Consider the following 57,671-nt stretch of genomic DNA (forward strand, 5'->3'; position numbering starts at 1 on the left):
CGACGAGGTTGTCCGCCAGCGTCCCCGCGGCGTGGATGACGCCCCGCAGCGGGTGCGTGGCGGGGATGTCCGCCAGGACCGCGCGGAGCGGCGCCGTGCCGGGAGCGGGAGGGATCAGAGCTGTTCGCGCAGCGCCTCGGGTACGGCGTCGAACGCACCGGACGTACGGCCGATCCGGTCGATGCGGAGCGTGGCGGTCGCACCGTGTGCGGCCAGGCCCTCGAAGGCCGAGATCCGCTCGACGGCCGGCGCCAGCGAGGCCGTACCCGCCTCGGCCGCCCGCTGGTACGTCAGCGGCTTCAGGAAACGGGAGACGGACAGGCCGGCGTTGTAGCGGGCGGTCTTGCCGGTCGGCAGCACGTGGTTCGTGCCGGCGATGCCCTTGTCCGAGTACGCGACGGTGGACCAGGGGCCCAGGAAGAGCGAACCGTAGTTGGTGAGGTTTTGCAGGTAGTAGTCGTCGTCCTCGGTCTGGATCTCCAGGTGCTCCGGTCCGAGGATGTCCGACACGGCGACCGCCTGTTCCCGGTCGCGTACGACGATGACGGATCCGAAGTCGCGCCAGGCGGGCCCGGCGATGTCCCGGGTGGCGAGCGTTTCGAGCTGACGGTCGATCTCGGCTGCGACCGCGCGGCCCGTCCTCTCGGAGGTGGTGATGAGGGCGGCAGGACTGTTGGGGCCGTGCTCGGCCTGGCCGAGCAGATCCGCGGCGACCCAGACCGGGTCGGCGGAGTCGTCGGCGATGACCGCCACCTCGGACGGACCGGCGAGCAGGTCGATGCCGACCTGACCGAAGAGCTGCCGCTTGGCCTCGGTGACGAATGCGTTGCCCGCGCCGACCAGCATGTCGACCGGGGCCTCGCCCAGCAGGCCGAAGGCCATCGCGCCGAGAGCCTGTACGCCGCCGACGGCGAAGACCCGGTCGGCCCGGGACAGGTAGGCGCCGTAGAGCACGGCCGGGTGTGCGCCGTGCTCACCCGACGGGGGAGTGCACGCCACCACGGTGGGAACACCTGCGGTCTTCGCCACGCCCACGGTCATGAAGGCGCTGGCCAGCAGCGGGAAGCGGCCCGCGGGGAGGTAGGCGCCGACCCGGGACACCGGGACGTAGCGCTGTCCGCCCGCCACGCCGGGGGCGAGTTCGATCTCGAAGTCGGTCAGGTGCTCGCGCTGCGCGGTGGCGAAGCGGTGGGTGCGTTCGTACCCCATCTCCAGGGCGGTGCGGACGTCGGCGGGCAGGGCGTCCCCCGACTTCTTCAGCTCGGCGGCCCCGATCTCCAGCTCGCCCGACCAGCCGTCGAGCTCCTGACCGTAGGAGCGGACGGCGTCCAGGCCCTTGCTCTCGATCTCCTTGAGCATCTGGGAGACGCGCTCGACCACCTTGGGGTCGCGCTGGGCGGGAGGGCCGTCGACCGCCGGCTTCTTCAGCCACTGGAAGGGGGCGAGGGTCTTCTGTTCGTCGTGCGTGATCTGCATACCCCGGACGGTAGACGGGACTCCGGCACAGGGCTAGAGGGGCAGTTCCTGCGTCTGGTACAGGGTTTTCCTGTGTCACCTGTGCCACCTGTGCCACAGTCCCGGTCACGGCATCAGGCCGTGGCCCAGCTCGCGGATGGTGTCCTCGGCGAGGCGGGCGAGCTCGCGGGTGGCGCGCGAGAGGGGGTGGCCGAAGCGCCTGACGAGGGCGATGGTGTCGTACAGGGGCTCGGAGAAAGGGGTGGTGTGCAGGCCCGCGGGGAAGGAGGGGCTGGCGATCACGGCCCGGCTGGCGATGGTGTCGCCGACTCCGGCCGCGGCCAACTCCAGTGCCGCCTCGACGCGTTCGAGCTCGATCAGGGGATCGACGCGGACCCCGGCGAGCTGGGCGCGCTCGGCGATCTGCCGTCGGGTCGGGTCCTTCCACCCGTAGTGGGCGTCGTACAGCACGAGTGGCGCCCGGGCGAAGGACTCGATGGTGACCGGGGCGGTGGTCCGTTCGGCGCTCGCACTGACGTAGTGAACCTCGTCGCGCATGAGCGGGGTCACCGACAGCCCTTCGTCATCGATCGGCAGGACGACGAGACCCGCCTCGATCTGCCCCGTCATGACGGCCAGCGCGGTCTCGGCGGAGTTCTGTCCCACGAGCCGCACACGGACTGCCGGATACCGGGCGTGGAACATCTGCACCAGGTTGGAGAGCAGGTAGTAGTCGGCATTGCGCAGCACGCCGAACGTAGCGGTGCCACCGCCCAGGGAGCCGAGCGACTGTACGGCCCGGGCCCCGCCGTCAGCCGCCCCCACCGCCTCCTGGGCGTACGGGAGCAGCTCCTGCCCGGCGGAGGTCAGGCTCAGCGTGCGGCTGCCGCGGAGGAACAGCTCGGCGTCCAGCTCCGCCTCCAGTCGACGGACGAGTTCCGAGGCCGACGCCTGGGCGATGTCCATGGCCTGTGCGGCGGCCGTGAACGACCCGAGCCGCTCTGCCTCGACGAAAGCCCTCAGCTGGACGAGGGTCATGCTGCCCGGTGAAGTGGTTCTGCGCATGCCTGCACCCTAAGAAGCCGCGCGGGCGGCCCGCACCCCGCACCGGCAGACGTTAGGTTAGGTTAGCCTCTCCTGTGTTCGTGCGGGTGAGGAGGGATTGCGCGTTGACTGCGGACGTGCGGGGTGGCGATGCGCTCGCCGGGGCCGCCGTGCTCAACCCCCCTTCCCTCCCGCGAAACACCGTGCCCCGGTGCCCCGTGCGCCGCCAGGTGCTGTGGCGTCATGAACGCCACCATCGCCGATCGCCGACCGCTCTGCCGGCGTCCGCCCTTTCAGGAGTCTTTCGATGAACCAGCCCTTGTCGCCCGAACGGATCCGCGCCGATGTCGCGGAACTGATCGGGTGTGACCCCGCCGAGATAGCGCCCGACGACAATCTGACCGACCTCGGCCTGGACTCGGTGCGGACCATGGTCCTGGTCGAGCGCTGGCGCGCCGCGGGTGCGGCCACGCTGGACTTCCCCGATCTGGCCGAGCGGCCCGAACTGGCCCATTGGACCGAGCTCCTGACGGGAGGGTCGGTATGAGCCCGGCCGATGACCGTGACCGGCACCTGGACCGGATCGCGGAGGTCCGGGCGGGTCTGCGTGCCGAGAAGGTGGGATACCCGATCGGTATCCGGAAGACCGAGGTCGTACGCACCGTCATGGTCGGGTCCGGTCTGCTGCGGGTCACCCTGGGCGGGCCGGGCGCCGAGGGGTTCGAGGCGCACGCGCCGGACGAGCACGTGAAACTGCTGTTCCCGGACGAGGACGGCGTGCTGCGGCTGCCCGAGCCGAACGGGACGATGCTGCGCTGGGCCGGGTCGGTGCTCCGCTCGCGCCAGTACACCGTGCGCCGGTACGACCCGGTCGCGGGCGAGATCGACATCGACGTGGCCCTGCACGACGGCGGCCTCGCGTCGGACTGGGCGCGGAAGGCCGCACCGGGCGCGGTCATGCACCTCGCGGGGCCGCCCGGCGGGTTGATCGTCCCGAACTCCTACGGCCGCTACCTCCTCGCCGGGGACCTCACGGCCCTGCCGGCCATCGCACGCCGGCTGGAGGAGCTGCCCCGGAGCGCGAAGGGCTGGGCGTTCGTCGAGGTCGCCGACGCCACGCAGGAGATCGAGCTGTCCGCGCCGGAGGGCGTAGAGGTGCGCTGGCTGCACAGCGCTGAACTCCCGGCCGGATCCGACGCCCTGGCGCGGGCCGTGACCGGGGTGACGGTGCCTGAGGGTGAGCGGGTCCACGTGTGGGTCGCGGGCGAGGCGGGGCAGATCAAGCCGCTGCGCCGCTGGGTCCGCGACGAGTTGGGGCTGGAGAAGGCCGACCACGACATCACCGGCTACTGGAAGCGCGGTGTGTCCGACTTCGACGAGGACGGCCACTGACCGGGCGGAAGCGGGTCCGTTGCCGAGGCCGGGGTGTCCTGGCGTGAAGTCATCTACTAAGGTTAGCCTTACCTAAATCGCAGCAGGGAGCATCGCATGTCCATACGCAGAACGTCCGGCCTCGTCGGCGCCGTCTCGCTGGCTCTGGTCCTGGCCGGGTGCGGATCCTCGTCGGAGGGTGGTGCGTCGGACACCTCGGAGAAGGTAAGGACCCGGGTGTTCGCCGCTGACAACGGCAAGATCACCATCCCCGCCGACCCGAAGCGTGTGGTGGCCACCGGTTACGCCGTGCCCGCCCTGATCGAGGCCGACGCTCCACTGGTCGGGATCTCGTCGTGGAAGCGCGGCGAGCCGATGATGAGCGAGGAGGACCTGGCCGAGTACAAGAAGCTCACCAAGGTCGCGGGTGAGCAGGCGGCCGAGACCAACTACGAGGCCATCGCCGAGGCCGAGCCCGACCTCATCGTCATCGGTGTGCCCGCCCCCGTGCTCGGCGACATCGACGTCAAGCGACTGGAGACCATCGCCCCCGTCGTGGCGATCGGCCCGAGCCTGCCGTCCGCCTGGCGCGACCTGTCCCGCAAGCAGGCCGACGCGGCGGGCGCCCTCGAGGAGTTCGACGCCGGACAGAAGGCGTACGAGGCGAAGGCCGCCGAGTTGAAGACGAAGTACGCGGACGTGCTGCCCCAGCTCGAGCTGGGACACGTCGGCGCGTACGGCGAGGTCGCCAAGGGCAACTTCCACCGGGAGTTCGGCGGCTCGTGGGGGACCAACATCACCGAGGACCTCGGTGCGACGTACTACGGCAAGGTCAAGAAGGCCGGCCCCGGCTCCGCCGCGGTCAGCGAGTACCCGTCCATCGAGGAACTCCCGGACGCGTTCGCCGAGGCGGACGCCCTGACCTACTCCGTCAACGCCGACGGCAGCGTCTCCGAGGCGGTCCAGTACGTCCTCGACTCCAAGCTGTGGAAGAACCTGCCCGCAGTCAAGGCCGGCAAGACCTTCCCGATCCGCTACACCGAGGCCGCGACCTACGGGTCGGCCCTGAACACCCTGGACGCGATCGACACGTCGCTCGCTCCGCTGCTGAAGCAGTGACCGTCGCGGGTCGCGCGTCCGAGCGGGCCGGAGCCACGCGTGCCGCACTTCCGCAGGCCGGCCTGCTCGTCGGCGGGCTGGTCCTGCTGGTGGCGGTCGCGGTGCTCAGCATGGGCGTCGGCGCGCGCCCGGTCCCGCCGGGCGAGGTCGTACGCGCGTTGCTGGACTACCAGGGCACCGACAACCACGTGATCGTGCGTGACGTCCGAGCCCCCCGGGCGCTCCTGGCCGTCGCCGTGGGCGCGGCCCTCGCGGTGGCCGGCGCGCTGATCCAGACGCTGGCACGCAACCCGCTGGCCGAGCCCGGCATCCTCGGGGTCACCGCGGGTGCCGGATTCGCCGTCACCGTCGGCTCGGCACTCGGACTGGCCGCCGGGCAGACGGGGCAGCTCGGGTTCGCGATCGTCGGATCCGTGCTCACGGCGCTGCTGGTCGCCGCCGTGGGCCGGAGCTCGCCGCTGCGCCTGATCCTCACGGGCGTCGCCCTGACCGCGGTGCTGAACGGGGTCGCGCTCGGCCTGCGTCTGATGGTGCCTGACGTCTTCGACATGTACCGCTTCTGGTCGGTCGGTTCGCTGGCGGCCCGCGAACAGGCCTCGTCGGCACTGCCGTTGGCCGCGATCGTGGTGTCCCTCGCCGGGGCGCTGCTGCTGAGCCGGGCGCTCAACGCTCTCGCGCTGGGGGAGAACGTGGCGCACACCCTGGGCGCGGGAGTGGGCCGGGTGAGGGCCGGAGCGCTGGTGCTGATCACCGTGCTCTGCGGGGCCGCCACGGCGGTGGCAGGCCCGATCCTCTTCGTCGGCCTGATCGTGCCGCACCTGGTCCGCAAGCCCGCGGCGGGCTCGGTGCCCTGGCTGATGCTCTACACGATGGTGGTGGGGCCCGTTCTGCTGCTCGTCGCCGACATCGGTTCGCGGGTGCTGCTGCCGACCGGTGAGGTGCCGGTAGGCATCGTGACGGCGTTCCTCGGCGGCCCCATGCTGATCTGGGCGGTTCGCCGCTACGGGGCGGGATCACTGTGAACACATTCACACCGAAGGTCGAACGCCGCACGGTCGTACTGACCGCGGTCATGGTCGCCCTGATGCTGTGCCTGAGCCTGATCGGGCTCTGTTACGGGGCGTCCTGGGCCTCCCCCGGAGAGGTCTTCGCCGTACTGACCGGAGCGGACCGCTCCGTCGTGATCTCGGACTGGCGGCTGCCGCGGGTGCTGGCCGGGCTCGTCTTCGGCGCCGCGCTCGGCGTGGCGGGAGCCGTCTTCCAGAACCTCACCCGCAACCCGATGGGCAGCCCGGACGTGATCGGGCTCGACGCGGGCGCCTACACCGGCGCCCTGGTCGCCATCACCGTACTGTCCGGCACGTCCGCCCAACTGGCCGCCGGCTCCGTGCTCGGCGGGCTGCTCGCGGCGGCCGCGATCTATCTGCTGGCGTTCCGACGGGGCTTCTCCGGGCTGCGTCTGGTGGTGATCGGCATCGCGGTGAACGCGATGATGACCGCGGTCAACTCGTGGATCGTGCTGCGCGCCGAACTGGAGGTGGCGATCGCCGCCGTCGGCTGGAGCGCGGGCTCGCTCAACGGTGTGGGCTGGGACGACCTGGGCATCCCGTTCGCCCTGATCGCCGTGCTGCTGATCCTGATGACCGCACGGGCGCACGCCATGCACCAGGCTTCGCTCGGCGACGCGGTCGCGGCCACCACCGGCGTCGGGCTCAACCGGCTGCGCCTCCTGATGGTGCTGGTCGGCGTCGGCTGCACGGCCACGGTGACCGCGGTCGCCGGGCCGATCGCCTTCATCGCCCTGGCGGCCCCGCAGATCGGCCGCAGGCTCGCCGGCGCGGCCGGCGTACCCCTGCTCCCGGCCGCGCTCACCGGAGCCGCTCTGCTTCAAGGCGCCGACCTGCTCGCCCAGATGCTGCTGGCGCCCGTCGCGCTGCCCGTGGGAGTGGTGAGCACCGCGATCGGCGGTTGCTATCTGATCTGGCTGCTGACCAAGGAGGTGAGGCGCGCATGACCGCACGCCTGACCGCGCGGGAGATCACCCTGCGCTACGGGGACCGAGTCGTGTCCACACGGCTGAACCTCGACGTCCCCGACGGCGCGTTCACCGCCATCGTGGGCCCCAACGCCTGTGGTAAATCGACCCTGTTGCGCGCGCTGGTGCGGCTGATGCGCCCGGAGGCCGGACACGTGGAGCTCGACGGCCGTGCCGTCGGCGACTACGCGCCCAAGGCGCTGGCCAAGCAACTCGGCTTCCTGCCGCAGGACCCCATGGCCCCCGAGGACATCAAGGTCCGGCAGCTCGTGAGCCGGGGACGCTTCCCGCACCAGTCCATGCTGGCCCTGTGGTCGCCGGAGGACGAGGAGGCGGTCACCGGGGCGATGGCCGCCGCCGGCGTCGAGGACCTGGCCGGGAGACCGGTGCAGGAGCTGTCGGGCGGACAGCGGCAGCGGGTGTGGATCGCCATGGTGCTGGCCCAGCGGACGCCCTACCTGCTGCTCGACGAACCGACGTCGTTCCTGGACATCACCCACCAGTACCAGTTGCTCGGCCTGCTGGCACGGCTGCGTGACGAGGGCCGCACGGTGATCGCCGTACTGCACGACATCAACCAGGCGTGCCGGTTCGCCGACCACCTGGTCGCCATGAGGGACGGCCGGGTGGTCGCCGAGGGCGTCCCGGGCGCCGTCGTCGACGCCGCGCTGATCAAGGACGTCTTCGACCTGCCGAGCGTCATCGTCCCCGACCCGGTGACCGGCACGCCGATGGTCGTCCCCACACTGCAAGGAGAGTAAGTTGAGCACCGCAAGCGTGGCCTCGGACGGCCTTCTCGCCCTGACCCGCGCCCAGTTGGGTATCTGGAACGCACAGCGCCTGGAGCCGGACTCGCCGTACTACGTCGTCGGTGACGTCGTCGAGATATCCGGCACCGAGCCGGTCGACGTCGACGCACTGGCCGAGGCGGTCCGGGCGACCACGGAAGAGGCCGAGACGCTGCGCCTGCGGGTGTACGACACTCCGGAAGGCCCACGCCAGCGAGTCGGTGAGGAGCCGGTCCGGCGGCCCGAGGTGATCGACGTCAGCGCGGCTCCCGATCCCACGGCCGCCGCCGAGGCGCTCGTCGACGCCGAGCGGGCGCGGGCCGGCGAGGAATGCCGGGGGATGGTGGACCGGCCGCTCTACTCCCGGACCGTCATCCGGCTCTCCGACCGCGAGGTCTGGTACACCCAGCTCGGCCACCACCTGGTCTTCGACGGCTACACCGCCGCGATGCTCGCCCGCCGCACCGGCGCCCGCTACACCGCCCTGGTGCGGGGCGAGGAGCCCGCCAGGTCGACCTTCGGCTCCTTCGCCGCGCTCGTCGCCGCCGACCGGGCGTACCGGGACAGCGACCGGTTCGCCGAGGACCGCGCGTACTGGGTCGAGCGGTTCACCCCGCTCCCCGAACTCGGCTCCCACGACGGCCCCCAAGGCGACCCCGGCACCGCCGACGGCGTGCCGGACCGGACCCTGACCGCCCGCGCCGTCCTCACCCCCGAGGAGACCGCCCGCCTGCGGGAGTTCGCCGACGGGGAGGGCGTCACCTGGGGCGAGGCGCTGATCGCCGGCTACGCCGCCTTCCTGCACCGCATGCTGGCCCGCACCGACGTGGTGTTCGCGCTGCCGCTGATGTGCCGGGCCGGCTCCGTCGAGCTGCGCACCCCCGCCATGGCGGTCAACGTGCTGCCGCTGCGGGTGACCGTGCGCGGCGGCGACCGGCTCGGTGAGCTGAGCCGGCGGGTGTCCTCCGCCATGCGCGAGATGCGCGACCACCAGCGCTACCGGGGTGAGGACCTGCCGCAGGACCTCGGCGTGCCCGGCGCGGGCGCGCTGTTGCACGGACGAGGGATCAACCTCAAGGCGTTCGACCTGGCGATCGACTTCGCCGGGTCCGGCGGTGTGATGCGCAACGTCGCGGGCGGCCCGCCCGAGGACATGGGCCTGAGCGTCCTGCCGACCCGCGACGGCGGGCTGCTGCTCGGCTTCGAGGTCGACGCCAGGACCCACGACCAGGCGGCGGTCGACAGCCTGCTCGCCGGGCTGCGGACCCTGCTGACCGCGCTCGTCGACGGCCGGCCCGTCGGACAGATCGCGATGACGGACGACGTCGACGGCCTCATGGCGGCCTGGTGCCCGCCCGCGCTGCCCGGCACGCCGATGGACGTACCCACCGCGCTCGACGCGATGGCCGCAGCCGGCCCCGGCCACACCGCCCTGGTCTGTGGTGACGAACGGCTGAGCGCGGCGGAACTCGCCGGCCGGGTGCACCGCCTGGCACGTGCGCTGCGGGCACACGGTATCGGACCCGACGACGTCGTCGCCCTCGCACTGCCGCGCTCCGCCGACACGGTGACCGCCCTGCTGGCCGTGATGGACGCGGGCGCCGCCTTTCTGCCCCTGGACGCGGCGTACCCGCCCGAGCGGCTGCGCGGTCTGATCGAGGACACCCGCCCCGCGCTGGTGGTGACCGACGGCACGCTCGACGGACTGCCGTGGACCACCCTGCTCGGCGAGGCCGGGCGCATGTCCGGCGCACCGCTGAGGGCCGGCGAACTCGCCGCGCCCCGGCACCCCGAGCACCTCGCCTACGTGATCCACACCTCCGGGTCGACCGGACGCCCCAAGGGGGTGCTCGGCAGGGTCGGCGGACTGGCCGGCCTGCTGCACCACCAGCGGTCCACGGTCGTCGCCGAGGCCGCACAGGCCGCGGGCCGCCGACTGCGCGTCGCGCACACCTACTCCTTCGCCTTCGACTCCGCTTTCGACCACCTGGTGTGGCTGCTGTGCGGGCACGAACTGCACGTCTACGACGCGGAGACCATCCGCGACGCCGACGCCCTGCTCGCCGCGTACGACCGTGACGGCATCGACGTCGTGGACACCACCCCCTCCATGGCCCTGCCACTGGTCGAGGGCGGCCTGCTGGAGCGGCGGCCGAAGCTGCTGGTACTCGGCGGAGAAGCCACCCCGCCCGCCCTGTGGCGGCGGATAGCCGGGTCGGGGACGACCGCGCGCAACATCTACGGGCCGACCGAGGCGACCGTGGACAGCACCACCGCGCGGATCGACGACGGCGAGCCGACGATCGGCCACCCGCTCGCGGGCACCCGGACCTATGTGCTGGACAGCGCGCTGCAGCCGGTACCCCCCGGTACGACGGGTGAGCTCTACCTGGCGGGGCCGCACCTGGCGCGCGGCTACCTCGGCAGGCCCGGCGCGACCGCCGACCGCTTCGTCGCCGACCCGTTCGGCGCGCCGGGCGAGCGGATGTACCGCACCGGCGACCTGGCCCGGTGGATACCGGGCCGGGGTCTCGCGTACGGCGGCCGGGGCGACGGGCAGGTGAAGATCCGTGGGCACCGGGTGGAGACGGGAGAGGTCGAGGCGGCCCTCGCGACGGTCCCCGGGGTCACCGCGGCGGCGGCCAGGGTGCTGTCGTCCCGGCTGATCGGTTACGTCGTGTCCACCTCGGTCACCGGGGACGAGGTGCGCGCCCGGCTCGCCGAGCGGCTGCCCGACCACCTGGTGCCCGCGGCGGTGGTGGTGCTGACCGCGCTGCCGGTCACGCCCAACGGCAAGCTCGACCGCGCCGCCCTGCCCGCGCCCGCGGCGGCCGGCGGCGGCCGGGAACCGCGCACGGAGCGGGAGCGCCTGCTCTGCGCCGTACTCGCCGAGGCGTTCGAGGTCGAGCGGGTCGGTGTGGACGACGACTTCTTCGCCCTCGGCGGCGACAGCATCACCGCGATCACCGTCAGCAGCAGGCTGCGTGCCGCAGGCCTCGGACTGCGGCCGAGGGACCTGCTGGCACGCCGCAGCTTCGCCGCGCTGGCCGCCTCCGCCGAACTGCTGGAGGACGTGCCCGAGCCGTACGACGACCCGATCGGCTCCGTGCCCGCGCCGCCGATCGTACGAGGTCTCCTCGACCCCCACCCGGACGTCGACGTCGTCGCCGGATACGCGCAGTGGACCGCCCTCGGCGTCGACGCCCTGGACCTCGACGACCTGGTCACCGGCGTGCAGACCGTGCTCGACCACCACGACGCCCTGCGGCTGCGGATCGCGGACGGCCTGGAGGTGCTGCCCCGCGGCGTGGTCCGGGCCGTCGTCGAGGAGGTACGCGGCGAGGACGTGACCGCGTCGGCCCGGCGGCTGGCGGGGGAGCTCGACCCAAGGACGGGTGACCTGCTGCGGGCCGCCCTGCTCCGTACCGGTGACGGGACGCCGGACCGGCTGGTCGTCGTCGTGCACCACCTCGCCATGGACGGGGTGTCCTGGCGCGTCCTGCTGCCCGACCTGCACACGGCCTGCACGGGCGGCGCCCTCGAACCGGTCGGCTCGTCCTGGCGGCGGCACGCCCTGCTGCTCGCGGGCCAGGGGACGTCCGGTGCGCGACGCGGCGAACTGGGCCACTGGCGGGCCGCGCTCGCCTCTGCCTCCCGGCTGGGGGCCCGACCGCTCGACCCGGCGCGCGACACGGTCGCGACCGCCCACCGTTCGGTCACCGTCGCCACGCCCGAGGTCACCGAGGCGCTGCTGACGACCCTGCCCGCCGCCTACCGCGCCGGGGTCGACGAAGTCCTGCTGGCCGCGCTCGTGCTCGCCCTGCGGGGCTGGGGCCTGTCCGGCGACGAGATCACCGTCTCGATGGAGGGCCACGGCCGCGAACACCTCGACCTGGCCCGTACGGTCGGCTGGTTCACCAGCGAGTACCCGGTCCGCGTCCCCGCGTCCGACGACGTGGGGCGGGCCCTGCGCGCCGCCAAGGAGGCCAGGCGCGGCGTCCCCGACGGCGGCGTCGGCTACGGCGTCCTGCGCCACCTCGACCCGGGTACGGCCGCCGAACTCTCGGCCACCCCGCCCCCGGACGTCCTGCTCAACTACCTCGGCCGCTTCGCCCCGTTGGCCGCGACCGGATGGCGTCTGCCGGAGCACGACGCCTTCTCGGTGACCGAGCCCGACGCCAAGGCCCTGGAACAGGTGCTGGCCCTCAACTGCTTCGTCCACGAGGACGGCGCGCCCCGGCTCGCCGTCGAGTGGACGGCGGCGACCGGAGTCCTCGGCACCGACGTCGTGGCGGCCCTGCAGACGGCCTGGGCCGAGGCCCTGGACCTGCTGGCCGCGCACGCGTCACACACCACGGGCGGGCTCACCCCCTCCGACCTCCCGCTCCTCGACCTCGACCAGAGCGCCATCGACGCCCTCGAACGCACCGGCAGCATCGCCGACGTACTGCCGGCCACGCCCCTGCAGGTCGGACTGTCCTTCCACACCCTGGTCCGGGACGACGCGGAGGCCGACGTCTACGTCGTCCAGGCCGTGACCACCCTGGTCGGCGAGCTGGACCCGGACCGCATGGCCGAGGCCGCACGCGAACTGCTGCGCCGCCACCCGGCCCTGCGCGTGTACCTGGGCACGGCCGGGGACGACGTGGTGCAGGTGATCCCCGCCGACGTCACCCTGGACTGGCGGGTGGACGACCGGTTCCCCGAAGCCGCGCGCGCCGATCTCGAACGCCCCTTCGATCCGAACCGGTCGCCGCTGATCCGCTTCCTGCTGTCCCGCGTCGGGCCCGCCGAACACAAGCTGGTGATCACCAACCATCACGCCCTGCTCGACGGCTGGTCGATGCCGCTGGTCGGCCGCACCCTGCTCGCTCTCTACGCCGAACTCAGCGGCGGTCCCGCCGCACCCACCGCCCCGCCGCTGTCGGAGTACTTCCGGTGGCTGGCCGGCCGGGACCGGGAGGTGTCGCTCACCGCCTGGCGGGAGGCCCTCGCCGGTGTCGACGAGGCGACACGGCTGGCACCCGCCCTCGCCGGCGGGAGCGGCATCGAGCGCCCGGGCCGCGAGACCGTCGGCCTCGGAAGGGAGTTCAGCGACCGGCTCCGCGCCTTCGCCCGCGCGGAGGGTGTCACCCTGACCACGGTGCTCCAGACGGCCTGGGGACTGCTCCTGGGCCGGCTCACCGGCCGCCTTGACGTCGTCTTCGGCTGCCCGGTCTCCGGGCGGCCCGCCGAGGTCGACGGAGTGGAGTCGATGATCGGCCAGCTCGGCACCACGATCCCGGTACGCGTCCGGCACACCCGGGACACGACCGCGCGCGACCTCATGGCCCAGGTGCACGCCGAGAGCATCGCCCTGACCGAGCACCACCACGTCGGTCTGCCCGAGATCCAGCGTGCGACGGGCATCGGCGAACTCTTCGACACCATGCTGGTGATGGAGAACTTCCCCCTCTCCAGCCGGAACCGCACCCCGCTCGCCCCCGGGCTCGACCTCACGGGGGTGGACATCACCGACGCCACCCACTACGCGCTGACCGTCATCGTGATCCCCGGCGACGACATCACCATCGGCCTCGGCTACCAGCCGCGGGCCTTCGACGGGCCGACCGTGCGCGACTACGGCCGCTGGCTGCACCACCTCCTCCAGGAGATCGTCGACGACCCCGCACGTCCCGCCGTCCGGCTGCCGGCGCTCGACGCCGACGAGCGGGACCGGATGCTGCGCACCGGCACCGAGACCGTCGCGGCGAAGACCCGCGGCCACTGGCTGGACGAGTTCGCCGCCTGGGTGAGCCGCAAGCCCGACGCCGAGGCCCTGGTCTGCCGGGACCGCAGTCTCAGCTACGCCGAGCTGGACCGGCGGGCCAACCGGCTCGCCCACGCGCTCATCGCGCGCGGGGTCCGGCCCCAGGACCCGGTCGCGGTCCTCCTCGGACGTGATGTCGAGATGACCGTGGCCCTGTTCGGTGTGGTCAAGGCAGGCGCCGTCTACGTACCCATGGACGCGAGTTACCCGCGTGAGCGGCTCGCCTACATGTTCGACGACATCGTCCCGGCCGCCGCCGTGACCACCGGCGCCGAACTGCCCGTGGACCGCGACGTCCCCGTACTGCGGCTGGACGACCCGGCCACGCTCGCGTCGATGCCGGACACCGACCCGGCGCAGGCACGCGCCGCACTCACCGTGGACGCCCTCGCCTACGTCATCTACACCTCCGGAACCACCGGGCGGCCCAAGGGCGTCGGCGTGACCCACCGCGGCGTGCCCGACCTCATCGCGCTCCAGGAAGAGGTCGTCGGCATCACCGAGCACGACCGCTACCTGCACTTCGCGTCGACCAGCTTCGACGTCGCGTTCTGGCAGACCATGGTGCCGCTGCTCTCCGGCGGCACCTCCGTGATCGCACCCGAGGAGGTGCGTGTCCCCGGCGACGAACTCCTCGACTACATCGTCGAGCACCGGGTGACCGGGGTGAACCTGCTCCCCTCGTTCCTCGCCGCCATGCCCGACGACCGCACCGTCGACCCCGACGTGTTCTTCGTCGTCGGCGCCGAGCGCCTCGACCCCGAACTCGCACGACGCTGGGGCCAGGGACGCAGGGCGCTGTTCAACGCCTACGGCCCGACCGAGGTCACGATCAACTCCACCCTCTGGCGGTACGACCCGGACGACACCGGACCGCTGCCGATCGGCCGCCCCGACCCCGACGTCCGTGCGTACGTACTCGACGGCGGCCTCCAGCCGGTCGGCGTCGGCGTGACGGGCGAGCTGTACCTCGGAGGCCCGAGCCTGGCCCGCGGCTACCTCGGCCGGCCCGCCCTGACCGCCGCCACGTTCGTCGCCGACCCGTTCGGCCCGCCCGGGGAACGCCTCTACCGCACCGGCGACCTCGTGCGGTGGCGCCCGGACGGGCAGCTCGTGTTCCTCGGCCGCGCCGACCACCAGGTCAAGATCCGCGGCTTCCGCGTCGAACTGGGCGAGATCGAGTCCACCCTGACCGCCCATCCCGACGTACGCGCCTGCGCCGTGCTCATGCGCGAGGGCAGGCTCGTCGGCTACGTCATCCCCAAGGACGACGCCGTGACGGACACCGCAGAGCTCCGCGCCCACCTGGCGGAGCAGCTGCCCGACCACATGGTGCCGACGGCACTCGTCACGATCGACCGGCTGCCGCTCGGCCCCGGCGGCAAGCTCGACGCCTCCGCACTTCCCGCTCCCGAGATCACGGCGGCGGCCCGCCGCGAACCCGCCACCGAGGCCGAGGCGGTGCTGCTCGGCGTGTTCCGCGAGGTCCTCGGCACCGACGGCATCGGCCTCGACGACGACTTCTTCGCCGTCGGCGGCGACAGCATCGTGTCGCTGCAAGTGGTGTCCCGGGCCCGGCGCCACGGACTCGGACTGAACGCGCGCGACGTCTTCGAAGGAGAGACGGTCGCCGGGATCGCCGCCCGCGCCCGCGATCTCGACGGCGCCGAAGCGCCCGCCGTCGGGGACGCGCCGCTGACCCCGGTCATGCGGGACCTGCTGCGCCGCGCCGGCTCCGCGGCCGACGGCTTCTGCCAGTGGGTGGAGATCTGCGTCCCGGCAGGAGGCGACGAGACGGCCTGGCAGGGCGTGCTCGACGCGCTGCTGGCCCGGCACGACGTGCTGCGCGCCCACCTGGCCGAAGACGTGCTGCGCATCCCGGCCGTCGGCCGGGTGACCGGGGCCGACGTCCTCACCCGCGTACCGGCGGACGGCGATCTACGGGCCGCCACCGACGCCGCGACCGCGGAGGCCCGCGCCTCGATGGACCCGCGCACCGGTCCGCTGCTGCGCGCGGTGTGGGTGGACGCCGGTCCGGACCGGCCCGGCCGGCTCGTCCTCGTCGCCCACCACCTGGTCGTCGACGGCGTGTCCTGGCGCGTCCTGCTCGACGACGTGGAACACGCCCACTCCGGCGAAGCACTGGCCCGGCACGGCCAGTCGTTCCTCGGCTGGGCGCGCTCCCTGCACGACGCCGACCGGCGCGCCGAACTGCCGCACTGGCAGCGGATGACGGCCACCCCGGCACTCGCCCGTCCGCTCGACCCAGCCACGGACACCGTCGCCACCGCGACGCACCACGAGATCCGGCTCGACGCCGACTCCACCCGCGCCCTGATCACGACCCTGCCCGCAGCTCACCGCACCACACCGGACGCCGTGCTGCTGACGGCACTCGCCCAGGCGGTACGGGCATGGCGCGGAACACCGCACCTCCTGGTCGCGCTGGAGAGCCACGGCCGCCCGCGCCAGGTCGACCTGTCCCAGACCGTCGGCTGGTTCACCGCCGTCCACCCCGTCCTGCTCGACGCCGACGACGACGTACGGGCGGTCAGGGAACGGCTCCGCGCCCAGGGCGACGGCCTCGGCCACGGCGTACTCACCGCGGCGGGTCTGCTCGACCCCGTGGAACCGGAGGTCGCGTGGAACTACCTCGGCCGCTATCCCGGCGCCCCTGACCGGGAGACGCCGTGGCAGGCACCCCCGGACGCCGATCCGCTCGGCTCGGGCGGCTCCGACGCGATGCCCCTGCCCCACAGCCTGATGGTCAACGCCCTCGTACGCGACGACGTGCTCGGGGTCCGGATCACGTGGCCCTCCGCGCTGTTCACCGCCACCGAGATCGAGGAGTTCGCCGAGCATCTGCGGACCGCGCTCCTGCGCACCGCCGCCGTTGCGGAGATCACGGAGCTCGGGCCCGGCCGGCAGGTTTCCGAAGTGCAGCCGCTCACCCCGCTGCAGGAGGTCATGCTGCGGCACTCGCGCACCGAACACCCCGACCCCTACACCGTGCAGTCGGCGTTCTCCCTCGTCGGCCGGCTCGACATCGATGCCCTGCGCGCGGCGGGCGGCGACCTGCTGGACCGCCACCCGAACCTGGGCGCCGTCTTCCCCGCCTCCCTGGCGGTGATCCCCACGTCGCCCCGGCCGGACTTCCGCGTGACCGACGGGCCTGCCGAGGAGGTGCTGGCCGCCGACCTGTCCGAGTCCTTCGACCTCGGCCGGGGCCCCCTGGTACGCCTCACCGTGATCCGGCTCGGCCCGGAGCGCGCCGACCTGGTCCTGACCACCCATCACGTGCTCTCCGACGGCTGGTCCGCCCCGCGCGTCCTCACCGAACTCTTCGCCCTCTACACGGCCCGGATACGCGGCGTGGCACCGGCCCTGCCCGCACCCGTGCCGTTCTCCGACTACCTGCGCTGGTGCGCCGACCACGAGCCCGACCTCGCCGCCTGGGCGGCGGAGCTGGACGGACTGCCCGAGGGCGACTACCTGAGCGCGGGACTCCCGGAACACGCCCCAGGACCGGAACGGCCGGCACCCGAGGTCATCGCGTTCGACCCGGCGCTGGTGGCCGGCCTCACCCGCCTCGCCGCACGGCGCGGTCTCACCCCGAACACACTGGTGCAGGGCGCCTGGTCCGTGCTGCTCGCCCGGCGCTCCGGCCGTACGGACGTCTGCTTCGGCGCCATGGTCGCCTGCCGTCCCCCGGAGCTGGAGGGCGTCGAGGAGATCATCGGGCTGCTGGCCAACACCGTCCCCGTGCACGCACGGCTCGAAGGCACCCTCGCCGAGACACTCGCCGCCCTCCAGGCGCGGCAGCGGGCCCTGGTCGACGACCAGCACGTCGCCCTGTCCGACCTGGAACGCCTGACCGGCCGGCGCAGGCTGTTCGACAGCATGGTGGTGTTCGAGAACTACCCGGTCGATCCGGAACGCCTCCGCGCACCCGCCCCCGGGCTCACGGTCGTCGGCACCCGCTTCCGTGAGGCCACGCACCACCCGGTGACCCTGACGGTCATGCCGGAGGGCGACGGGTGGACAGGTGTGCTCGCCCACCGGTCCGGCGCGGACGTCGACGGGCTCGCCGAGGAGCTGCTCGACCTGCTCCGAACGCTGGACGAGCACCTCGACGAGGACGTGCTCGCCCTCCTGGAGGACCGATGAGCAAGGACGTCGCACCGCCTGCCGAACGGGTGGACCGGGACCTGCTGCGGGTCGCGTTCATCCTGGTGCTCGGCACGTTCATGGCCACGCTGGACGGCACGATCGTCAGCGTCGGGATCGACGTCCTGACCCACGAGTTCGGCGCGTCCGTCGCGGAGATCCAGTGGGTCACCACGGCGTACCTGCTGGCCGTGGTGGCCGCCGTCCCCGCGTCCGGCTGGCTGGCCGGCCGGTTCGGCGGACGCCGGACCTGGCTCGTCGCCGTGGGCGTGTTCCTGCTGGGCTCCGTCCTGTGCGCACTGGCCTGGTCGGCGACCAGCCTGATCGTCTTCCGGGTGATCCAGGGCCTCGGCGGCGGGCTGCTGCCCGCGACCGGGCAGGCGCTGCTGGCCCGGATCGCGGGGCGGGGCCGCACCGGGCGGGTCATCAGCGTGGTCGCCGTGGTCCCGCTGCTGTCACCGGTGTTCGGCCCCCTGGTCGGCGGCTCCGTCCTCGGGGTGGCCTCGTGGCCGTGGCTGTTCCTGATCAACCTGCCGATCGGCGGGATCGCCGTCCTGCTCGCCCGCCGCTACGTGCCCGTGGTGCCGCCGTCGACACGGCGCACGCCGTTCGACCTGCGGGGGGCCCTGCTGCTCTCGCCCGGCCTCGCCGTGCTGGTGTACGGGCTGACCGAGGTGGCCCAGGGCCGTACCCTCCCGGCCGTGACCGGTGTGGTGGTGGGGCTGGCGATGCTGGCCGGCTTCACCGTGCACGGGCTGCGGACCCGCCGCACCCCGCTGGTCGACCCCCGGCTGTTCGCCCGGCCGCCCTTCGGCGCCGCCGCCCTCGCGCTGCTGGTCCTGGGCGCGTCGGTGTTCGGCACCATGTTCCTGCTCCCGCTGTACTTCCAGACGAGCAGGGGGCTCACCCCCTGGGAGGCGGGGCTCCTGCTCGCCCCGCAGGGGTTGGGCGCGGCCGCCGGATCGGTCCTGGTCAACCGCACCATCGACAAGGTCGCGCCGCGGACCCTGGTGGTGACCGGCATCGTGCTGATCCTGGCGGGAACGGTCCCCTTCACCCAACTCGGGCACGACGTCCCGGACGCCGCGATCGCCGCGGCGCTCGCGGTCCGCGGCCTCGGGATGGCGATGGTCGGCGCGCCCGTCATGAACATCGTCTACAGCCGCATCGAGCCCGAGCAGCTGCCCCGCGCGTCCGGAGCGCTCAACCTGCTGAACACGGTGGGCGGTTCGGTGGGCACCGCAGCCCTCGCCGTGGTCCTGGAGAGCCGGCTGTCCGTCCGTGGTCCTGACGTGGCCTCGGCGTTCGCCGACACGTTCTGGTGGGTGCTCGGCTTCTGCCTGCTGGCCGCCGCCGGGGCCACGAGACTGCCCCGCACCCAGGCCGGTAAGCGATGACGCGCCCCCGCCCGCACCGGGCCCGGTGCGGCACTCGTACGCTCTTCGGCGAAGCACGCGAGCCGGACGAGTAACGGGGGATCTCACATGCAATGGCCCGCCCGCCAGGAATTCGACCGCTGGGCCGGACGGCAGCAGAGCTGGGGTGCCGGCCTCATGGTGATCTCGGCAGCCCTGTTCCTCTGGCTGGGCTACCTGCTGCTGGTGCCCTTCACCGTGCAGGACGGCGTCTTCGACGAAGTCGCGTGTGAGGCACCGCTGTTCCATGACAGTGCGGACACCACGGACGACAAGGACACGCCGTACAGCGAGGACGTGCACCGGCTGTGCGCCGTCGAGCGCGACTGGCCCGAACTGCTCGGGATCGGAATCCTCGCCGTGCCGCCCGCGGTCGCGGGGGCGGCGCTGTTCACCAGCGGGAGCGCGCGCAAACGGGCAAGCGCCCACGTCTTCCGCGTTCTGGAGATGCAGGAGTCCGACGAGCGCCGCGCACTGCAGCAGGCCCGGCCGAAACCATGAGGGCGCGAAGGGGGCCGCACCGCGCGTCCCGGCGGCCCGGGCGCTTCCGCGCGGTGGCTACGCCGTCGCGTACGTGAAACCGTCGCGTTCGAGGTGTGGATCAGCAGCCGTTCGGCCTCCAGCAGCACCCGATCGTTGAGGTAGAGCTCGGCGTCGCATCCGAGGGCCGCCTGCGTGGCGGGGGTGACGTACGGATGCTGTAGCCGGGCCGGACGCTCCTGGGCCTCCTCCGCGCCTCAGGTCCGCGCCCTCAGGCGGGGCTCTTGCGTAGTTGCTTGGTCACCATCAGGTTCCTCAGTCACCAAGAAGTGCGTTCTTCCAGGTCGGCGGTCACTCTCCTAAAGTTTCCGAGTAACCACAAGAGAGCACACCAGAGGGGCGAGCACCTTGGCCACCATCGATGTCTTCAACCACGACGTGCCGGCCGAGAGCGACTTCGGCTACTCGCAGGCGATCAAGTCCGGCGATCTGATCCACGTCTCCGGACAGCTGTCGCTCGACGAGGCGGGAGAGTTCCTCCACGCGGACGACTTCGCTGCCCAGGCCGAGCAGACCTACGCCAACACGGACAAGGTCCTGGACCACTACGGCGCCACCCGGAACCAGGTCGTCTCGCAGACCCTGTACGTGGTGAACCTGCGGCAGAACGCCGCAGCGACGGCGGAGGGCAACCGCGAGTATTTCGGCGACCACCGCCCAGTCAGCACGGTTTTGGGGGTCACCGAGCTGACCTTCCCCGGCCAGGTCGTCGAGATCGGCTTCGTCGTCGACACGACGCTTCCCGCCTGAGCCTGTCCGCAGCGCGCGGCCGGTTCGACCGGCCTCAGGACCCGTCCGCGGAACGGTCGCGGTGACCGTTCCGCGGACGTTTTCACGACCTGCCGACTCCCGTATCGAGGAGTGCTGTACCCGCACGGCCGACTTCGCGCGTCGCTGTACGGCCGTCGGCGGGACCAGACGCCGACGCGCTGGGCCGAACGGGTGAAATCGCGTCAACGCCACGGCCGTGCCGTTTCCCCGCAGCGGGGCCGAGGGTTGTCCACCACGGCAGGCCGACCGACGCGATCACGGGCGACCCCACCGGTTCCGCGGTTCCCCGGCGAGGTGACCGCATCTCCGTTCTCTGAACTTTGGGGGCACTGTGCGAGTCGCTCTTACCGGGGCCACCGGGTTCCTGGGGCTGCGTCTTGTCCGCGCGCTGCTGGAACGCCACGACTCGTTGACGGTCCTCGCGCACGCGGGATCGGACCGCGCGCTCGGACGGATCACCCGCTTCATGGAGCTGACCGGCGCGCCCCCCGCGCTGATCTCGGAGCTGCCCCGTCGGCTGAGCATCGTGGAGATCGACCTGAGACGGCCGCGACTGGGCCTGTCCCCCGACGCGTTCCGGCGGCTGGCGGACGAGCTGGACGTGATCTGGCACAGCGCGGGCAACATCAACCTGGACGACGACCTCGCGCAACTGCGCCGGGTCAACGTCGAAGGCACCCGGAGCGTACTGGAGCTGGCCGCCGCGGGAATCCGCCGTCCGCTGGTCCACCACATCGGCACCGCCTTCGTGGGCGGGGCGCGCCGCGAGGGCGTCGTGTACGAGGACGAGTTGGACGGACGGCACGGCTTCGAGAACAGCTACGAGCGGTCCAAGTACGAGGCCGAGGTCCTGGTGCACGAATGGGCGCGCGCCCACGGGCGGCCGGTCGTGGTCATGCGACCGAGCGTCCTGGTCACGGACCTCGCCCCGAACCCCGAACTCCCCCCGCACCCGCTGCAGTTCCTGTCCCGGATCGTGCGGGCCTCGCTGCGGAGCGGCGGTCTCACCCCGGGCGAGGTCCCCGAGGAACGCCGCCCGGTGGTACGGATGGCGGGCCACCCCCGGGGGCACCTGAACCTCCTGCCCGTGGAACACGCGGTCTCCGTGATGACCCGGCTGGCGAGCCGACCGCCCTCGGGACGGGTCGACGTCTACCACGTCGTCCACGACCACGACGTCGCGACCACGGTCCTCACCGCCCTGCTGGAGCGGATGGTGCCGGTGAAGGTGCGGCTCGTCGAGAAGAGGCCCGAAGCCCCGGGTTCACTGGAGGCGACCGCGGACCTCTATCCCGGATTCACGCCGTACCTCAGCCATCGCCGTCGCTTCGACGACACCCGTGTGCGGAACCTGCTGGGCCCGCCCGCGTCCGGGATCCGGGTCGACCTCGACTACCTGGCCGCCGGCATCGACCCCGGCTGACCACGGCGCCCACGGAGGCACCCTGACCCGCACCGCCGCCCCGAGCGGGGGTGCGGGGCAACCCCACCACAGCTGTTCGGACCCCTTCCTGATGGGAAACCAGCCCTTGTCCGTACTGACATGTCCTGACGACGAGGCCGTCGGCGCCCCGGCCGTCTTCGCGCCGGAGCACATCGCCTCCCGCGTCCGGCAGATCCGGCAGCACGCGCACATCGTCACCGGCCCCACCGGCCGGGAGCTGGGCCTGGTGATGGGGCCCAGGCCACCGGGCGACATCGTCGTCGGCACACTGCCACCGCTGTATCCGGAGTGGCTGGGAGGGCGGACCTTCTGCGAGGCCCACGGCGTCCGTTTTCCCTATGTGGCCGGGGAGATGGCGAACGGAATCGCCACCACGCGCATGGTCGCGGCGATGGCCAGGGCCGAGATGCTCGGGTTCTTCGGCGCCGGTGGCCTCGGCCTCGCCGACGTGGAGCGAGCGGTGCGGGGGCTGGCCACCGAGCTGGCCGGCATGTCGAACTGGGGAGTGAACCTGATCCACTCGCCGAGCGAACCCGATCTGGAGTACCGGGTCGCCGAACTGCTCCTGCGCCACGCCGTCCCGTGCGTCTCGGCGTCGGCGTACATGGAACTGACACCGGCTGTCGTGTTGTGCTCGGCCTCGGGGCTGAGCAGGGGACCCGACGGGCGGATCGTGCGGCGTACCCGGGTCTTCGCCAAGGTGTCACGGCCGGAGGTCGCGACACGCTTCCTCTCCCCGGCACCACCGGCCCTGCTGCGTCCGCTGGTCGCGCGCGGAGCACTCACCGCGGAGGAGGCCGAACTCGCCGCGCTGGTGCCCGTGGCCGAGGACCTCACGGTGGAGTCCGACAGCGGCGGACACACCGACAACCGGCCCCTCGGAGTCCTCCTGCCGCGCGTCCTGCTCCTGCGGGACGAGCTCGCCCGGCACCACGGGTACACCCGGGAGGTCAGGATCGGCGCCGCCGGCGGGCTGGGCACACCGGACGCGGTCGCCGCCGCGTTCGCCCTCGGCGCGGCCTACGTGGTGACGGGGTCGGTGAACCAGGTCGCCGTGGAAGCGGGGATCTCCGATGACGCGAAGGCGATGCTCGCCGATGCCGACATCGCCGACGTGATCATGGCCCCCGCAGCCGACATGTTCGAGCAGGGGGTCAAGCTCCAGGTCCTGCGCCGGGGAACCCTGTTCGCCCAGCGAGCCGGCCGCCTCCACGAGGCGTACCGGGCCCATTCCTCCCTGGAGGACCTCCCGGCGCGGCTACGCGCCACGCTCGAACGGGACGTGTTCCGAGCCCCCCTCGACGAGGTGTGGGAGCGGACCCGGGGTTTCTGGCACGAGCGTGACCCCGCGGAGGTGGACCGCGCGGAGAAGGACCCCCGGCACCGCATGGCACTGGTCTTCCGCTGGTACCTGGGGAACTCCAGCCGGTGGGCGATCACCGGGGACACGGCCCGGCGCGGCGACTACCAGATCTGGTGCGGCCCGGCGATGGGCGCGTTCAACCGGTGGACCGCGGACAGCTTCCTCGCGGACCCGGCCAACCGCTCCGTGGTGCAGATCGCGCTCAACCTGCTCGAAGGCGCCGCCGTCGCCACTCGCGCCCACCAACTCCGCACATTCGGCGTGCCGGTGCCGGCGGCGGCGTCCGCCTTCACCCCCTGCCGCCTCGCCTGACCGCGCTCCCGGCGCCCACCACCCGATCAGCAAGGAAGTGCAGACCATGTCAGCCACTCGCCCCCGACAGGTCCCGATCGCCGTGATCGGCGTCGGTGCCCTCATGCCCGGCGAGCACGGTGCCGGCGGATTCTGGCGCACGGTCGTGACCGGCCGCGACCTGATCACCGACGTACCCGCCGCACGCTGGCTCGTCGAGGACTACTACGACCCCGATCCCGCCGCGCAGGACAAGACCTACGCCCGCCGGGGGGCCTTCCTCTCCGACGTCGCGTTCGACCCGATGGCCTTCGGTATCCCGCCGAACACCCTCGGCGCGACGGACACCGTGCAGTTGCTCGCCCTCACCGTCGCCGAGCAGGTCCTCGCCGACATCGGCGGGATCCACGGGACGGACCGCGACCGTGTCTCCGTGATCCTCGGCGCGGGCGCCACGGAACTGCTGACACACATGACCGCGCGGATCCAACGCCCGGTCTGGCTCAAGGCCCTCCGGGAGAACGGGATCCCGGAGGAGGAGGCGCAGGCGGTCTGCGACAGCATCACCGGCCACTACGCGCCCTGGCAGGAGTCGACCTTCCCCGGGATGCTCGGCAACGTCATCGCGGGCCGGATCGCGAACAGGTTCGACCTGCACGGCACCAACCACGTCACGGACGCGGCGTGCGCCAGCTCGTTCGCCGCCCTGTCCACGGCGGTGAGCGAACTCTCCCTCGGGCGGGCCGATCTGGTGATCAGCGGAGGCGTCGACGCCTCCAACGACGTCGGCACCTTCATGTGCTTCTCCAAGACGCCCGCCCTCTCACCCAGCGGCGACTGCCGCCCGTTCTCCGAGGCGGCCGACGGCACGATGCTCGGCGAGGGCATCGCCATGTACGCGTTGAAGCGACTCGCCGACGCGGAGCGCGCCGGTGACCGCATCCACGCCGTCCTCCGGGGGATCGGCACCTCGTCGGACGGCAGGAGCGGCGCGATCTACGCGCCGCGCCCCGAAGGACAGGCACGCGCCCTGCGCCGCACCTACGAGGACTCCGGCTACGGCCCGGAGACCGTCGAACTGGTGGAGGCCCACGGCACCGGGACCGCTGCGGGCGACGCCGCGGAGTTCGCCGCACTGCGTCAGGTCTACGAGGAGTCCGGCCGTGAGGACGGGCAGTGGTGCGCCCTCGGCTCGGTCAAATCGCAGATCGGCCACACCAAGGGCGCCGCCGGTGCGGTCGGCCTCCTCAAGAGCGTCCTCGCCCTGAGCCACCAGGTCCTGCCACCGATGATCAAGGTGGACCGTCCCGACCCCGCGATGCGGATCGAGGACAGTCCGTTCTACCTGAACACCCGGGCACGTCCGTGGGTGCGCTCCCCTGACCGACCGCGCAGGGCCGCCGTGTCCAGCTTCGGCTTCGGTGGCAGCAACTTCCACGTCACACTGGAGGAGTACACGCCCTCCTCCGGTTCCGGTGGGCGCGCGGCGTGGCGTACCAGGACCGCCCCCACCGAACTGGTGCTCCTCAGTGCGCCGTCGGCGGACGCCCTCCTGGAACGGAGGACCGACACCGGCCGGCCACTGTCCGAGATCGCGCGCGAGAGCCAGCGGGACTTCCGCACGAGTGATCCCGTACGTCTCGCCGTCGTCGCCGCACACGGCGACGACCTGTCCGACAAGCTGCGACAGGCGTACGCGCTGATCGACGAGCGGCCCGACGCGGACTTCGCCACACCGACCGGTGTCCACTACGCCACCGGTGCGGCCGACATCGGCCGGATCGCGTTCCTCTTCCCGGGACAAGGCGCTCAGTACGTCGGCATGGGCGCGGACGTTGCCATGCTCCACCCGGCGGCCCAAGCGGTGTGGGACCGGCTGGGAACCAGGGAGTTCGGCGGCCGCGAGCTGCACCGCGTGGTGTTCCCGCCCCCTGCCTTCAGCGAAGCGGAACGGGCCGCCCAGCAAGCTCTCCTGACCGGGACCGAGTGGGCGCAGCCCGCTCTGGCGGTGCACAGCCTCGCGCTGATCGGGGTACTGCGCGGTCTCGGTCTGGAGCCGGACTGCGTGGCAGGCCACAGCTTCGGCGAACTGGTGGCGCTGCACGCGGCGGGCGTACTGGAATCCGAGTCCCTGGTGGACCTCGCCCGGAGGCGCGGGGAGCTCATGCGTGAGGCGGCGGCCGTCCCGGGCGCCATGCTCGCCGCCGCGGCCGGGCGCGACCGGGTCGAGGACGCCATCGCCCGCTCCGGCGCCACGGACGTCTGGGTCGCCAACCACAACGCTCCCGCCCAGACCGTGGTCTCCGGCGCCTCCGGGACGGTCGAGATCATCGAGCGGAAGCTCTCCGCCGAGGGGATCACCACGCGACGGCTGGAGGCCGCGACGGCCTTCCACAGCCCGGTCGTCGCCCGGGCCGGCGAACCGCTCCTCGCGTACCTGGGCGGCGTCCCGGTCGGCGAGCCCCGGTTCGAGGTCTACGGGAACGCCGATGCCGCGGTCTACCCGTCGGCCCCCGAGGAGATCCGGAGCAGGATCGCCGGCCATCTCTCCTCACCCGTGCTGTTCAGCGACCAGATCGAGGCGATGTACGCCTCAGGGGTACGGACGTTCGTCGAGGTGGGCACCGGCGACACGCTCACGGGGCTGGTCACGCAGATCCTCGGCGACCGCGAGCACCTGGCGGTCGGCCTCGACCGCAGGGGACGTGACGGAGCCACCTCCCTGCAGGACGCACTCGGCCGGCTCGCCGTGCGGGGCGTCCCCCTTGACCACGACCAGCTGTGGGAGCCCTACGCGCCGCCCGCAGCACCAGCCGAGGAGCGCAAGCCCAGGATGACCGTGCAGATCAACGGCAGGAACCAGGGACGGGTCTATCCGCCCGCAGGCGGCGCCGACGCCCTGCCCGCGCCGAACCCGCCCCGCCGGCCTGACGTACCCCCGCCCGCCGCGCCGGTTCCGGCCCGGGCGGCGGCCCTTCCCGCGGCCGTCGAGCCGGAGCCCCACGTACTCGGCGTACCCACCGCGACCCCCGGGCCCGCGGTCGTGGGCACCGACGCCGGCTGGCTGGCCGTGGTCGACAACATGCAGCGACACACGGCCCAGGCCCATGAGGCCTGCCAGCGCATGCTGATCGACAGTCATGTGGCCTTCCTGCAGATGACGGAGACGCCCCTCAGCGCGATGCTGGGCGCTCCGGGCATCGTGCGTACAGGCCCTCAGGTTCTGTCCACGCCCGGCACGCCGGCCGCGCCGGCGGTCCTGCCCGCTCCGCCCGGGACCGCCGTGACCATGGCCGCCGCACCTCCCCTGGCCGCCGTGCCCGTGGACACCGCGGCAGCGGCTCCCGCCGTGCTGCCCGAACCGGCGCAGGTCCCGGCGACACCCGTTGCCGCCACGCCCGGAAGCATGTCAGCGGCGGAGTTCGAGGAGGCGCTGCTGTCCGTGGTGGCGGAGCGGACCGGGTACCCGGTCGCGATGCTCAACGTGGACATGGAACTCGAGTCGGATCTCGGAGTGGACTCCATCAAGAGGGTGGAGATCCTCTCCGCCATGCGGGAACGGGTCGGTGACCACAGGGACGGCGAGGTGGGAGAGCTGCTCAAGCTCCGCACACTGCGTCAGATCGTCGAGGCGTTCACAGCCACGACCCCTGCCACTGCCCCTGCCACGACCACCGCTCCGGACACGGCGGGCCCGGTCGCGGAGCCCGGGGTGGCCGACGGGATCCCCGCCCCCCGGCACGAGACCGCCCGGACGGTGGAGCTCACCAGGCTCGCGGTGCGCACGGTACGGACCCCGGCCCCAGGGCTGACCCTGGCCGGGCTGGGGAACGAACCGGTCGTCGTGACCGACGACGGCCTCGGGATCGCGGAGATGGTGGCTGCCGGACTGACCGACCAAGGGTTCCGGGCCACCGTCGTGACCGACGTTCCCCCGAACTCGCGGGCGGTCGTGCACCTCGGCGGCCTCGCACCGGCCGACACACCCGAGGCCGCCCTGACGTCGCAGTGCGGCGCCTTCGAGGCGGCCCGGTCGGTCGCGTCGCGCTTCACCGCCGAGGGAGGGGTGTTCGTGGCCGTGCAGGACACCGGAGGCGACTTCGGGCTCCGCGGCAGCCGGCCGGAGCGGGCCTGGCTCGGAGGCATCGCCGCGCTGGCCAGGACCGCCGCCAAGGAATGGCCCACGGCCACGGTCAAGGCGATCGACTGCGAGCGCGGGGGGCGGGACGCGGACGCCGTCGCCGAAGCGATCGTGCGGGAACTGCTGTACGGCGGACCGGCGTCGGAGGTCGGGCTGCGCGCGGACGGCACCCGCACCACCCCGGTCGCGGTGCCGGCGCGGGCCGAGCCCGGGCCGGCCTCGCGCATCGGTCCGGATTCGGTCGTCGTGGCCACCGGGGGAGCCCGCGGGGTGACCGCGGCCGCTCTGTTGGACCTCGCCGGGGCCCACCGGCCCCGCATCGTGCTGCTCGGCCGCACCGAGCCTGCCGAGGAACCGCCGGGGCTGTCGGCGGCGACCGACGAGGCCGCACTCACCCGGGCCCTCGCCGAGCACTCCGACGCGTCCACTCCCGCCGCGATCGGAGCCGAGGCCCGGAGGATCCTGGCGGCCCGTGAGGTCCGGTCCACCGTGGCGGCCCTCGAAAGCGCGGGTTCCTCGGTCCGGTACATCCCGGTGGACGTCCGTGACGGCGGAGCGGTGCGCGGCGTACTGGACGAGGTACGCCGCGACTGGGGGCCGATCACCGCGCTGGTGCACGGGGCGGGCGTGCTGGCGGACAAGCTCCTCGCCGAGAAGACCGACGAGCAGTTCGACCGTGTCCTGGCCACCAAGGCGGGCGCCCTCCGCACACTGCTCTCCGCCACCGAGGATGATCCGCTCGATGCGATCGTCCTGTTCTCCTCGGTCGCGGCCGTCCACGGCAACGCGGGACAGAGCGACTACGCCATGGCCAACGAGGTCCTCAACCACGTTGCCGCCGCGGAGGGCGCCCGGCGGCCCGACTGCCTGGTGCGCTCCATCGCCTGGGGACCATGGGACGGCGGAATGGTGACTCCCGCGCTGGCCGCTCACTTCGGCCGTTCCGGTGTGCCGCTCATCCCCGGCGGGCAGGGCGCCGCGGCCTTCACCGCCGAACTGGGTGCTCCGGGAGCCGACACCAGGGTGGTCATCGCGGCCGGCCACGACCTGGGAACCGCGGCAGCCGTCGCCGAACCGGTCGCGGCCCAGGTGCGCGTCGACGCGCACACCCATCCCTACCTCGCCGACCACGTGGTCGGCGGCGTTCCCGTCCTCCCGGTGGCGCTGGCCCTGGACCGGTTCGCCGCAGCCGCCGCGGCCTGGCGCCCGGACGCCGGCCAACCGGTGTTCCGGGACCTCCGTGTCTTCAGCAGGATCGCCTTGCCGCACCTGGACGGCGACGGCCACCGGTTCGCCCTGAACGGCCGCCGGGCGGCTACCGGTTCACCCTCCGCGGTGGAGGCCGAACTGGCGGGGGAGGAGGGCACACCGCACTTCAGGGTCCAGCTGGACTTCGAGACGGGCCCGTCGCGACCGGAGAGCTGGAACACCCCCCAGGGCCTCACCGTGCTGCGGAACACCGGGATCTACGACGGCCGGGTGCTGTTCCACGGCCCGCGCTTCCACGCCCTCCGCACCGTCCACGGAGTCGGCGCGGACGGAGCGGAGGCGACGGTGACCGGTCTGACCGGGCTCGGCTGGGGCGGCGAGCACTGGCAGCTCGACGCGGCGGCCGTGGACGGCGCCCTGCAACTCGCGCTGCTGTGGGCGGACGAGGCACTCGGTGACGCCACCCTGCCGATGGCGGTCGCGGAATGCCGGGTGCACCGGGGTGGTCCCGTCCAGGACACCGTGCGGTGCGTGGTGCGGGCCGTGAAGGTGCACGACACGGGAGCACGCTGCGACGCGGCGCTCCTCGACGCGGACGGGCTGCCCAGGGTGGAGCTGCTCGGCGTGGAACTCGTACGACGCCCCTCCTGATCCTGTACGCGCCCCTGTTTCGTCCGTGATCGTGAAATGAGACCGGTATGGGATTCGACCCGATCGCCGTCGTCGGCCGGGGGTGCGTCTTTCCCGACGCGCTGGACCCGGACGCCTTCTGGGACAACATCGCCGCACGCCGGTGCAGCCTGTCTCCCGTCCCGGAGGGCCGGTGGAGGCTGCCGCACAGATGGGCCATGGGCACGGTCGAGGACCACCTCGACCGTACGTGGACGGACATCGGCGGTTACGTCCAGGACTTCGGGCAGGTGTTCGATCCGACCGGTTTCCTCGTCGCCCCTGAAGAGATCCTCGGCTTGGACCCGCTGTTCCACTGGGTGCTGTACGGCGCCCGGCAGGCGCTGCGGGAGGCGGGGCGCGAGGAGCCCTCGGCACGCACGGGTCTGGTTCTGGGCAACCTTTCCTACCCCACCGGCGCGGGGTCGGCCTTCGCCGAGCACGTATGGCTGTCCGAGGGGGCGCCCTCCCTGCTGCCCGCGGCGGCACGGACCAGGCCGGACGCGCGGAACCGCTTCTCCTCCGGACTTCCCGCACACTTCGCGGCCAAGGCGCTCGGACTGGGGGCGGGGGCCTTCGCGCTCGACGCCGCCTGCGCCTCCTCCTTGTACGCGGTCAAGCTGGCCTGCGACCGGCTGCACGACGGGACGGCGGACGTCATGGTGGCCGGCGCGGTCAACCGGGCCGACAACCTGTTCCTGCACGTGGGGTTCTGCGGCCTGTCCGCGGTGAGCCGTACCAGCCGCAGCCGCCCCTTCCACCGGGACGCCGACGGGCTGCTCCCCGGCGAGGGGGCCGGGTTCGTGGCGCTGATGCGCCTGGACGACGCCCTCGCCCAGGGTGCGCCGGTCCTGGGAGTCGTCCGGGGGGTCGGGCTGTCCAACGACGGGCGCGGCGGAGGACTGCTCAGCCCCGCACGGGAGGGGCAGGAACGGGCCATGCGTCTGGCGTACGACATGGCGGGCGTCGCGCCGCGGAGCGTCTCCCTCGTGGAATGCCACGCGACGGGAACGCCCGTCGGTGACACGGAGGAGGTCCGCGGCATGGCACGGGTCTTCGAGGACAACCCTGACGTCCCCATCGGTTCCGTGAAGTCCAACGTCGGACACCTGCTGGCCGCGGCCGGCGTGGGAGGGCTGCTCAAGGTCCTCGGCGGGATGCGGGCCGGCATCCGTCCCGCCACGCTCGCGGCCGAGGAGCCGCTGACCGCGCTGCACGGCACCCGGCTGCGGGTGCTGAGCGACGCCGAGCCATGGCCGGGCCGGCGCCGGGCTGCGGTCAGCGCCTTCGGATTCGGCGGCACCAACGCCCATCTGATCGTCGACGCCTGGGACGGTACGCGCCCCGCCGGTGCGGGGGTGCGCCGCACGCCGAACCGCCCTCCCGCGCCGGTCGCGATCGTGGCGCTGGCCGCCCGGACCGGCGCGGGAGCGAGCACCGGGGACTTCCGGAGCGCGGTGCTCGACGGCCGGCAGAGCCGTCAGGCGGGGCACATCCACGTGGCCCTGCCAGGGCTGCGCTTCCCGCCGCTGTCGGTCGGACAGGCACTGCCCCAGCAGATCCTGATGCTCGAAACCGCGCGGGAGGCGGCGCGTGACGTGATCCTGCCGCGCGAGCGGACCATGGTCCTCGTCGGAACGGGGGTGGACACCCAGAACTCCCTGGCCACCGCACGCTGGCGAGCCCCGTCCTGGCTGGAGGAGGACGGACGGCACACCGACCCCGTACTGGCCGCGCGCGTCCAGGACTCGTTCTCCCCGCCGATGGACGCGGAACGGGTCGTGGGCACCCTGCCCAACCTCGTGGCCAACCGGATCAACACCCAGCTCGACCTGGGCGGACCAGGCTGTACCGTCTCGGCCGAGGAGGCCTCCGGGGCGGTCGCGCTGGAGCTCGCGGCCCGTGCGATCCGGGCCGGGGAGGCGGACGCGGCGCTCGTCGGCGCCGTCGACCTCTCCTGCGAACCGGTGCACCGGGCCGCCCTGCACGAGCTCGGACGGGAGACCGGCACCGGGGACTGCGCCGTCGCGGTCGTACTCAAACGCCTCCCCGACGCACGCCGGGACGGCGACACCGTGCTGGCCCTCCTCGACGAGGAGCCCACCGGAGAACCGGACGTGGTCATCGGCGACGGCACGGACACCGGATTCGACCCGGCCGCGCTGTTCGGCCGGGCCCACGCCGCCCACGGGCTGCTGTCGGTCGCGGTCGCGGTGACCGCTCTCCGGCACCGCGCGTTCCCGAGGGCGGACGGCCCGGCCGACGTCGCACCGGGTCTGCGTACCGCGCAGGTGGTGGTGTCGCCGCTGGAAGCGCCCCCACTGCGGCTACGGCTGCGGGCGGGGGACGCCGGGGCCTGGGCGCCCGGCCCCGGACCACGGCTGCACGTGTACTCCGGACGCGACCGTCAAGAGGTGCTGGCCGCACTGGAGTCGGGCACCGAGTCCGGCGAAGGGCCCGCCAGGCTGGCCTTCGTGTCGGACGGCGACCCGCGGACGCGGCGGGACGCCGCACGCCGCTGGCTCGTCGGGGACGGGATCAAGCCGGCCGGAGCGGCCTACCGGGCCGCCCCGGTGGGAGGCGAGACCGCCTTCGTGTTCACCAACGGGTCGGCGGCGTACCCGGGCATGGGCCGCGAGGTACAGCTGGCCCTGCCCTCACTCGGCGACGCGGTCGCGGCCGCGCACGGGAACGCCGCCGGGCGGCAGGCACCGGACGCCGCGCGGACGGTGCTCGACCGCATCTGGGGAGCCGCCCGACTGGCCGCGATCCACGTCGAGCTGACCCGGGGCCTCCTCGGGCTGCGTCCGGACGCCGCCATCGGCTACTCCTCCGGGGAGTCGGCCGCCCTGGTGGCCCTGGGAGCCTGGCGTGACGTGGCGGCCCTGCACCGGGACACCCGGGAGAGCGGCCTGTTCACCAGTGAACTCACCGGCGAACTCAGAGGCGTACGCCGCGCCTGGGAACGCCTCGGAGTGCGGGGAGACCGGTGGGCCAGCTATCTGGTCACCGCGCCCCTCGACGTGGTCCGCAGGGAACTGGCGGACGAACGTGCCGTCCATCTGATGGTGATCAACGCCCCCGACGTGTGCGTGGTCGGCGGCGAGGCACGGGCGTGTGCCGCGGTCGTGGCGCGGATCGGGACCGCGCACGCGATTCCGGTCGAGTACGACCTCGCCGCCCACGCTCCCGAACTGTCCGAGGTGCGCGACCGGTGGTGGAAGCTGCACCACCGCCCCACCGAGACCGTGCCGGGGGTGCGCTTCTACAGCGGCGCGACGACACGGTCCTACATCCCGACGGCCGAAGGCGCCGCCGACGCCGTCACCGCGCAGGGCGTGGGGACGATCGACTTCGCGGGCACGGTCGAACGAGCCTGGGCCGACGGGGTCCGGGTGTTCGTCGAACACGGTCCGCGCGGCCTCTGCACGGGATGGATCAAGCGGATCCTCGGTGACCGCGAACACGTGGCCGTCGCCCTCGACGCCGAGGACAGAGGGCTTCCCCAACTGCACCGGGCGGTGGCGGAGCTCGTCGCCGCCGGCGTACCCGTCCGTACCGAGGCGCTCTTCGAAGAGCTGCGCACCGCCGCGCAACCGCAGCCCGACGACACCCCCGCGCTCACTGTTCCGGCCCACCGGGAGATCACCTTGCCCTCACTCGAGCGCCCCGCGGTGATCATGCCGAGGGCTCCCCGGCTGGCCCCGGTCCCGGCGTACCGGGCCCCCGCACCTGCAGCACCTGTCCAGGCCGGGCCCGCACCGCTCTCCGCCGGCACCGAGCCACAGGCGACGGACCCGCACACGCTGGTCGCGCTCCACGCCGACCGTGTGACCGCGCTGCACCAGGACGTGCTGGCCCGGCACCTCCAGGCGCACCAGAGGTTCCTGCGCACCAGGGCCCTCTTCGCCACCGCACTCGTGCACGCGGCGGCGGGAACCGCGGCGCCGACCGTGCATCCGCCGGGCCCGCCGGCCCCCGTGCCGACCATCGTGTTCGACCGGGCACAGCTGGAACAGCTCGCCACCCAGCCGGTCTCCACCCTGTTCGGGCCCCGGTTCGCCGAGCAGGACGCGTACGAGGTGCAGACCAGGATGCCCGGACCGCCGATGCTGCTCGCCGACCGGGTCACCGGCATCGACGCCGTTCCCGCAGCGCTGGCCGAACTCGGCGCCGAACACGCCACCGGCACGATCCGGACCGAGACCGATGTCCGCCTCGACAGCTGGTACCTCGACCCCACCGGCCGCATGCCGGCGGGCCTCATGATCGAGGCGGGCCAGGCGGACCTGCTGCTGATCAGCTGGCTCGGCGCCGATCTGCTCAACCGGGGCGAACGGGCCTACCGGCTGCTCGGATGCGAACTGACCTACCACGGCAGCCCGCCCCGGGCGGGGGAGACCCTGCGGTACGAGATCCACATCGACCGGCACGCCCGGCACGACGGTGTCCGTCTGTTCTTCTTCCACTACGACTGCTACGCCGGCGACGAACTCAGGCTGAGCGTCCGGGACGGTCAGGCGGGCTTCTTCACGAAGGCCGAACTCGACGGCACCGACGGTGTGCGCTGGGACCCGGCCACCCGCACACCGGCCCCGGACGTCCCCAGGGACGCCCCCGCGGCGCCCTGCACGCGGACGTCCTTCACCGCCGAACAGGTGCGGGCCTTCGCGGCAGGCCGGCCCGCGGACTGCTTCGGACCGGGCTGGGACGTCACCAGGTCACATGTGCGCTCACCCCGGCCGGACGGCGGACGGCTGCTGCTCCTGCGCGAGGTCACCGCGTTCGACCCGGCCGGAGGTCCGTGGGGCCGCGGTTACCTCCGCGCGGAGACGCCCGTCTCCCCGGACGACTGGTTCTTCGAGGGCCACTTCAAGAACGACCCGTGCATGCCGGGGACTCTGATGCTCCAGGCCGGTCTGCAGGCGATGGCCTTCCACCTGGCCGCTCTCGGTTTCACCGTGGCCAGGGACGGGTGGCGCTTCGAGCCGGTGGCCGGGCGGCCCCTCACCGCCCGTTGCCGTGGTCAGGCCACCCCCGGCAGTCGGCGCATCGTCTACGAGGTGTTCGTGCACGGCGTCTCGGCCGGCCCGGAGCCGACGCTGTACGCCGACGTCCTCGGCACCGTCGACGGGGTGAAGGCCTTCCACGGCCAAGACATCGCGCTGCGGCTGGTGCCGGACTGGCCCCTGGAGCACTGGCGGCAGCTCGGCGGGCACAAGGAGCAGACGAGCGGAGCCCCCGTGCCGCTCGCCGAACTCGGCGGGCTCGTCGGACATCGCGCGTCCCAGGCGGTGGCGGAGTCCGAGGGGCTCGTGTTCGACTACCCGTCGTTGCTGGCGTGCGCGTGGGGAAGGCCGAGCGCGGCCTTCGGTGATTCGGCGCGGTCCTTCGACGGGACGCGCAGGATCTCGCGGCTGCCCGGGCCGCCTTATCACTTCATGACCCGCATCGTCGCCGTCGACGGTCCACAGCGCGGTATGAAGCAGGGCAGCCGGGTGGTCGCCGAGTACGACGTACCCGACCAGGTCTGGTACTTCGAGCAGAACACCAGCCCGGTCATGCCGTTCGCGGTGCTCATGGAGATCGCACTGCAACCGTGCGGCTGGCTGGCCGCTTACGTCGGCTGCCCGCTGACCACCGACACCGATCTGCTCTTCCGCAACCTCGACGGGCGGGGGACCGTCACCGGCGAGATCACGCCGGACACCCGGACCGTGCGCACCGAGGCCGAACTGACCTCCGTTTCACGTACCGGTGAGATGATCATCGTGTCGTTCACGATCCGGTGCTCCGCCGACGGCGACGAAGTCTTCGCCCTGTCCACGGTGTTCGGGTTCTTCCCGCCGTCGGCCTTCGACCACCAGGTCGGGCTGCCCGTCACGGAGGACGACCGGGCCGCACCGGAGGAGCCGTGCGAACGCACGGTCGACCTCACCACGCGCCCCGCCCGGTACTTCACCGGCGCGGCCCGGCTTCCGGGCCCGATGCTGCTGATGATCGACAGGGTCACGGGCTACTGGCCCGAGGGGGGACGTGCGGGGCTGGGACGGCTCCGGTCGGAGAAGGACGTCGACGCGGGGGAGTGGTTCTTCAAGGCCCACTTCTTCCAGGACCCGGTCCAGCCGGGATCGCTCGGCATCGAGGCGATGTGCCAGCTGCTCCAGTTCTACCTGATCGAGCGGGGCCTCACCGCGGGCCTCGCCCGTCCCCGGTTCGAACCGGTCATGCTCGACCACGAGGTGACCTGGAAGTACCGCGGACAGGTCACCCCGGAGAACCGGCTCATCACGATCGACCTGGAGGTCGTCGACGTCGCCGAGGACGCACGTGGTCCCTACGCGGTCGCCGAAGCCCGTCTCTGGGGTGATGACATCTGCCTCTACCACGCCCGCGGCCTCGGTGTCCGCGTCGTGCCCGGAGGCGGTGCGACCGCGGAGCCCGGAGTGACGGAGCGGACGCTCGACCCGGCCGTCGACACCTGGACGGGTGACCACCGTCCGACCTTCACGGTCCCCGCGCTGCCGATGATGTCGGTCGTCGACCAGCTCGCCCGGGCCGCCGCGGATCACACCGGCCGTCAGGTGGTCGCCGTACGCGATGTCCAGCTGCGGCGATGGATCCCGCTCGCCGGACCGGTCCGGCTGCGGACGGAGGTGGTGCCCACCCGGGCGGGCCTGGAGGTGAAACTGCTGACGTGGCGTGAGGCGGCGACGCCCGCGCTGTCCCGCTTCGAGGAGGCGGCCGGCGGCACCGTGGTCGTGGGTGACCGGCCGGACCACCGCCCCGAGCGGTTCGCCCCGCTGCCGGACGCCGTGGTGCAGCCGGATCCGTACGCCTCGGCCGAGCTGTTCCACGGACCGGCGTTCCAGTACCTGACGTCGCTGGCCGTCGGCTCGGCCGGATCCTCGGGGGTGGCCGACGTGGCCCGTGGCACCGTGCCGAAGGGATGCCTGAACCAGGGAGTCATGGACGCGCTCCTCCAGGTGATTCCGTCCGGCAGTCTGTGGAGGTGGTCCCCGGAGTTCGGCGAGGGAGTCATCGGTTACCCCTTCCGGCTGGAGCGGCTGGAGCTGTTCGAAGCGCCGCCGGAGGCCGGGGAGGTCGAGATCGAGGCGCGTTTCGCCGGGTTCGTCTCCGAAGGGGCGGGCCACAGGCCCATGTCGGCGATCGACATCCAGATGTGCGTGGAAGGACGGGTCGCCGCCGCGCTGCGGCTGATCAACATCCTGTTGCCCGTGGGCCCTCTCTCCGGTGCCTCGCTCACCGAGCGTCGGGACTTCCTGCTGCGCCGCAGCACCCAGGCAGGGGTGGGATTGTGCAGGCACACCGACGGCACGACGGAACTCCTCGCCGAGGAGATCGACGAGGTCGACTGGCTCAGAGGCACGGTCGCGCAGATCGTGGGTCTTCCGCCAGGGGCGAGGGGCAGGGACCATCTGGAGGTCATCGCGGTCAAGGACCATGTCGGCCGCCTGGCCGGGGTGCATCCGTTCACGGTGGAGGTGAGCGAGGACCTGCGCTCCGCCCGTACCGCCTCCGGGCAGCTCCATCCCGTCCAGGTCGTCCGCGGAGAGGGCTGGGTCACCGTCCGCTCCGGCGGTGAACGATGACCGGACGGGACCACGCCCCGACCCCTTCGGGAGCGAGGCGAGCCGAGGGCATGGCGCTGCGACAGGTACGGCTCCGTCGACGACGCCGACTCCGCCTACTGAGCCGGGCCATGACCGGTCGGCCGCAGCGTCACGCCGCGCCTTCGAGCAGTGAGATCCGCGCGTGGACGCGTTTGCCCGCGGGCGCGCGGCGCACCTCGAAGCTCCGGCAGACCGCGCGGACGATCTCCAGGCCGTGCTGCCCCACCCGCGCGGGGTCCGCCCGGGGAATGGTGGGGAGCTCGGAGTTCGAGTCCCACATGATGATGCCCAGCGTGTTGCCGTCCACCTCGAGATCCAGCAGGCACGGGCCCGGCGCGTGCTTGCAGACGTTGGTGGCCAGCTCACTCACCACCAGCTGTGCGGCGTCCAGTGCCCGCGCGGGCACCCGCTGACCACGCCGGGACTGCGCCTCGGACAGGAACTCCCGGACGAAGCCCCGCGCATGAGCGATCGCTCCCGAAGCCATGTCGTACGCGGCACTCCCCGCCACCACGCGCAGGGTGGCCTCCTGCCTGCTTCGTTCCATGACACACATCCCCCGTCAGGTCAGCCGCACCATGCGGCTCACATGTCGTCCCGTCTACCCGCCCGCACCGTTTTCAGTGCGCTCCGGTCATCCGGCGTCGCGCCCCGGAGGTGTGAGCCGGTGCAGCGCGCGCACCAGCGCCTCGACACCCGTCTCCGCCTTGGACCGGGGGCACCCGACGTTGAGCCGGACCCGCCCGGGGGAGCCGTAAGCCGTGCCCGGCATGATGGCGACCTTCTCCACCCGCACGAGCTCCCGCTGCAGCGCGTCGTCGTCGACCCCGAGCGGCCGCAGGTCGATCCAGGCGAGATACCCCGCCTGCGGGGGCTCCCAGGCGAGCTGCGGGAACGCGGCGTACAGGCGGTCGGCGACCATCGCGAGGTTGTCCGCGAGATACGCGCGCAAGGCGTCCAGCCAGGGCGCTCCCTCCCTGTACGCGGCGATGTGCCCGACCAGGGAGAGTACGGCGGGGGAGGACAGGCCGTCCGCCTCCTTGAGCTGCCGCAGGTAGGCGTCGCGCGACGTGGGATCGCCGATGATTCCGTAACTGCCGGTCAGAGCGGGGATGTTGAACGACTTGGACGCCGAGGTGACCACGGCCCACCGGCCCTCGACGCCGAGGCCGGCCCACGGGCGATGGACGTGCGGGGCGTACGCCAGGTCGGAGTGGATCTCGTCGCTGATGACGGCCACGCCGTGCCGTGCGCACAGGTGTGCCATCCGGTGCAGCTCGTCCTCGGACCAGACCCTGCCCGTCGGATTGTGGGGTGAACACAGGAGCAGCACGGTGGTGTCGGGAAGTGCCAGAAGCCGCTCCAGCTCCTCCCAATCGTCGAGCGGGCACTCCCGGAGCTGTCGCCCGTGGGCGGCCACGGCTCTGGGGAACGCGTCGTACATGGGGGTGTGGGTGACCACGCCGTCACCGGGTTCCGACCAGAGCCGGAGCAGCTGCGACACCTGGTAGAGGACGGAGGGGGCGTAGACGATCGACTCGGGATCGACGGTCGTGGCGTGCCGTGTCGCATACCAGTGGACGATCGCCGAGAGGAAGTCCCGCTGTCGCCACCGCGAGTAGCCGAGCACACCGTGGTCCAGCCGGCCGCGCAGCGCGGTCATGATCTCCGGGGCGGTCTCGAAGTCCATGTCGGAGATCGTGAACGGCACCAGACCGGGCACGCCGAAGCGGTCCTCGACGTAGTCCCACTGCGTGCACCAGGTGCCGCGGCGGTCCACCGGGGCACCGAAGTCGTGGACGGGGGAGGAGGAAGACATGGTCAGCCCACCGGAATCATGGCGGCGACGGCGTCCTTCACCGACTGGACCTGCGGACCGATGACGACCTGCACGGTGTGGCCGTCGAGCTTGATCACGCCGACGGCGCCGAGCTTCTTCAGCCGCGCCTCGTCCACCTGTCCGGCGTCCTCCACGGTCATGCGCAGACGTGTGATGCAGTTGTCCAGCGTCCGGATGTTGCCGGCGCCGCCGATCGCTTCGAGGATGGCGACGGCGTCGTACTTCCCGGCCACCAGCTCACGCGTGGGCTGCTCCGTCCCGCCCGGGGCGACGGGCTCGGCGGCACCGTCCTCGTCGCCCTGTTCCTTGTCGCGGCCGGGAGTCCTGAGGTCGAAGCGGGTGATGGCCCAGCGGAAGAGGCCGTAGTACGCGGCGAACCACACGGCCGCGATCACCGGCACCAGGTACCACTTGGTCGACGAGCCCTGGAGGACGCCGAAGACCAGCCAGTCGATGACGTTGCCGTCGGTGTTCCCGATGAAGACGCCGAGCAGGGCGGCCGTGAGGAAGCCGAGCCCGACCAGGATCGCGTGGATGAGGTACAGCCACGGCGCGACGAACAGGAAGAGGAACTCCAGCGGCTCCGTGATGCCGCCGACCACACAGGCGACCACACCGGACACCAGCAGTGCCTTGATCTCGGGGCGCATCTTCTTGTTCGCGCAGTGGTACATCGCGAGTGCCGCGCCCGGAAGGCCGCCCAGGTACGACGCCATCTTGCCCTGGGAGAGGAAGTGCGTCGCCTCGGTGACGGCGGAGTCCGGCGCTCCGGAGCAGTTCAGCTGCGCGTAGAACATGTTCAGGGCCCCGGAGACGTTGTCCCCGCACACGGCTCCCGAACCGCCGACGTCGGTGAACCGGAACATGGCCACGAGGATGTGGTGCAGCCCGATCGGCCGCAGCAGTACCTCGCCCATACCGAAGAAGAAGGGCCCGAATACACCGGTGTGCCCGATGCCGCGGCCCACGGCGTTGATCCAGCCGTTGAAGGCCGGCCACACCAGGGGTATGAGCAGACCGAGCACGCTCAGGACGAGGGCGGAGATGATCGGGACGAAGCGCACGCCGCCGAAGAAGGCCAGTGCGTCAGGCATCCGCTGCGTGCGGAAGCGCTGGTGGAGAAGGCTGACAACGATGCCAACGGCCACGGCTCCGAGGAGTCCCGTATCGATGGACTGCACGCCGAGCACCTCGGCTATGCCGTAGTGCGCGATCGCCTTCTCGTCCTCGAAGTCGACATCCTTGGCGGTCAGGTAGAAGTTCACCGCGAGATTCATGGCGGCGAAGCCGACGAAACCGGAGAACGCGGCCACACCCTTGTCCTCGCGGGCGAGACCGAGCGGAATCGCCATCGCGAAGAGGACGGGCAGGAAGGTGAAGGCGACCAGGCCCGTGTTGGCCATCCAGGTGAAGACCAGATGGAAGCCCTCGGCCTTGAGGAAGGGGAGGCTGTCGGTGACGGCCTCACTGGAGAGCGAGGAGCCGATGCCCAGCATGATGCCGCAGAAGGCCAGCAGGGCCACCGGGAGCATGAACGTCTTACCGAGTCCCTGGAGGAATTCCCAGAGTGCGGCCTTGGTCTTCTGCATGTGTGCGACTTTCGAGCCTGGGGGGACGGACCCGGGCACTCGCCGTGGCGATGCGGGGACCCACGTGAACGAGCGGTTCGAGCCGTCCTGGCGCGACCGCACCCGGGGATCGCCCGGTGAGCAGCGCCGGACGGGGCCGTTCCGCCGCACGGATCACACCACAGCAGGTCAACAACTGTCCATGAGGACGGGGCACCGATCCGCGAGGGGCGCACGGAGTGAACTGGTGGTCACATGGTGTGACGTACGCCACCTTGCTCCGTTCGTGTCGGGTGTTTGCCGCCACGTCGGCGGGTAAGGGGCCCTGTGATCGCCGGAGCCGACAATCCGGTGGACAGTGTGCGAAAGCTGACGACTCAGGAGGTTCGATGTCCTCGAAGCGACGTCGCAAGAAGAAGGCCCGCCGCAAGAACGGCGCGAACCACGGCAGCCGCCCCCAGACCTGAGGGCGGCTCCGGTACACCGGGGGGCGGCGTACGCCGCCCCCCGGACGCGTTCCCGGCGCCGCCCTCGGGTCAGGCGAGCAGCTGGTTGTGGTGGGACGCGCGACGGGCGGCGGCCAGCAGCGCGTGGATCTGGGGCCCGGCCTGGGTGAGGCGTGCCACGGGCTTAGGGAACGGCAGGCGCACATCACGGTGGGTGCGGGGATACTCCAGGCGCAGGGTCACGCCGTAGCGGTCCATCGCCAGGGGGAGGACGCGCCTCATGCCCTTGTCCGGCTGTGGCCGCACGAGACGCAGGAGCAGGGGGACGAGCTCGCCGTGGTCGTCCATCAGGTGCGTCAGCATCGACGCCTCGCTGGTGGCGATCGGATCGGGGTCCGTCTGCTCCAATGCGTCCAGCGTGACGAAGGTGCGGCCCCGGTGGTCATCGAGGACCGCCTGGCCGAACTCCATGCAGGTGCTGTCGGCGGCTTCCGTGCTGTACGGCGCCGACAGCAGGCCGGTCACCGTGACGCGGGCGCGCATGCGGTCCCGCACGGGTGTGGGTGCGATGTCGGTGAACTCCAGCCGGACCGGGATGCGTGTGTCGGTCCGTGCGTGGCCCGCGTCGGACGGTTCGTGCAGATGTATGTGGCCCATCGCGGGTGTGCCGTCGAGGCGGTGCACCTCGACGGGGTCGAGCCCGTCACTCACCACGGTCATCGAATGGGCGGCGGTCAGGATCGACAGCACGCTTTCGGCGGGGCTGGGCCGAGTGGGGCGGGGGCGGGGAGGACGCATCCAAGTTCTCCAGAGGGGCGGCGGGGAGGCCTCATTGTTGCTTAGGTATGCCTAACCTAACCCATGTCTGTGGGGTTCGGGTAGCCGGGCCCTCTGCCCGACGGATGTGTCTTCCGGTCTCGCCCGGGACTCATTGGCTGTGCACGATCTGGATCAGGTTGCCGCAGGTGTCGTCCAGGACCGCTGTGGTGACCGGGCCCATCTCCATCGGGTCCTGGGTGAAACGCACCCCGAGCTCGCGCAGCCGGCTGAACTCCGCGGGCACGTCGTCCACGGCGAAGGACGCGGCCGGGATGCCGTCGTCGACCAGCGCCGCCTTGTACGGCTTCACCGCGGGATGGCCGTCGGGCTCCAGCAGGAGTTCGGTCCCGTCGGGGTCCTCCGGCGAGACCACGGTCAGCCACCGGTCCTCGCCCAGCGGGACCTCGGCCTTCTTCACGAAGCCCAGGACGTCCGTGTAGAAGCGCAGGGCCTTCTCCTGGTCATCGACGAAGACGCTGGTCAGGTGGATCTTCATGGGTGCTCTCCGGGGGTTCGGGCGGAAGTGTCCCTGACGGGTGTGTGCTCGACGCGGGAGCCGGGGGCAGCGCGGTCGGGCGCCGCCGGGCTGTGCGCATGCTGAGGCCGTGCCTCGTCGGCGCCCGCCCCGACGCCCGCCGGAGGGGTGCGCATGACCAGCAGGGCGACATCGTCTCCGCTGGGGCCGATGCGGCTGAGCAGCTCGTCGAGGAAATCCTCGATGCCGAGGCCTACCAGGGACGAGGCGTGCCGGCGCAGCGTGGCGAGACCGGCCTCGATGTCCCGGTCGCGGCTCTCGACGAGCCCGTCGGTGTAGAGCAGCAGAGTCGACCGCGGCGGGAGATCCGCGTGGGCGTTGGGCCAGACCAGCCCGAGGTGCAGGGCCGAGCTGAGACCGAGAAGCGGGCCGTGGCCGTCTTCGAGGAATTGTGTGTGCCCTTCGGCCGTGATGAGCAGCGGCGGGGGGTGCCCGGCGTTCACCCAGTGGAGCTGCCAGGGCCCGCCCTCCTCGCCCTCGATGCGCGCGAAGACGCAGGTGGCCATGGGAGCGTCGCTGGTGTGGGTCATGGCCTCGTCCAGACGGTGCATGATCAGGCTGGGGGGCTCCGTCCGGTCCCACGCCAGGGCGCGCAGCATGTTGCGCACCTCCGCCATGTGGGCGGCGGCCTTCAGGTCGTGGCCGACGACGTCCCCGATGACCATCGTCAGGACGCCGTCGCCGAGGAGGAAGGAGTCGTACCAGTCCCCGCCGATCTCCGCGGCGCTCTCGGCGGGCAGATAGCGGGCCGCCAGCTCCAGGTGGTCGACCTGCGGCAGGGGAGTGAGCAGTTGGCGCTGCATGGTCTCGGCGACGTGACGCTGCTGCTCGAAGAGTTCCGCGGCTTCCATGACGAGGCCGGCGCGGCGGGCGATGTCGGAGAGCACGAAGACCTCGGCCTCCGTGTAGGAGGACTCCGGTTCGACGCGTGCCACGGTCAGCGTGCCGAAGACCTGCCGCCGGGTGTGCAGGGGCACCACGACGGCGCAGGTGCCTCCCAGCCGCGCGAACAGTTCCCGGTGGGCGAGTGCGAGCGGGCTGTCCGGCGGCACCGCGAGGGCATCCGCGTCCAGCACGACGGGCTCGGAGCTTCGCAGCGCCTGCACGACCGGTGAACGCGCGGCTTCGGGCACGGGAGGCAGCGGACCGGTGAGACCGTCGGCGTTCCGGTCCCCGTCCGAGGTGCGGACGGCGACGCGCCGCATCGCGCCGGGCTGCCCCGGCGTACGCACGTCGATCGCCGTCCAGTCCCCCATGTCGGGTACGAGCAGTCCCGCCAGCCTGTTCAGCATCTCCGGCGGCTCCAGGGTGGAGATCAGGACCGTCGAGACCTCTGCCACCATCGTCAGCCGCGCGGTGAGTCCCTCCAGCGCGGCGAGGTGGGCCGCGGTCTGCTCGGCGGCGTCCCGGTGCAGGCTGAAGTCATGGAAGACGATCACCGCCCCTTCCCTGCGCCCCTCGTGCCGCAGCGGAGTGGCCGCCCAGATGACCGGCAGCAGGGTGCTGTCCCCGCGGAGGAAGAACTCGTCGCTCCCCTCGGCCGGCCTTCCGTCCTCCAGCACGGTCAGCAGATCGCATTCGCTCCGCGCCACGGTCCCGCCGTTCCGCCGGCGATGCAGCAGGTCATGGATGTCGTGGTCGAGCATCTGATCCCGCGTACGGCCGACGAGCTGTTCCGCGCGCGGGTTGCACGCGGTGATCCGACCGGTGGTGCCGGTGACGAAGACCCCCGCCCCCAGACTGTCGAACACCGTGCGCATGAAGCCGATCTCCGGCAGCTCCTCCGCGGACCTCATCGAGAGGCCCTCGCCGTCCTGGGACCGGCCTCTCCGCTCGTGCCCGCCGTCGTCTGGGAGGTCATGCGCCCATGCCTTCCGCTTCGTGGTCGGAACCGTGCCGGTCCGCGCGGCGACGAGACCGGACGGATGTGGCACCACAGCATGTGTTCATCATTCATCCGGCACGCCCGTTCCGCCGCTCGGGAGGGCGTGAAGGCACGCGTGGGGCCCCGTGCCGGCGCGACCGGTACGGGGCCCCGCGCGTCGGAGGTCTACCTCTCCAGCACCAGGGCGGAGCCCTGGCCCACCCCGATGCACAGCGTCGCCACGCCGACCCCTGAGCCCGCGGCCTTGAGCTGGTGCGCGATCGAGCCCGCGAGGCGGGCTCCCGAGGCGCCGAGCGGGTGGCCGATCGCGATCGCCCCGCCGCGCGGGTTCAGCACGGACGGGTCGAGGTCGGGCCATTCGGCGACGCAGCCCAGCACCTGGGCGGCGAAGGCCTCGTTGAGCTCGAGGGCCGTCAGGTCGGCGAAGCTCCTGCCCGCCCGGTCCAGCGCCCTGTTCACGGCCTCGACCGGGGCGAGCCCGAAGTAGTGCGGCTCGTTGGCCGACACGGCGGAGGCCGTGATCCGGGCCAGGGGCTCCCGGCCGGTGGCCCGCAGGCCCTCCTCGTCGGCCAGCAGCAGGGCCGCCGCGCCGTCGTTCAGCGGGGAGGAGTTGCCCGCGGTGACGGTGCCGCCCTCCGTACGGAAGGCGGGGCGGAGTCCGGCCATGGCCTCCGGCGACGCGTCGTCCCTGACGCACTCGTCCCGGTCCACCACGACCGGTTCGCCCTTGCGGCGCGGGATCGTCAGGGGCGCGATCTCGCCGTCGAACAGGCCTGCCGCCCTGGCGGCCGACGCCTTCCGGTGGGAGGCGAGGGCGAACTCGTCCTGCCGTTCCCGGCTGATGGAGTGCTTCTCGGCGATCAGCTCGGCGCTCTCGCCGAGCGGCACCGTCCACCGCGGCTCCATCCGCGGGTTGACCATGCGCCAGCCCAGGGTGGTCGAGTACATCTCGGTGTGTCCGGCGGGGAAGGCGCGGTCGCTCTTGGGCAGCACGTACGGTGCCCGGGTCATCGACTCGACGCCGCCGGCCACGACGAGGGAGTGGTCCCCGAGTGCCACGGCGCGGGCCGCGTGCACGACGGCTTCGAGGCCGGACGCGCAGAGCCGGTTGACGGTGACGCCGGGAACGGAGACCGGCAGGCCCGCGAGGAGTGCGGCCATCCTGCCGACGTTGCGGTTCTCCTCACCCGCGCCGTTGGCGTTGCCGAGCACCACGTCACCGATGCGCGACGGGTCGAGCTCCGGGGTGCGGCCGAGCAGCGCACGGATGGCGTGGGCGGCGAGGTCGTCGGGCCGCACCTGCGCGAGTGCCCCGTTGTACCTGCCGATCGGGGTGCGGACCGCGTCGACGACGTACACGTCGCGGGGGCGGAAGCTCATGAGGTGATCCTCTCGGCCGTACGGACCGGAGCGGCCGTCCGCTCCAGGACTTCGGCGGTGCTCACTCCGGGGGCGGTCTCCACGAGGACCAGGCCGTCGTCGGTCACGTCGAGCACGGCGAGATCGGTGATGATCCGTTGGACGCACGCCTTGCCGGTGAGCGGCAGCGCGCACTCCTCGACGATCTTCGGGCTGCCGTCCTTGGCGGTGTGCGTCATGGTCACGATGACGCGACGGGCCCCGTGCACGAGGTCCATCGCCCCGCCGATGCCGGTCACCATCTTCCCCGGCACGGCCCAGTTGGCGAGATCACCCCGGGCCGAGACCTCCATCGCCCCGAGCACGGCGGCGTCGATGTGACCGCCGCGGATCATGCCGAAGGAGAGCGCCGAGTCGAAGAACGAGGCGCCCGGCCGGACGGTCACCGTCTCCTTGCCCGCGTTGATCAGATCGGGGTCGACGTCCTCCTCGTACGGGAAGGCGCCGGTCCCCAGGATGCCGTTCTCGGACTCCAGGACGACGTGCACCCCTTCGGGCAGGTGGTTCGGGATCAGCGTCGGCAGCCCGATGCCGAGATTGACGTACTCGCCGTCGCGCAGCTCCGCCGCCGCCCTGGCGGCCATCTCGTTCCGGTTCCAGGCCATCAGTCCCGTGCCTCCCGCTCCGTGATCGTTCGCTTCTCGACCTTCTTGTCCACGGCCTGCTCCGGGGTCAGCGCGACCACCCGCTGCACGAAGATGCCCGGCAGGTGCACGTGGTCCGGATCGATCTCGCCCGGTTCGACCAGCTCCTCGACCTCCGCGACGGTGACGCGGCCGGCCATGGCGGCGAGCGGATTGAAGTTGCGGGCGGACCTGTTGAAGACCAGATTGCCGTGCCGGTCGCCCTTCGCCGCTCTGACGAGGGCGAAGTCGGTGCGGATGCTGTGCTCCAGGACGTACTCGGTGCCGCCGAAGCCGCGCACCTCCTTGGGCGGGGAGGCCACCGCCACTCCGCCCTCGGCGTCGTAGCGCCAGGGGAGTCCGCCGTCGGCGACCTGCGTGCCCACGCCCGCGGGGGTGTAGAACGCCGGGATCCCGGCCCCACCGGCCCGCAGCCGCTCGGCCAGGGTGCCCTGCGGGATCAGCTCGAGCTCCAGCTCACCCCCGAGGTACTGCCGGGCGAACTCCTTGTTCCCGCCGATGTACGAACCGGTCACCCGGCTGATCCGGCCGGCGGAGAGCAGCACCGCGAGACCGGATTCCATCGCTCCGCAGTTGTTGGACACGACATCGAGCCCGCCGGCGCCGTTCGCGTACAGGGCGTCGATCAACACGTTCGGCACACCACTGAGACCGAAGCCCCCGACCGCCACCGAGGCGCCGTCCGGTATGTCGGCGACCGCCGACGCCGCTGACGCGACCACCTTGTCCATGGAACCGTCCATCCATTAGTGTTCGCATGGTGAAGTTTCCTTCACTGTAATGCGAAAGAGTTTGCCGCCCGGGCCGGAGCCCTGTCAATGGTCCCGATCCGTGTCGGCCACGCCCGACTGGAGAGACAGATGCCCCGGACGAGCACCGCGGAGCCCGGCACGGAGGCGCCCGCTGAGGCCGTCGCACCGCTCGTGCGCGGGATCACCGTGCTGCGCAGGCTGAGCGACGCGGACGGCTCCCTCAGCCTCAGCGATCTGGAACGCGCCACCGGGCTCGCCCGCTCCACCGTCGACCGGGTCACGCTCACCCTCGCCCGCACGGGGTACGTCCGCCTCGACGGCAGGACCGTCACCCTCGCGCCGCCCCTGATGGAGCTGGGCAACGCCTATCTGTCCTCGATCCGTCTGCCCGGGCTCCTCGGCGGCCTGGTCGACGCCCTCGCGGACGAACTCGACGAGTCCGTGTCGCTCGCGGTGCCCGACGGCGGGGACATCCGCTTCGTCCACCAGGCCACCCGGCGCCGCGCGATGTCCCTGAGCTTCCGCATCGGCGACCTGCTGCCCGCCGAACGCACCGCCCCCGGCGCGCTCTTCGCCACCCTCTGGGGGCCCGCGGAGTGGCAGGCCTGGCGGCAGAGGCGGGCCTCCGATCCGGCGGGAGCCGGATTCACATCCCTGCCACCGTGTCCGCGTCCGGCGGACGGCACCTTCGAGGAACGGGTGGAAAGGGCCCGGTCCGAAGGCTGGGCGCTGGACGACCAGCTGATCGAACCGGGCCTCCTCGCCCTCGCCGTCCCCGTACGTGACCCCGCCGGCGGGATCACGTGCGTACTCAGCGTGGTCAGCCACACCAGCCGGCACAGCGCGCCCGGGCTCCGCGAGGGCCTGCTGGCCCGGCTGCGCGACGCCGCCGAAGCCATGGAAGGACGACTGCGCGACGCGCCCGACACCCGCGACGCACCCGCCGCCCCGGCACCCCTCGCCTCATGGACGGCGGCCTCGAAGCAGGAACTGGGCAGGGAGTTCATCGAGTCCCTCGCCAGGGGCCTCACCGTCATCACCGCCTTCGGCGACACGGGAGCCGCCCTGACGCTCAGCGCCGTCGCCCGGGCCACCGGCCTGTCCCGCGCCTCCGCGCGCCGCGCGCTGATCACCCTCGAACACCTGGGCTATGTGGCGGTCGACGGGCGTGACCACCGGCTGACCCCGCGCGTCCTGGCGCTCGGATATCCGCCGCTCTCCCGCATCACCCTGCCGCGTATCGCGGAACCGCACCTCGTCGCACTGGCAGGACAGATCCACGACTCGACGTCCCTCGCCGTGCTCGTGGACGACTCGGTGCAGTACGTGGCGCGTGCGGCCACTCATCGCATCATGAACGTCAACATCACCGTCGGCACGCGCTTCCCCGCCTACGCCACCTCGCTGGGCCGCGTCCTGCTGGCCGACCTGCCCCCAGGGGAACTCGCGGGCCTCCTCGACCACGCGGAACTGCGGCCCCTGGCCCCTCACACCGTCACCCGCCGTGCCGCGCTCGAAGCGGTCCTGGAGCGTGTGGCAACCGAGGGGTACGCCCTGGTCGACGAGGAACTGGAAGCGGGCCTGCGCTCGATCGCCGTGCCCGTACGGGACCGCGAGGGCACCGCGGTCGCGGCCGTCAACGTCGCCATGCACAGCAGCAGCCGGACGATCGACGCGTGCCTGGAGCAGGTGCTGCCCCGACTCCGCCTCACCGCCGACAGGATCGAATCCGAACTGCGCACAGCTGCCCGCTTCACCCGCGTGGCCGCGGTCTGAGGAGCGCCAGGTCCCGCAGCCGGCACGGACGACCGGAGGTTCACCGGCAGTGAAGACACGGCCGGGCCCGGCCCGGACATGAGGAGCCGGCCCGCGGCGCCTGCCCTGCTCAGGGTGCGCAGGGCAGCGTGGAATCGGAGGATGCGAAAGGTGGCGAGCCGCACCGGCCCCGTCGTACGAGAAGCCACATCCGAGGGAGACGACACCATGGCGCCCGAACGATCCTCTTCCGGCAGCACCGCGTCACGGGACCCCGGCCTCGCCCGGCCGCTGGCCGAGCGGGCGGGGTGGAGCGAGGTGGACCTGCGCGCCGTCGACACCGTACGGGTCCTCGCCGCCGACGCCGTACAGAAGACCGGCAACGGCCATCCCGGTACGGCGATGAGCCTGGCACCGCTCGCCTACCTGCTGTTCCAGCAGGTCATGCGGCACGACCCCGCCGACGACCAGTGGCTGGGCAGGGACCGCTTCGTCCTCTCCTGCGGCCACACCAGCCTCACGCTGTACATCCAGCTCTACCTGGCCGGCTACGGCCTGGAGATGGACGACCTGAAGGCGCTGCGGACCTGGGACTCGGCGACCCCGGGCCACCCGGAGTACCGGCACACCCGCGGTGTCGAGATCACCACCGGCCCGCTGGGCCAGGGGATGGGCGCCTCCGTCGGGATGGCGATGGCCGCACGCAGGGAGCGGGGCCTCCTCGACCCGGACGCCGCGCCGGGCGAGAGCCCGTTCGACCACCACGTGTACGTGCTGGCGTCCGACGGCGACATGATGGAGGGCGTCGCCTCCGAGGCCGCGTCCCTGGCGGGCCATCAGCAGCTGGGCAACCTCATCACCTTCTACGACTCCAACCACATCTCCATCGAGGACGACACCGACATCTCGTTCAGCGAGGACGTCCCCGCACGCTTCGCCGCGTACGGCTGGCACGTGCAGACCGTGGACTGGACCCGCACGGGCGACTACGTCGAGGACGTCGACGCGCTGCTCGACGCGATCGGGACGGCGAAGGCGGAGCGGTCCCGGCCGTCGCTGATCATGCTGCGCACCGTCATCGGATGGCCCGCCCCGACGAAGAGGAACACCGGAAAGGCTCACGGGGCGGCCCTCGGGGACGACGAGGTCGCCGGCACCAAGCGGCTCCTCGGCTTCGACCCCGAGACGTACTTCCCCGTGGAGGAGGAGGTCCTCGCCCACACCCGGGCCGTGGGGGAGCGGGGCAAGGATGCCAGGAAGCGCTGGGAGCGGACCTACGAGGACTGGCGGGCCGGCCATCCGGAGCGGGCGGCCCTGCTGGACCGGCTGCGGAAGCGGGAGCTGCCCGACGGCTGGACCGACGCGCTCCCGCACTTCCCGGCCGACACGAAGGGCATGGCAACCCGCAAGGCGTCCGGCACGGTGCTCACCGCCCTCGCACCGGTCCTCCCCGAGCTGTGGGGCGGTTCCGCGGACCTCGCGGGCAGCAACAACACCACCATGGACGGCGAGCCCTCCTTCGTCCCCGCCGACCGGCAGACCGAGGAGTTCGCGGGCGGTCCCTACGGGCGGACCCTGCACTTCGGCATCCGTGAGCACGCCATGGGGGCCGTACTCAACGGCATCGCGCTGCAGAGCCTGACGCGCCCGTACGGCGGCACGTTCCTCACGTTCAGCGACTACATGCGCCCGGCGGTCCGCCTCGGCGCCCTGATGAAGCTTGCCGCCACCTATGTGTGGACCCACGACTCGATCGGGCTGGGCGAGGACGGTCCCACCCATCAGCCGGTCGAGCACCTGGCCGCTTTGCGGGCGATCCCCGGGCTCGACGTCGTCCGCCCCGGTGACGCCAACGAGACCACCATCTGCTGGCGGACGATCCTGGAGCACACCGACCGCCCCGCCGGTCTCGTCCTGACCCGGCAGAACCTCCCGGTGCTCGACCGCACGGACGGCGTCCACGCCTCCGCCGAGGGAGCGGCCCGCGGTGCCTACATCCTGGTGGAGGCCGCCGGATCCACCCCCGACGTCATCCTGGTGGCGACGGGATCGGAGGTCCAGATCGCGCTCGACGCCCGCAAAGCGCTGGTCGACGAAGGGCTGGCCGTACGCGTGGTCTCGATGCCCTGCCGCGAATGGTTCGCCGAGCAGCCGCTGTCCTACCAGGACGAGGTGCTGCCACCGGACGTGCGCGCCCGCGTGAGCGTCGAGGCCGCCGTGGGCCAGGGATGGCGCGAGGTGGTCGGCGACGCCGGCCGGATCATCGGTCTGGAGCACTACGGCGCGTCCGCCGACTACGAGCGGCTCTACGCGGAGTTCGGCATCACCGCGGAAGCCGTGGCCACGGCCGCACGCGCCAGCATCCGCGACGCGGTGGAGCCCCCGAGGCCCGGCGGGCGGCGGCCGTGACCGCGCCCGGACCCGGTCGTGTCCTTGTGGCGTCTCAGTGCCGGACCAGGCCGCCGACAGGGACGGGAGCGACGTGGCCGGTCGCCGGAACGGTCCGCGCGAGCGTGAGGCCGATGTCGACCAGCGACGAGCGGCGGAGGCGGGCGACTTCGGGTACGGGTGTCCAGACCGACTCGACGACTTCGCCGTTCGGCTCGGGCCGGAGGCGGCCGCCGATGATACGGACCCGGTAGAAGATGCCGATGTTCTGGTGCTCGACGCCCGCACGCGCGTCGGCTGCGGGAATCACCCGCGAGTCCACACCCAGCAGACGTTCGACCACTGCGTCGCAGCCGGTCTCCTCGGCGACCTCCCGGATCACCGTGTCGAACGGATCCTCCGCGTGCTCGACCCTGCCACCCGGAAGAGTCCAGTCGCCTGACGCGTGGTGGGCGAGCAGCACCAGTCCGTCGTCGACGCACACGGCGTACGCCGCCAGCCGGAAGCCACCCCGCCTCAGCCCGCCCATACCGTTCGTCCCCTGGCCCATCGGACCATCTTGGCCTGTCGGCCGATGAATCCCCTAATCGCCCTAAGGGCTGTCCCGCAACTCCCGGCGGGCGCACGACGACGGCTACGGCACCTCGCCGCGTTGTCGGAACATCCCCATACATCCAGTATGCGGACGTCCCTCCGCCTTGCGATGCACCGCATCTGACGCCGCGCGCTGATTCACCGGGAATCGCGGGACAGCCCTCAGCTCATCTGACGCCGCACCAGTTCATGCAGCTGCCCGGTCGTGTCAGCCAGGAGCTCCGCGGGCGGCCCTTCCTGGACGACACGGCCGTCGGCCATCACGATCACGCGATCGGCGTCCATCACGGTGGACAGCCGGTGCGCGATCACCACACGGGTGGCCCGCAGGGACCGGGTGCTCTCGATCACCGTGCGCTGCGTCTCGTTGTCCAGCGCGCTGGTGGCCTCGTCGAAGAACAGGATGCGGGGCCGGCGTACGAGCGCCTGGGCGATCATCAGCCGTTGTCGCTGGCCCCCTGAGATCGAGCCGCCGCCGGAGATCATCGTGTGCAGCCCCATCGGCATGCGCTTGATGTCCTCGGCCAGGCCCGCCATCGCGGCGGCCTCCCACGCCTCCTCCTGGGTGAAGACCTCGGCGCCGCAGATGCAGTCCAGGATCGATCCGGACAGCGGCTGGGCGTTCTGCAGGACCACGCCGCACTGACGGCGCACCGCTGCCTGGTCGAGCGCCGTCAGGTCCTGCCCGTCGTACAGGACACTGCCCGAGACGGGCCTGTCGAATCCGATGAGCAGCCGCAGCAGCGTCGATTTACCGCACCCGCTGGGGCCCACGACCGCGACGAACTCGCCCGGCCGGACCGTCAGCGACACCTCGTCGAGGACCGTGGGCCCGTCGTCGGAGTAGCGGAAGGACACCCCCCGGGCCTCGATCTCCCCGGACAGCTCGCCCGGTTGCGTGCTGGCGCCGCGCACCTCGGGCGCCTCGTCGAGCACCGGCTTGATCTGCTCGAACATGGGAAGCACGGCGGCTGCGGACACGAACGCGCCGGTGAGCTGGGTGACAGCCGTCAGCAGCATCGTCACGGACGTGTTGAAGGTCAGGAACTCGGCGGCCGTCAGGGAACCGCGCGCCGGTCCCGCCAGCAGCACGAAGATGATCAGCGAACACAGCGGCAGGTAGACCGCGTTGAGGACCGTCGTCAGATTCTTGATCCGTCCCGCCCGCTTCTGCAGCTCACGGCTGCGGGCGAACTCCCCGGCCCATGCTCCGTACGCGAAGCTCTCCGCCGCCGCGACACGCAGTTTCGGCAGTCCCCGCAGAGTCTGGAACGCCTGGTTGTTCAGCTTGTTCCCCAGCTCGACCAGCCGGCGCTGCCAGCGCAGCTCCCCCATGCCCATGGTGAGGAACACCCCCGCGATGACGACCAGCATCGCCACGGCCGCGAGCGCCAGCGGAACGCTGAACCACAGCAGCAGGCCCAGATTCATCGCCCCGAGCGTGCCCGCCTGCACCACGACGGGGCCGGTGCCGGACAGCACCCGGCGGATGGCGCTGACGCCCATGGCCGCGCTCGCCAGTTCCCCCGTGGACCGCTCGGTGAAGAACTTCGTCGGCAGCCGCAGCAGCCGGTCCCAGACCGCGGGCTGCAGTGTGCTCTCGATCCGCCCCTCCAGCCGCAGGATCGTGAGATTCTGCATCAGCGTGAAGGCCGCCGAGACGACACCGGCGATGATCACGGAGAGCGAGACCTGCACGATGAGGTCCGTCCGGGCGTTCGGCACGTACACACCGAGCACCTTGCCCGTCGCGATCGGCACCAGCGCACCCAGTGCGACGGTCACCAGACCCGCCAGTACCAGCCTCCGCAGATCGCCCCGTGTGCCGAACAGACCGAAGCGCAACAGCTGCCACCTGCCCGACGGCCGCTCGGGCAGCGGCCGGTAGAACATCACGGCCCGCTCCTCGAATTCCTCGGCCGAGGTGCCGTCGACCCGGCTGCGCCGCCCGGTCAGCGGGTTGACCGCCTCGTAGCGGCCGCGGCGCCGGAGCAGGGCGACGGGCACCCCGGACGCGGCACGGTGGCCCACCAGAGGCCCGAAGTCCTCCCGCCACCACCGCCCGGTGAGCCGCACCGCACGGGTACGGACGCGTGAGGCGACCGCGACGCGCTCGACCGGGTCGACACGGTCGCTCACCGCGCCTCCCGCCGCGGGCTCCGCGAGGACGATCCCGGAATCCCGGGCCACCAGACGGCACGCCGCGTACACCGCGTCGTCCGAGGCACCCGCGGCGGGCGACGCGCCCCTCCCGGACCGGCCGATCGACGTCAGCAGCGCCCGGTCGGCCTCCCTGCGGACGGCCTCGCCCGCCTTCATCCCAGCCGCGGTCCGGTCCTCGTGCGCCCGCTCCAGCTGTTCGATCCAGCGGTCCAGCGCCGACAGCAGGCGGAATTGCTGATTGACCATCCCCTGCCACATCGCCGGTTCGACGAGCAGATCGCCCGCCGCCTCGGCGCTGAACGCGGCGCCGTACTGGACACTGCCGGGCGACACCGGCAGCCAGAGGATGTCGTCGTCACCCACCGTTCCGTCGAAAGCGGTCCGCCCGTCCAGCGGCGCTTCGAACAGCACTCGCCGGCTACGGCCCACACCGAGCGAGAAGGCGTGCTCCAGCAGACTCAGCGTGGCGTCCCCGGTGTCGTAGTGGCTGCGGTACCGATGGTCGTACGCCCCCTGGTCGGCGTACTCCGGCCGGTACAGCTCACGCAGCGGGATCCGGCGCAGCGCGCACTCCTGGAGGGGCCGGCCGACCAGGGTGTGCTGCGGGCCCTCGACCGGGCCCAGGACCAGCGTGCCCGGCTCGAGACGGCCCAGGAAGTGCCAGTGGCCCTGCTCAGCCGCGTCCACGGCGAACAGGTCGAGTGCGCCGCCCACGACGAGCCACAGCACCTGGGGGCCCTCCAGCGACAGGCTCCGCAGCCCGGTGCAGTCGACCGGTGCGCCGAGCGCGCCGAGCGCGCCGATGACAGGGTCCTCCCCGGGCGCGTCCGTGCCGGCGAGAGGGTGTACGGATGCCACGTCAGTGCTCCCTGACCAGATCGGCGTACGGGCCGCCTGCGGACACCAGATGCTCGTGGCGCCCGCGCTCCACCACCGTCCCGTGGTCCAGGACCACGATCTCGTCGCTGTCGCGCACCGTGCTCAGCCGGTGCGCGATCACCACGCAGGCACAGCCGCGCCGCCGCAGGTTGTCGATGATGACGCGCTCCGTCTCGGCGTCCAGCGCGCTGGTGACCTCGTCCAGGACCAGGATGCTGGGGCGCCGCACGAGGGCCCTGGCGATCTCCAGACGCTGGCGCTGCCCGCCGGAGAAGTTGCGGCCGTCCTGCTCCACCCGGCTGTGGATGCCGCGCGGTCGGCGGGCCACCACGTCGTACAGCGCGGCGTCCCGCAGGGCCTCGGTCACGGCCTCGTCCGGGACCGAGGGGTCCCACAGTGCCACGTTGTCCCGGACCGTCCCCTCGAAGAGGAAGACGTCCTGGTCGACGAAGGACACGGACGCCGCCAGTGCCCCCCGGGGTATGTCCTCCAGACACTGTCCGTCGATGCGGATCGTCCCCTCCCACGGGCTGTAGAGCCCCGAGATGAGCCGTGAGACCGTCGACTTGCCGCTGCCCGAACCGCCGACCAGCGCCACCTGCTGCCCCGGTCCGACGGAGAGCGAGAAGCCGGTGAGCAGCGGCTTGTCGAGCGGGCTGTAGCCGAAGGTGATGTTCTCCAGCGACACATGGCCCTTGAGCCGACGGGTGCTCGCGGCCGGCTCGGGGCGGGAGTACAGCGGGTCGACGGGGAAGTTCTCCACATCCTTGAGACGGGCCACGTCGGCCGCGAAGTCCTGGACCCTGCCCGCCACCCCGTTGAGCCGGGTGAGCGGCGCGGTGAAGCGGGTCACCAGCGCCTGGAACGCGACGAGCAGCCCGATCGAGATGTGCCCCTCGACGGCCCGGAGACCCCCGATCCACAGGATCAGGGCGCTGTTGAGCGTCGCGAGGGCGGGGGCGACGATGCCCAGCCAGGCACTCGGGACACCGAGGCGCTGCTGCTCCTCCAGAGTCGCCGCGTGCTGCCCCGCCCACCGGCGGAAGTACCCGTTCTCGCCACCTGTGGCCTTCATCGTCTCGATCAGCTGGAGACCGGTGTACGAGGTGTTCGTCAACCGTGCGGTGTCGGCACGCAGCTTCTGCGTGCCGACGGCACGCAGCCGCACGACGACGCGCATCGCGACCACGTTGAGCAGCGCTATCCCCACCCCGATGACGGTCAGTTGCGGATCGTAGGTCCACAGCAGGAACGCGTAGAGAAGGACGACGATGCCGTCGACACCGGCCGCGGTGAGATCCCGGGCGAGTGTCTCGGCCACGGCGTCGTTCGACTGGAGCCGCTGGACCAGATCGGCCGGACTGCGCTGCGAGAAGAAGGTGACCGGCAGCCGGAGCAGATGCCGGAAGAATCGGGCGCTGCCGAGCGTGGACGAGATGATGCGCCCGCGCAGCAGATTCGCCTGCTGCAGCCAGGTCAGTACGACGGTGAGGGCGACCATGCTGCCCATCGAGGCGAACAGCACGCCCAGCAGCGAGGTCTGCTCGCCAATCATGAACATGTCGATATAGGTACGGCTCAGGGCCGGGAGCGTCGCCCCGACGGCCACCAGCAGCAGGCTGGCGACCAGCGCGACCAGCATCGTCCCCGTCGTGCCGCGCAGCCGGGCCGGCAGCGCGGACACGACACCGGGCTTCCGGCCGCCGCGCCGGAAGCCCTCGCCGGGCTCCAGGACGAGGACCACACCGGTGAAGCTGGTGTCGAAATCCTCCGCGGGTACGAAGCGGCGCCCCTTGTCCGGGTCGTTGATGTGCACGCCCCGCCGCCCGAGACGGCGCCCTGTGCCGTCGTACACGACGTAGTGGTTGAACTCCCAGAAGAGGATCGCGGGCGCCTGCACCTCCGCGAGCGCCGCGGGCTCCATCTGCATGCCCTTGGCCTGGAGTCCGTAACTGCGGGCGGCCTTGAGTACGTTGCCGGCCCGTGAGCCGTCACGCGAGACACCGCAGGCGATCCGCAGTTCCTCCAGCGGCACATGGCGGCCGTGGTGCGCGAGGACCATCGCCAGCGAGGCCGCACCGCACTCCAGAGCCTCCATCTGGAGCACGGTGGGCGTGTGCACGGTCCTGGTGCGTGCGGTACGCGGCCGTCGTCTGTCGCCAGGGGCTCCTTCCGGACGGTGCCTGCCGCGGCCGGGAGGCGGCAACTGCTGGGCGGCGGGGGAGGGGTGCGGTGCGGTCACGGGAGCAGCCAATCGATCGGGTGCCGGTCGGCGAGACGGACGGAGCCGGTGGCCAGGGTCATGGAGCCGATCGGGTACGGGGGGCCGTCGGCCGAGGACCACCGGTAGCCGGACTTCGTGGAGTCCGAGCGCTCGATCCTCACCAGGACCGGCAAGGGCCTGCCGTGCCGGGAGAACTGCTCGCCGAGCTGGGCGTCCCCGAGGAAGCGGGTGATCTGCTGCTGGGTCTGCGCGGCTCTGCCGACCGCCGCCACCTCTCCACGCAGCACCCCGTACTGCTGGGCGGGTACGGACTGGACGGTGAGATCGACGCCGGCGCCCACCGGGACCGAGGCGGCACTGCTCCCGGACACGTACAGCAGGACCACCAGTGGATCGTCGGCACCGTCGATCCGCTCGACGCTCGCCACGTCCGCGCCGGTGGTGACCACCGCCCCGACCGTGGCGGTCACCGTGGTGAGCCGGCCGGCGTCGATC

Annotated in this window: 32 protein-coding genes (1 of these 32 running past the window's edge); 17 read left to right on the plus strand and 15 right to left on the minus strand. The window is 72.2% G+C overall.

Going from position 1 to position 57,671, the window contains the following annotated elements:
- Positions 1 to 114: 114 nt before the first annotated feature.
- Both hisD and ABT001_RS18405 read right to left on the minus strand, forming a co-directional pair.
- Positions 115 to 1,476, minus strand: a complete 1,362-nt coding sequence (gene hisD, locus ABT001_RS18400) for a histidinol dehydrogenase (RefSeq protein ID WP_351278360.1) — start codon at positions 1,474 to 1,476, stop codon at positions 115 to 117.
- Between the two features lie 105 nt (positions 1,477 to 1,581).
- The gene (locus tag ABT001_RS18405; protein ID WP_351278363.1) at positions 1,582 to 2,520 is read right to left on the minus strand and encodes a LysR family transcriptional regulator; all 939 of its coding nucleotides are present in this window, start codon (positions 2,518 to 2,520) and stop codon (positions 1,582 to 1,584) included.
- Positions 2,521 to 2,806: 286 nt separating this feature from the next.
- On the opposite strand from ABT001_RS18405, the gene ABT001_RS18410 reads away from it, so the two are divergent.
- The 14 genes from ABT001_RS18410 (at position 2,807) to ABT001_RS18475 (ending at position 37,244) form a co-directional block, all read left to right on the plus strand.
- Positions 2,807 to 3,046 (plus strand): phosphopantetheine-binding protein, encoded by a 240-nt coding sequence (locus tag ABT001_RS18410; protein WP_351278365.1) that lies wholly within the window; start codon positions 2,807 to 2,809, stop codon positions 3,044 to 3,046.
- On the plus strand, positions 3,043 to 3,891 hold the full coding sequence (locus tag ABT001_RS18415) for a siderophore-interacting protein (protein WP_351278368.1): 849 nt from the start codon (positions 3,043 to 3,045) through the stop codon (positions 3,889 to 3,891). The genes ABT001_RS18410 and ABT001_RS18415 overlap by 4 nt, the downstream gene beginning before the upstream one ends.
- Positions 3,892 to 3,987: 96 nt before the next feature.
- Complete coding sequence (locus ABT001_RS18420) at positions 3,988 to 4,989, plus strand: ABC transporter substrate-binding protein (RefSeq protein WP_351278371.1); 1,002 nt, start codon at positions 3,988 to 3,990, stop codon at positions 4,987 to 4,989.
- Positions 4,986 to 6,011 (plus strand): FecCD family ABC transporter permease, encoded by a 1,026-nt coding sequence (locus ABT001_RS18425; RefSeq protein ID WP_351278373.1) that lies wholly within the window; start codon positions 4,986 to 4,988, stop codon positions 6,009 to 6,011. The genes ABT001_RS18420 and ABT001_RS18425 overlap by 4 nt, the downstream gene beginning before the upstream one ends.
- Positions 6,012 to 6,061: 50 nt before the next feature.
- Positions 6,062 to 7,003 carry a FecCD family ABC transporter permease gene (locus ABT001_RS18430; RefSeq protein ID WP_351278686.1) on the plus strand — a complete coding sequence of 314 codons (942 nt, stop codon included), beginning with the start codon at positions 6,062 to 6,064 and terminating at the stop codon, positions 7,001 to 7,003.
- Complete coding sequence (locus tag ABT001_RS18435; protein ID WP_351278375.1) at positions 7,000 to 7,785, plus strand: ABC transporter ATP-binding protein; 786 nt, start codon at positions 7,000 to 7,002, stop codon at positions 7,783 to 7,785. The genes ABT001_RS18430 and ABT001_RS18435 overlap by 4 nt, the downstream gene beginning before the upstream one ends.
- Position 7,786: 1 nt before the next feature.
- On the plus strand, positions 7,787 to 17,788 hold the full coding sequence (locus ABT001_RS18440; RefSeq protein ID WP_351278377.1) for a non-ribosomal peptide synthetase: 10,002 nt from the start codon (positions 7,787 to 7,789) through the stop codon (positions 17,786 to 17,788).
- Positions 17,785 to 19,185: a DHA2 family efflux MFS transporter permease subunit gene (locus ABT001_RS18445; RefSeq protein ID WP_351278379.1), complete on the plus strand. Its 1,401-nt coding sequence runs from the start codon at positions 17,785 to 17,787 to the stop codon at positions 19,183 to 19,185. The genes ABT001_RS18440 and ABT001_RS18445 overlap by 4 nt, the downstream gene beginning before the upstream one ends.
- Before the next feature lie 87 nt (positions 19,186 to 19,272).
- Positions 19,273 to 19,704, plus strand: a complete 432-nt coding sequence (locus ABT001_RS18450) for a hypothetical protein (RefSeq protein WP_351278382.1) — start codon at positions 19,273 to 19,275, stop codon at positions 19,702 to 19,704.
- A 387-nt stretch (positions 19,705 to 20,091) separates the two neighbouring features.
- A complete protein-coding gene (locus ABT001_RS18455; protein ID WP_351278384.1) occupies positions 20,092 to 20,493 on the plus strand; it encodes a RidA family protein in 402 nt (133 codons plus the stop codon).
- A gap of 352 nt (positions 20,494 to 20,845) precedes the next feature.
- Positions 20,846 to 21,937, plus strand: coding sequence for an SDR family oxidoreductase (locus tag ABT001_RS18460; protein WP_351278387.1), 1,092 nt, complete (start codon positions 20,846 to 20,848; stop codon positions 21,935 to 21,937).
- 106 nt (positions 21,938 to 22,043) lie between these two features.
- Entirely contained in the window at positions 22,044 to 23,633 is a 1,590-nt protein-coding gene (locus ABT001_RS18465; RefSeq protein ID WP_502967480.1) for a PfaD family polyunsaturated fatty acid/polyketide biosynthesis protein, read from the plus strand.
- Between the two features lie 46 nt (positions 23,634 to 23,679).
- Positions 23,680 to 29,613 (plus strand): SDR family NAD(P)-dependent oxidoreductase, encoded by a 5,934-nt coding sequence (locus ABT001_RS18470; RefSeq protein ID WP_351278392.1) that lies wholly within the window; start codon positions 23,680 to 23,682, stop codon positions 29,611 to 29,613.
- Between the two features lie 47 nt (positions 29,614 to 29,660).
- A complete protein-coding gene (locus ABT001_RS18475) occupies positions 29,661 to 37,244 on the plus strand; it encodes a beta-ketoacyl synthase N-terminal-like domain-containing protein (protein ID WP_351278394.1) in 7,584 nt (2,527 codons plus the stop codon).
- 130 nt (positions 37,245 to 37,374) lie between these two features.
- On the opposite strand, the gene ABT001_RS18480 is transcribed toward ABT001_RS18475, so the two are convergent.
- The 3 genes from ABT001_RS18480 to malX all read right to left on the minus strand — a co-directional run bounded on the left by ABT001_RS18480 (position 37,375) and on the right by malX (position 40,694).
- Entirely contained in the window at positions 37,375 to 37,812 is a 438-nt protein-coding gene (locus ABT001_RS18480) for an ATP-binding protein (protein WP_351278397.1), read from the minus strand.
- A gap of 87 nt (positions 37,813 to 37,899) precedes the next feature.
- Positions 37,900 to 39,084, minus strand: a complete 1,185-nt coding sequence (locus ABT001_RS18485) for a MalY/PatB family protein (protein ID WP_351278400.1) — start codon at positions 39,082 to 39,084, stop codon at positions 37,900 to 37,902.
- 2 nt (positions 39,085 to 39,086) lie between these two features.
- Complete coding sequence (gene malX, locus ABT001_RS18490; protein WP_351278403.1) at positions 39,087 to 40,694, minus strand: maltose/glucose-specific PTS transporter subunit IIBC; 1,608 nt, start codon at positions 40,692 to 40,694, stop codon at positions 39,087 to 39,089.
- 368 nt (positions 40,695 to 41,062) lie between these two features.
- Between malX and ABT001_RS36090 the strand changes: the two genes are divergently transcribed.
- A complete protein-coding gene (locus ABT001_RS36090) occupies positions 41,063 to 41,140 on the plus strand; it encodes a 50S ribosomal protein bL37 (protein WP_371604899.1) in 78 nt (25 codons plus the stop codon).
- 69 nt (positions 41,141 to 41,209) lie between these two features.
- On the opposite strand, the gene ABT001_RS18495 is transcribed toward ABT001_RS36090, so the two are convergent.
- From ABT001_RS18495 to ABT001_RS18520, 6 genes are all read right to left on the minus strand, one after another.
- Positions 41,210 to 41,917 carry a DUF2470 domain-containing protein gene (locus tag ABT001_RS18495; protein WP_351278406.1) on the minus strand — a complete coding sequence of 236 codons (708 nt, stop codon included), beginning with the start codon at positions 41,915 to 41,917 and terminating at the stop codon, positions 41,210 to 41,212.
- A gap of 130 nt (positions 41,918 to 42,047) precedes the next feature.
- A complete protein-coding gene (locus tag ABT001_RS18500) occupies positions 42,048 to 42,434 on the minus strand; it encodes a VOC family protein (protein WP_351278408.1) in 387 nt (128 codons plus the stop codon).
- Positions 42,431 to 44,269, minus strand: a complete 1,839-nt coding sequence (locus tag ABT001_RS18505) for a SpoIIE family protein phosphatase (protein WP_351278410.1) — start codon at positions 44,267 to 44,269, stop codon at positions 42,431 to 42,433. The genes ABT001_RS18500 and ABT001_RS18505 overlap by 4 nt, the downstream gene beginning before the upstream one ends.
- A 254-nt stretch (positions 44,270 to 44,523) precedes the next feature.
- A complete protein-coding gene (locus tag ABT001_RS18510) occupies positions 44,524 to 45,738 on the minus strand; it encodes a thiolase family protein (RefSeq protein WP_351278412.1) in 1,215 nt (404 codons plus the stop codon).
- The gene (locus ABT001_RS18515) at positions 45,735 to 46,382 is read right to left on the minus strand and encodes a CoA transferase subunit B (RefSeq protein WP_351278415.1); all 648 of its coding nucleotides are present in this window, start codon (positions 46,380 to 46,382) and stop codon (positions 45,735 to 45,737) included. Before ABT001_RS18515 ends, ABT001_RS18510 begins: the two co-directional genes overlap by 4 nt.
- Positions 46,382 to 47,152 (minus strand): CoA transferase subunit A, encoded by a 771-nt coding sequence (locus tag ABT001_RS18520; protein ID WP_351278688.1) that lies wholly within the window; start codon positions 47,150 to 47,152, stop codon positions 46,382 to 46,384. The genes ABT001_RS18515 and ABT001_RS18520 overlap by 1 nt, the downstream gene beginning before the upstream one ends.
- A 129-nt stretch (positions 47,153 to 47,281) precedes the next feature.
- Between ABT001_RS18520 and ABT001_RS18525 the strand changes: the two genes are divergently transcribed.
- Both ABT001_RS18525 and tkt read left to right on the plus strand, forming a co-directional pair.
- Positions 47,282 to 48,949, plus strand: coding sequence for an IclR family transcriptional regulator domain-containing protein (locus ABT001_RS18525; protein WP_351278417.1), 1,668 nt, complete (start codon positions 47,282 to 47,284; stop codon positions 48,947 to 48,949).
- A gap of 207 nt (positions 48,950 to 49,156) precedes the next feature.
- Entirely contained in the window at positions 49,157 to 51,337 is a 2,181-nt protein-coding gene (tkt, locus tag ABT001_RS18530) for a transketolase (RefSeq protein ID WP_351278419.1), read from the plus strand.
- A 34-nt stretch (positions 51,338 to 51,371) separates the two neighbouring features.
- On the opposite strand, the gene ABT001_RS18535 is transcribed toward tkt, so the two are convergent.
- The 4 genes from ABT001_RS18535 to ABT001_RS18550 all read right to left on the minus strand — a co-directional run.
- Entirely contained in the window at positions 51,372 to 51,866 is a 495-nt protein-coding gene (locus ABT001_RS18535) for an NUDIX hydrolase (RefSeq protein ID WP_351278422.1), read from the minus strand.
- Positions 51,867 to 52,072: 206 nt separating this feature from the next.
- Positions 52,073 to 54,931 (minus strand): NHLP bacteriocin export ABC transporter permease/ATPase subunit, encoded by a 2,859-nt coding sequence (locus tag ABT001_RS18540; protein ID WP_351278424.1) that lies wholly within the window; start codon positions 54,929 to 54,931, stop codon positions 52,073 to 52,075.
- A 1-nt stretch (position 54,932) separates the two neighbouring features.
- The gene (locus ABT001_RS18545) at positions 54,933 to 57,194 is read right to left on the minus strand and encodes an NHLP family bacteriocin export ABC transporter peptidase/permease/ATPase subunit (protein WP_351278427.1); all 2,262 of its coding nucleotides are present in this window, start codon (positions 57,192 to 57,194) and stop codon (positions 54,933 to 54,935) included.
- On the minus strand, positions 57,191 to 57,671 hold the 3' portion of the coding sequence (locus tag ABT001_RS18550; protein ID WP_351278429.1) for an HlyD family efflux transporter periplasmic adaptor subunit. The gene runs 326 nt beyond the window's last position; only the last 481 of its 807 coding nucleotides appear in the window; its start codon lies off the right edge, out of view; it ends in the stop codon at positions 57,191 to 57,193. Before ABT001_RS18550 ends, ABT001_RS18545 begins: the two co-directional genes overlap by 4 nt.

Origin of the sequence: Streptomyces sp. NPDC002793 (assembly GCF_040295485.1) — a bacterium.
GTDB lineage: Bacteria > Actinomycetota > Actinomycetes > Streptomycetales > Streptomycetaceae > Streptomyces.

What these genes read in the sequence shown, in the direction of transcription:
- hisD (WP_351278360.1), bottom strand. Translation starts at nt 1,476, where the DNA reads ATGCAGATCACGCACGACGAACAGAAGACCCTCGCCCCCTTCCAGTGG.
- ABT001_RS18405 (WP_351278363.1), bottom strand. Translation starts at nt 2,520, where the DNA reads ATGCGCAGAACCACTTCACCGGGCAGCATGACCCTCGTCCAGCTGAGG.
- ABT001_RS18410 (WP_351278365.1), top strand. Translation starts at nt 2,807, where the DNA reads ATGAACCAGCCCTTGTCGCCCGAACGGATCCGCGCCGATGTCGCGGAA.
- ABT001_RS18415 (WP_351278368.1), top strand. Translation starts at nt 3,043, where the DNA reads ATGAGCCCGGCCGATGACCGTGACCGGCACCTGGACCGGATCGCGGAG.
- ABT001_RS18420 (WP_351278371.1), top strand. Translation starts at nt 3,988, where the DNA reads ATGTCCATACGCAGAACGTCCGGCCTCGTCGGCGCCGTCTCGCTGGCT.
- ABT001_RS18430 (WP_351278686.1), top strand. Translation starts at nt 6,062, where the DNA reads ATGGTCGCCCTGATGCTGTGCCTGAGCCTGATCGGGCTCTGTTACGGG.
- ABT001_RS18435 (WP_351278375.1), top strand. Translation starts at nt 7,000, where the DNA reads ATGACCGCACGCCTGACCGCGCGGGAGATCACCCTGCGCTACGGGGAC.
- ABT001_RS18445 (WP_351278379.1), top strand. Translation starts at nt 17,785, where the DNA reads ATGAGCAAGGACGTCGCACCGCCTGCCGAACGGGTGGACCGGGACCTG.
- ABT001_RS18450 (WP_351278382.1), top strand. Translation starts at nt 19,273, where the DNA reads ATGCAATGGCCCGCCCGCCAGGAATTCGACCGCTGGGCCGGACGGCAG.
- ABT001_RS18470 (WP_351278392.1), top strand. Translation starts at nt 23,680, where the DNA reads ATGTCAGCCACTCGCCCCCGACAGGTCCCGATCGCCGTGATCGGCGTC.
- ABT001_RS18475 (WP_351278394.1), top strand. Translation starts at nt 29,661, where the DNA reads ATGGGATTCGACCCGATCGCCGTCGTCGGCCGGGGGTGCGTCTTTCCC.
- ABT001_RS18480 (WP_351278397.1), bottom strand. Translation starts at nt 37,812, where the DNA reads ATGGAACGAAGCAGGCAGGAGGCCACCCTGCGCGTGGTGGCGGGGAGT.
- ABT001_RS18485 (WP_351278400.1), bottom strand. Translation starts at nt 39,084, where the DNA reads ATGTCTTCCTCCTCCCCCGTCCACGACTTCGGTGCCCCGGTGGACCGC.
- malX (WP_351278403.1), bottom strand. Translation starts at nt 40,694, where the DNA reads ATGCAGAAGACCAAGGCCGCACTCTGGGAATTCCTCCAGGGACTCGGT.
- ABT001_RS36090 (WP_371604899.1), top strand. Translation starts at nt 41,063, where the DNA reads ATGTCCTCGAAGCGACGTCGCAAGAAGAAGGCCCGCCGCAAGAACGGC.
- ABT001_RS18495 (WP_351278406.1), bottom strand. Translation starts at nt 41,917, where the DNA reads ATGCGTCCTCCCCGCCCCCGCCCCACTCGGCCCAGCCCCGCCGAAAGC.
- ABT001_RS18500 (WP_351278408.1), bottom strand. Translation starts at nt 42,434, where the DNA reads ATGAAGATCCACCTGACCAGCGTCTTCGTCGATGACCAGGAGAAGGCC.
- ABT001_RS18505 (WP_351278410.1), bottom strand. Translation starts at nt 44,269, where the DNA reads ATGAGGTCCGCGGAGGAGCTGCCGGAGATCGGCTTCATGCGCACGGTG.
- ABT001_RS18510 (WP_351278412.1), bottom strand. Translation starts at nt 45,738, where the DNA reads ATGAGCTTCCGCCCCCGCGACGTGTACGTCGTCGACGCGGTCCGCACC.
- ABT001_RS18515 (WP_351278415.1), bottom strand. Translation starts at nt 46,382, where the DNA reads ATGGCCTGGAACCGGAACGAGATGGCCGCCAGGGCGGCGGCGGAGCTG.
- ABT001_RS18520 (WP_351278688.1), bottom strand. Translation starts at nt 47,152, where the DNA reads ATGGACAAGGTGGTCGCGTCAGCGGCGTCGGCGGTCGCCGACATACCG.
- ABT001_RS18525 (WP_351278417.1), top strand. Translation starts at nt 47,282, where the DNA reads ATGCCCCGGACGAGCACCGCGGAGCCCGGCACGGAGGCGCCCGCTGAG.
- tkt (WP_351278419.1), top strand. Translation starts at nt 49,157, where the DNA reads ATGGCGCCCGAACGATCCTCTTCCGGCAGCACCGCGTCACGGGACCCC.
- ABT001_RS18535 (WP_351278422.1), bottom strand. Translation starts at nt 51,866, where the DNA reads ATGGGCCAGGGGACGAACGGTATGGGCGGGCTGAGGCGGGGTGGCTTC.